This is a genomic window from Bradyrhizobium sp. BR 1432 (assembly GCF_051547705.1).
Classification (GTDB): Bacteria; Pseudomonadota; Alphaproteobacteria; order Rhizobiales; family Xanthobacteraceae; genus Bradyrhizobium; species Bradyrhizobium zhanjiangense.
Window position 1 is genome coordinate 5,100,246 of record NZ_JBPUGF010000003.1, and the last position, 57,671, is coordinate 5,157,916.

General features: G+C 64.8%; 42 protein-coding genes and 7 pseudogenes (2 of these 49 cut by a window edge). 31 read left to right on the forward strand and 18 right to left on the reverse strand.

Annotation, left to right across the window (positions count from 1 at the left end; translation table 11 throughout):
* A protein-coding gene (locus ACSKB8_RS24480) for an SDR family NAD(P)-dependent oxidoreductase (protein ID WP_438106957.1) crosses the window boundary here: on the forward strand, positions 1 to 1,483 show its 3' portion. The gene continues 428 nt to the left of window position 1, outside the view; 1,483 of the gene's 1,911 nt are visible here — the last part of the coding sequence; its start codon lies off the left edge, out of view; the stop codon is at positions 1,481 to 1,483.
* Between the two features lie 85 nt (positions 1,484 to 1,568).
* Entirely contained in the window at positions 1,569 to 2,516 is a 948-nt protein-coding gene (locus ACSKB8_RS24485; protein WP_438110662.1) for an NAD-dependent epimerase/dehydratase family protein, read from the forward strand.
* Here ACSKB8_RS24485 and ACSKB8_RS24490 read toward each other — a convergent pair.
* Both ACSKB8_RS24490 and ACSKB8_RS24495 read right to left on the reverse strand, forming a co-directional pair.
* Positions 2,504 to 3,494: pseudogene (locus ACSKB8_RS24490) on the reverse strand (MraY family glycosyltransferase). The gene ACSKB8_RS24485 and the pseudogene ACSKB8_RS24490 sit on opposite strands and share 13 nt — an antisense overlap.
* A gap of 26 nt (positions 3,495 to 3,520) precedes the next feature.
* A complete protein-coding gene (locus ACSKB8_RS24495; RefSeq protein ID WP_438106959.1) occupies positions 3,521 to 4,480 on the reverse strand; it encodes a lysylphosphatidylglycerol synthase transmembrane domain-containing protein in 960 nt (319 codons plus the stop codon).
* 235 nt (positions 4,481 to 4,715) lie between these two features.
* Between ACSKB8_RS24495 and ACSKB8_RS24500 the strand changes: the two genes are divergently transcribed.
* The 6 genes from ACSKB8_RS24500 (at position 4,716) to ACSKB8_RS24525 (ending at position 11,815) form a co-directional block, all read left to right on the forward strand.
* The gene (locus ACSKB8_RS24500; RefSeq protein WP_438106961.1) at positions 4,716 to 5,705 is read left to right on the forward strand and encodes an SDR family NAD(P)-dependent oxidoreductase; all 990 of its coding nucleotides are present in this window, start codon (positions 4,716 to 4,718) and stop codon (positions 5,703 to 5,705) included.
* Positions 5,706 to 5,712: 7 nt separating this feature from the next.
* Entirely contained in the window at positions 5,713 to 7,125 is a 1,413-nt protein-coding gene (locus tag ACSKB8_RS24505) for a mannose-1-phosphate guanylyltransferase/mannose-6-phosphate isomerase (RefSeq protein WP_438106962.1), read from the forward strand.
* A gap of 184 nt (positions 7,126 to 7,309) precedes the next feature.
* On the forward strand, positions 7,310 to 8,314 hold the full coding sequence (locus ACSKB8_RS24510) for a Gfo/Idh/MocA family protein (protein ID WP_091891974.1): 1,005 nt from the start codon (positions 7,310 to 7,312) through the stop codon (positions 8,312 to 8,314).
* A gap of 51 nt (positions 8,315 to 8,365) precedes the next feature.
* The gene (locus tag ACSKB8_RS24515; protein WP_438106965.1) at positions 8,366 to 9,517 is read left to right on the forward strand and encodes a DegT/DnrJ/EryC1/StrS family aminotransferase; all 1,152 of its coding nucleotides are present in this window, start codon (positions 8,366 to 8,368) and stop codon (positions 9,515 to 9,517) included.
* A gap of 202 nt (positions 9,518 to 9,719) precedes the next feature.
* The gene (gene murJ / locus ACSKB8_RS24520; protein WP_438106967.1) at positions 9,720 to 11,249 is read left to right on the forward strand and encodes a murein biosynthesis integral membrane protein MurJ; all 1,530 of its coding nucleotides are present in this window, start codon (positions 9,720 to 9,722) and stop codon (positions 11,247 to 11,249) included.
* Positions 11,250 to 11,299: 50 nt separating this feature from the next.
* A complete protein-coding gene (locus ACSKB8_RS24525) occupies positions 11,300 to 11,815 on the forward strand; it encodes a DoxX family protein (RefSeq protein ID WP_438106968.1) in 516 nt (171 codons plus the stop codon).
* A 217-nt stretch (positions 11,816 to 12,032) separates the two neighbouring features.
* Here ACSKB8_RS24525 and ACSKB8_RS24530 read toward each other — a convergent pair whose 3' ends face one another.
* The gene (locus ACSKB8_RS24530) at positions 12,033 to 12,182 is read right to left on the reverse strand and encodes a hypothetical protein (protein WP_438106970.1); all 150 of its coding nucleotides are present in this window, start codon (positions 12,180 to 12,182) and stop codon (positions 12,033 to 12,035) included.
* 676 nt (positions 12,183 to 12,858) lie between these two features.
* Between ACSKB8_RS24530 and ACSKB8_RS24535 the strand changes: the two genes are divergently transcribed.
* From ACSKB8_RS24535 to ACSKB8_RS24555, 5 genes are all read left to right on the forward strand, one after another.
* On the forward strand, positions 12,859 to 13,023 hold the full coding sequence (locus ACSKB8_RS24535) for a DUF1127 domain-containing protein (protein ID WP_438106972.1): 165 nt from the start codon (positions 12,859 to 12,861) through the stop codon (positions 13,021 to 13,023).
* Positions 13,024 to 13,072: 49 nt separating this feature from the next.
* The gene (locus ACSKB8_RS24540; RefSeq protein ID WP_438106974.1) at positions 13,073 to 13,597 is read left to right on the forward strand and encodes an N-acetyltransferase family protein; all 525 of its coding nucleotides are present in this window, start codon (positions 13,073 to 13,075) and stop codon (positions 13,595 to 13,597) included.
* 224 nt (positions 13,598 to 13,821) lie between these two features.
* Complete coding sequence (locus ACSKB8_RS24545; RefSeq protein WP_438106976.1) at positions 13,822 to 16,131, forward strand: xanthine dehydrogenase family protein molybdopterin-binding subunit; 2,310 nt, start codon at positions 13,822 to 13,824, stop codon at positions 16,129 to 16,131.
* Positions 16,132 to 16,222: 91 nt separating this feature from the next.
* On the forward strand, positions 16,223 to 16,672 hold the full coding sequence (locus ACSKB8_RS24550) for a cytochrome c (protein ID WP_438106978.1): 450 nt from the start codon (positions 16,223 to 16,225) through the stop codon (positions 16,670 to 16,672).
* 355 nt (positions 16,673 to 17,027) lie between these two features.
* Positions 17,028 to 18,311: a cystathionine gamma-synthase family protein gene (locus ACSKB8_RS24555; RefSeq protein ID WP_128932760.1), complete on the forward strand. Its 1,284-nt coding sequence runs from the start codon at positions 17,028 to 17,030 to the stop codon at positions 18,309 to 18,311.
* Positions 18,312 to 18,529: 218 nt separating this feature from the next.
* Here ACSKB8_RS24555 and ACSKB8_RS24560 read toward each other — a convergent pair whose 3' ends face one another.
* Positions 18,530 to 18,946: a CHRD domain-containing protein gene (locus tag ACSKB8_RS24560; protein ID WP_370989891.1), complete on the reverse strand. Its 417-nt coding sequence runs from the start codon at positions 18,944 to 18,946 to the stop codon at positions 18,530 to 18,532.
* A gap of 155 nt (positions 18,947 to 19,101) precedes the next feature.
* Here ACSKB8_RS24560 and ACSKB8_RS24565 point away from each other — a divergent pair, with 155 nt between their 5' ends.
* Positions 19,102 to 20,031 (forward strand): c-type cytochrome, encoded by a 930-nt coding sequence (locus ACSKB8_RS24565; RefSeq protein ID WP_438106980.1) that lies wholly within the window; start codon positions 19,102 to 19,104, stop codon positions 20,029 to 20,031.
* A gap of 164 nt (positions 20,032 to 20,195) precedes the next feature.
* Here the strand turns inward: ACSKB8_RS24565 and ACSKB8_RS24570 are convergent, their stop codons facing one another.
* Both ACSKB8_RS24570 and ACSKB8_RS24575 read right to left on the reverse strand, forming a co-directional pair.
* Complete coding sequence (locus tag ACSKB8_RS24570; RefSeq protein WP_091891994.1) at positions 20,196 to 20,441, reverse strand: Lrp/AsnC ligand binding domain-containing protein; 246 nt, start codon at positions 20,439 to 20,441, stop codon at positions 20,196 to 20,198.
* Positions 20,442 to 20,537: 96 nt separating this feature from the next.
* Complete coding sequence (locus ACSKB8_RS24575; RefSeq protein ID WP_438106982.1) at positions 20,538 to 22,517, reverse strand: PAS domain S-box protein; 1,980 nt, start codon at positions 22,515 to 22,517, stop codon at positions 20,538 to 20,540.
* 288 nt (positions 22,518 to 22,805) lie between these two features.
* On the opposite strand from ACSKB8_RS24575, the gene thiD reads away from it, so the two are divergent.
* From thiD to ACSKB8_RS24595, 4 genes are all read left to right on the forward strand, one after another.
* The gene (thiD, locus tag ACSKB8_RS24580) at positions 22,806 to 23,606 is read left to right on the forward strand and encodes a bifunctional hydroxymethylpyrimidine kinase/phosphomethylpyrimidine kinase (RefSeq protein ID WP_438106984.1); all 801 of its coding nucleotides are present in this window, start codon (positions 22,806 to 22,808) and stop codon (positions 23,604 to 23,606) included.
* Between the two features lie 326 nt (positions 23,607 to 23,932).
* A complete protein-coding gene (locus ACSKB8_RS24585) occupies positions 23,933 to 24,745 on the forward strand; it encodes a UDP-2,3-diacylglucosamine diphosphatase (RefSeq protein ID WP_091891998.1) in 813 nt (270 codons plus the stop codon).
* A 13-nt stretch (positions 24,746 to 24,758) separates the two neighbouring features.
* Positions 24,759 to 25,802: a glycosyltransferase family 4 protein gene (locus tag ACSKB8_RS24590; RefSeq protein ID WP_438106986.1), complete on the forward strand. Its 1,044-nt coding sequence runs from the start codon at positions 24,759 to 24,761 to the stop codon at positions 25,800 to 25,802.
* 62 nt (positions 25,803 to 25,864) lie between these two features.
* Complete coding sequence (locus tag ACSKB8_RS24595) at positions 25,865 to 26,848, forward strand: threonine/serine dehydratase (RefSeq protein ID WP_091892002.1); 984 nt, start codon at positions 25,865 to 25,867, stop codon at positions 26,846 to 26,848.
* A 414-nt stretch (positions 26,849 to 27,262) separates the two neighbouring features.
* On the opposite strand, the pseudogene ACSKB8_RS24600 reads toward ACSKB8_RS24595, so the two are convergent.
* A pseudogene (locus tag ACSKB8_RS24600) lies at positions 27,263 to 29,061 on the reverse strand (caspase family protein).
* Positions 29,062 to 29,250: 189 nt separating this feature from the next.
* On the opposite strand from ACSKB8_RS24600, the pseudogene ACSKB8_RS24605 reads away from it, so the two are divergent.
* Both ACSKB8_RS24605 and ACSKB8_RS24610 read left to right on the forward strand, forming a co-directional pair.
* A pseudogene (locus tag ACSKB8_RS24605) lies at positions 29,251 to 29,609 on the forward strand (hypothetical protein).
* A gap of 111 nt (positions 29,610 to 29,720) precedes the next feature.
* Positions 29,721 to 30,884: pseudogene (locus ACSKB8_RS24610) on the forward strand (IS3 family transposase).
* A gap of 103 nt (positions 30,885 to 30,987) precedes the next feature.
* Here ACSKB8_RS24610 and ACSKB8_RS24615 read toward each other — a convergent pair.
* Positions 30,988 to 32,373 carry a hypothetical protein gene (locus ACSKB8_RS24615; RefSeq protein ID WP_438106988.1) on the reverse strand — a complete coding sequence of 462 codons (1,386 nt, stop codon included), beginning with the start codon at positions 32,371 to 32,373 and terminating at the stop codon, positions 30,988 to 30,990.
* 75 nt (positions 32,374 to 32,448) lie between these two features.
* Here ACSKB8_RS24615 and ACSKB8_RS24620 point away from each other — a divergent pair.
* A pseudogene (locus ACSKB8_RS24620) lies at positions 32,449 to 33,646 on the forward strand (MFS transporter).
* Here ACSKB8_RS24620 and dgcA read toward each other — a convergent pair.
* Positions 33,616 to 34,611 carry an N-acetyl-D-Glu racemase DgcA gene (gene dgcA, locus ACSKB8_RS24625; protein ID WP_438106990.1) on the reverse strand — a complete coding sequence of 332 codons (996 nt, stop codon included), beginning with the start codon at positions 34,609 to 34,611 and terminating at the stop codon, positions 33,616 to 33,618. The pseudogene ACSKB8_RS24620 and the gene dgcA overlap by 31 nt on opposite strands.
* Before the next feature lie 143 nt (positions 34,612 to 34,754).
* On the opposite strand from dgcA, the gene ACSKB8_RS24630 reads away from it, so the two are divergent.
* Genes ACSKB8_RS24630 through ACSKB8_RS24640 form a run of 3 tightly spaced genes read left to right on the forward strand, consistent with a single transcriptional unit; the run spans position 34,755 to position 37,559 of the window.
* Positions 34,755 to 35,888: an MlaE family ABC transporter permease gene (locus tag ACSKB8_RS24630; RefSeq protein WP_438106992.1), complete on the forward strand. Its 1,134-nt coding sequence runs from the start codon at positions 34,755 to 34,757 to the stop codon at positions 35,886 to 35,888.
* Positions 35,889 to 35,890: 2 nt separating this feature from the next.
* Complete coding sequence (locus ACSKB8_RS24635; RefSeq protein WP_438106994.1) at positions 35,891 to 36,661, forward strand: ABC transporter ATP-binding protein; 771 nt, start codon at positions 35,891 to 35,893, stop codon at positions 36,659 to 36,661.
* A 28-nt stretch (positions 36,662 to 36,689) separates the two neighbouring features.
* Positions 36,690 to 37,559, forward strand: coding sequence for an MlaD family protein (locus ACSKB8_RS24640; RefSeq protein ID WP_438106996.1), 870 nt, complete (start codon positions 36,690 to 36,692; stop codon positions 37,557 to 37,559).
* Between the two features lie 253 nt (positions 37,560 to 37,812).
* Here the strand turns inward: ACSKB8_RS24640 and ACSKB8_RS24645 are convergent, their stop codons facing one another.
* On the reverse strand, positions 37,813 to 43,521 hold the full coding sequence (locus tag ACSKB8_RS24645) for a negative regulator of septation ring formation (protein ID WP_438106998.1): 5,709 nt from the start codon (positions 43,519 to 43,521) through the stop codon (positions 37,813 to 37,815).
* A gap of 396 nt (positions 43,522 to 43,917) precedes the next feature.
* On the opposite strand from ACSKB8_RS24645, the gene ACSKB8_RS24650 reads away from it, so the two are divergent.
* Together ACSKB8_RS24650 and ACSKB8_RS24655 are read left to right on the forward strand one after the other, a co-directional pair.
* A complete protein-coding gene (locus ACSKB8_RS24650) occupies positions 43,918 to 44,292 on the forward strand; it encodes an Hpt domain-containing protein (protein WP_438107000.1) in 375 nt (124 codons plus the stop codon).
* A gap of 168 nt (positions 44,293 to 44,460) precedes the next feature.
* A complete protein-coding gene (locus ACSKB8_RS24655) occupies positions 44,461 to 44,781 on the forward strand; it encodes a 2Fe-2S iron-sulfur cluster-binding protein (RefSeq protein ID WP_091898497.1) in 321 nt (106 codons plus the stop codon).
* A gap of 99 nt (positions 44,782 to 44,880) precedes the next feature.
* Here ACSKB8_RS24655 and ACSKB8_RS24660 read toward each other — a convergent pair whose 3' ends face one another.
* Entirely contained in the window at positions 44,881 to 45,348 is a 468-nt protein-coding gene (locus ACSKB8_RS24660) for an acyl-CoA thioesterase (protein WP_438107002.1), read from the reverse strand.
* Positions 45,349 to 45,530: 182 nt separating this feature from the next.
* On the opposite strand from ACSKB8_RS24660, the gene ACSKB8_RS24665 reads away from it, so the two are divergent.
* The 3 genes from ACSKB8_RS24665 (at position 45,531) to ACSKB8_RS24675 (ending at position 47,910) form a co-directional block, all read left to right on the forward strand.
* The gene (locus ACSKB8_RS24665) at positions 45,531 to 46,559 is read left to right on the forward strand and encodes an NAD(P)/FAD-dependent oxidoreductase (protein ID WP_438107003.1); all 1,029 of its coding nucleotides are present in this window, start codon (positions 45,531 to 45,533) and stop codon (positions 46,557 to 46,559) included.
* Positions 46,560 to 46,664: 105 nt separating this feature from the next.
* On the forward strand, positions 46,665 to 47,261 hold the full coding sequence (locus ACSKB8_RS24670; protein WP_370989905.1) for a DUF2147 domain-containing protein: 597 nt from the start codon (positions 46,665 to 46,667) through the stop codon (positions 47,259 to 47,261).
* Between the two features lie 292 nt (positions 47,262 to 47,553).
* Entirely contained in the window at positions 47,554 to 47,910 is a 357-nt protein-coding gene (locus tag ACSKB8_RS24675) for a hypothetical protein (RefSeq protein ID WP_370989906.1), read from the forward strand.
* 57 nt (positions 47,911 to 47,967) lie between these two features.
* On the opposite strand, the gene ACSKB8_RS24680 is transcribed toward ACSKB8_RS24675, so the two are convergent.
* From ACSKB8_RS24680 to ACSKB8_RS24690, 3 genes and pseudogenes are all read right to left on the reverse strand, one after another.
* Positions 47,968 to 48,237, reverse strand: a complete 270-nt coding sequence (locus ACSKB8_RS24680) for a hypothetical protein (protein ID WP_438107005.1) — start codon at positions 48,235 to 48,237, stop codon at positions 47,968 to 47,970.
* 193 nt (positions 48,238 to 48,430) lie between these two features.
* Positions 48,431 to 49,795, reverse strand: a complete 1,365-nt coding sequence (locus tag ACSKB8_RS24685) for a sensor histidine kinase (RefSeq protein ID WP_438107006.1) — start codon at positions 49,793 to 49,795, stop codon at positions 48,431 to 48,433.
* A 79-nt stretch (positions 49,796 to 49,874) separates the two neighbouring features.
* Positions 49,875 to 50,753 (reverse strand): annotated as a pseudogene (locus ACSKB8_RS24690) (response regulator transcription factor); the annotation flags it as partial.
* Between the two features lie 59 nt (positions 50,754 to 50,812).
* Here ACSKB8_RS24690 and ACSKB8_RS24695 point away from each other — a divergent pair.
* Entirely contained in the window at positions 50,813 to 51,700 is an 888-nt protein-coding gene (locus ACSKB8_RS24695) for a MipA/OmpV family protein (protein WP_438107008.1), read from the forward strand.
* A gap of 6 nt (positions 51,701 to 51,706) precedes the next feature.
* Positions 51,707 to 52,447 carry a hypothetical protein gene (locus tag ACSKB8_RS24700; RefSeq protein ID WP_438107010.1) on the forward strand — a complete coding sequence of 247 codons (741 nt, stop codon included), beginning with the start codon at positions 51,707 to 51,709 and terminating at the stop codon, positions 52,445 to 52,447.
* Between the two features lie 16 nt (positions 52,448 to 52,463).
* On the opposite strand, the gene garD is transcribed toward ACSKB8_RS24700, so the two are convergent.
* The 4 genes and pseudogenes from garD to kdgD form a co-directional block, all read right to left on the reverse strand.
* Entirely contained in the window at positions 52,464 to 54,005 is a 1,542-nt protein-coding gene (gene garD / locus ACSKB8_RS24705) for a galactarate dehydratase (protein ID WP_438107012.1), read from the reverse strand.
* 134 nt (positions 54,006 to 54,139) lie between these two features.
* Positions 54,140 to 55,587: pseudogene (locus tag ACSKB8_RS24710) on the reverse strand (aldehyde dehydrogenase family protein).
* Between the two features lie 77 nt (positions 55,588 to 55,664).
* Positions 55,665 to 57,008 (reverse strand): glucarate dehydratase, encoded by a 1,344-nt coding sequence (gene gudD, locus ACSKB8_RS24715; protein ID WP_438107014.1) that lies wholly within the window; start codon positions 57,006 to 57,008, stop codon positions 55,665 to 55,667.
* Positions 57,009 to 57,033: 25 nt separating this feature from the next.
* A protein-coding gene (gene kdgD / locus ACSKB8_RS24720) for a 5-dehydro-4-deoxyglucarate dehydratase (RefSeq protein WP_438107016.1) crosses the window boundary here: on the reverse strand, positions 57,034 to 57,671 show its 3' portion. 307 nt of this gene lie beyond the right edge of the window; only the last 638 of its 945 coding nucleotides appear in the window; its start codon lies off the right edge, out of view; the stop codon is at positions 57,034 to 57,036.

Here is a 57,671-nt window from a genome sequence, read left to right on the forward strand (position 1 = left end):
GCGGCGTCATGCGAGGACCGATGATGCCGCGCCGACGCTGCTGATCGGCCGCGCCGCGGATGCGGAGGTGCTGCTGCGTGGGATCGAGAGCGGGGCGATCAAGCGCATCTGGCCGGTTGGCGTGTTGTCGCCGTCGCTTGCGGATCGAGGCCAGTTCATCCGCAACCTGCCGGTGCTGGGCGGCATCGACGATGTCGAGGACGTCATCGCGGACTTCGCCAAGCGCAACAAACCGATCGCCCGTCTGGTGATGACACCGTCGGCGTTCGAGCCGGACGCGCATCCGGAATCGATCCTGATGCGGGCGCGCAAGTTGGGCGTGATCGTCAACCGCATGCCCTCGCTCGAGAGCGGCGACACGCCGCGGCTCACGGCTGTCGCGGTCGAAGACCTCCTGCTGCGGCCGAGCGAGAAGATCGACTATCTGCGCCTCGAAACCCTGATCAGGGGCAAGGCGGTGATCGTCACCGGCGGCGGCGGCTCGATCGGCTCCGAGATCTGCGAGCGCGTCGTTGCCTTCGGCGCCGCGCGTCTTCTGATCGTGGAAAATTCCGAGCCGGCGCTCTACGCGGTCACCGAAGCGCTCGCCGCGCATTCGGCGGCCCAGATTGAAGGGCGGATCGCCGACATTCGCGACCGCGAGCGCATCATGCGCCTGATGGCCGAGTTCAAGCCGGACATGGTTTTCCATGCCGCGGCGCTCAAGCACGTGCCGATTCTCGAGCGCGACTGGAGCGAGGGCGTCAAGACCAACATCTTCGGCTCCATGAACGTGGCCGACGCAGCGCTCGCCGCCGGCGCGGAAGCCATGGTGATGATCTCGACCGACAAGGCGATCGAGCCGGTGTCGATGCTCGGCCTGACCAAGCGCTTTGCCGAGATGTACTGCCAGGCGCTCGACCGTGATCTTGCGGCAGCGAGCGGCGGTGCCAAGCCGCCGATGCGGCTGATCTCGGTCCGGTTCGGCAATGTGCTGGCCTCGAACGGCTCGGTGGTGCCGAAATTCAAGGCCCAGATCGAGGCCGGCGGCCCCGTGACCGTGACGCATCCCGACATGGTCCGCTATTTCATGACCATCCGCGAGGCCTGCGATCTCGTCATCACGGCGGCAACGCACGCGCTCGGAGCGCAGCATTCGGACGTCTCGGTCTACGTGCTCAACATGGGCCAGCCGGTGAAGATCGTCGATCTCGCCGAGCGCATGATCCGGCTCTCCGGGCTTCAGCCGGGCTACGACATCGATATCGTGTTCACGGGCATGCGGCCGGGCGAGCGCCTGCACGAGATCCTGTTCGCCTCCGAGGAGCCGACCCGCGAGATCGGCGTCCCCGGCATCATGGCCGCGCAGCCGAACGAGCCGCCGATGCAGACGCTGCGCAAATGGATTGCGGCGCTCGAGCAGGCGATCGCGCGCGACGATCGCGCCACCATCAGGACCATCCTGAAGGATGCGGTCCCCGAATTCGGGTCGACCGCGGCCTGACCATGCAGCCTCGAGGCAAGATCGTCGTCGCCTGTACCGCTCTGGTCGACGGCTTGTTGCGCAACGCTGTTCCGGCGGGGCAATGATGAGCGAGATAAAGCCGGTCGTGCTGGTGACGGGGGCGAGCGGCTTCCTTGGCCGCCATATCGTGCCTGCGCTGACGCGGCAGGGATGGTCGGTCCGCCGCGCGGTGCGCAGCCCGGAAGGCACCGACGGCGAGGTCGTGATCAAATCGATCGGCCCGGAAACCGACTGGCAAGCCGCGCTCGAAGGCGTCGACGCCGTCGTCCATCTCGCCGCGCGCGTGCATTACAAGAACGAGGAGCACGCGGTCCAGCTCTATCGCGACGTCAATGTCGACGGCACATTGCATTTGGCGCGCTCTGCAGCGACGGCCGGCGTGCGCCAGTTCATCTTCATCAGCACCGTTCTCGTTCACGGCCGCAGCAATGACGGCCGTGCGCCGTTCAGCGAGAGCGATGTCCCGACGCCGCGCGGTCTCTACGGCACATCCAAGGCTGAGGCCGAGGCGGGCTTGAGGACGCTGGCGCGCGACAGCGACATGAAAATCTCGGTGATCAGGCCGCCTCTGATCTATGGCGCGGGCGCCAAGGGCAATTTCGCGCTGCTGACGCGCGCGGTCAGGCGGGGACTGCCGCTGCCATTTGCGGCGATCCGCAACCGCCGCAACTTTCTTTCCGTGCAGAACCTGTCGTCGTTCATCCTGCACCGGCTCGCCCATTCCGACCCGGCGAGCAATTTCGAGATCTTTCTGCTGGCCGACCGGGAGCGGGTCTCGACGCCTGAATTCATCGCGTGCCTGGCGAGAGCCTCCGGCAAGAGCGCCCGGCTGTTCGGCATACCGCCAAAGCTGCTCAGTGCGGTCCTCCGCGTGACGGGCCGTCAGGATATGCAAGACGGCCTGATCGGCTCGCTCGAGCTCGACATCTCGAAGGCGATCGCAACCGGCTGGCAGCCGCAGGTCACCCTCGAGGAGGGCTTGCGCCTGGCAGTATCGGATCAGGAGCCCTGAGGCCGGGAGAAGCGGCGCAGCACGAATGCGACCGCGATCGCGCCGGCAACAAGCGCGAACACGGTGATCGCGGGCGCGGCGGCGCGGATGGTGAGGATGGCAAGCCCGGCGAGCACGAGGTTGAGCAGGAAGACCTCGCCGATCACCTGCGGCACCGTGAAGCTGTTGTCGGTGGCGCGCTGGTAGAAATGCGTGCGGTGCGCCGACCAGAACGGCTCGCGCCGCGCGATCCGTCGAAACAGCGTGATGGTGGAATCGGCGAGATAATAGGCGGGTAACAGCAGCGCCGCGGCCGGCTGCCCGCGAAAGGCGAGCTCCAGCAGGCACCAGCCGAGCAGAAGGCCGATCGGCAGACTGCCGACATCGCCCAGGAAGACCTTTGCGACCGGACGGTTGAACGGTGCGAAGCCGAGCATGGCGCCGCACAGCGCCGTCGCGATCAGCGCGGCCGGCCACGGCAGCTCGCCGAGCCATCCCAGCAGCAGCAGCGCCGCGGTGACAGGCACCACTTCCGCTGCCGTCATCAGGTCGAGCCCGTCCATGAAGTTGACGAGGTTCACGAACCGAGACTCCTGCGAGCAGGATGAGACCGCGCTCCAGCGCAAGCGGCAGCGCCGGAACGATGCGCGCAGTCTCGGGCGCAGTGAATACCACGGCGCCGACGGCTGCCGCCTGCAGCACCAGCCGCAACAGCACCGGCAACGACACGATGTCGTCGGCGAACCCGACCAGCGCGATCAAGACCGTCGCACCAACCAGCGCCGGCGGGATCGCGACGTTCGCGACAATCGCAAAGAGCGAGGCGACGATCAGCGTCGCGGCGATCACGGCGATGCCCGCACCCTGTGGGGTCGGGATGCGATGCGAGGACCGCGCGTTCGGCCGCGCCAGCGCGTAGCGCTGGAGCAGGGGACGGCTGGTCCAGGTGATGAGCGCCGACATCAGCGCGGCGATTGCGACGGCAAGCAGCGATGGCATGGCGGCGAGGGCGTCGGTGGACGGGCTCACTCGGGCACCCCGATCGGCGCCGATCCTTGCGCGGCCTTCTCCGCGCTGAGGATCCAGACCAGGCCGCCGATCGCCCCGACGATGAAGAACACCGCGCCGAACAGCAGCGAGACGTTGACGCCCTCGTTTGCGGCGAGTCCGGCGAAGCCGAACGCGAGGCCCATCGTGGCTTCACGCACGCCCCAGCCTGCGATCGAGATCGGCATCATGGTGATCAGCATCACCGGCGGGACGAGCAGGAAGATCTGGCCGAAGCTGATCGGTGCCGCGATCGACTGCACCACGCACCAGGCGATGACGACGGCGAGCACGTGAACGAGGATCGACAGGATCGCGACGATCGGCCCGCGGCTGCGGTTGAAGATCACGCGATTGGCGACCACGGCACAGGCGTGGATGTGATGCGTGGCCCACCAGGTCTTCAGCCAGCGCCATTTCAACGCGCCGAAGACCAGAAAGCCGAGGCCGCCCGCCAGCGCCGCGAAGTCGAGGAGCAGCAGCGCCGAGCGCCCGTTCGGATCGGTGATGAGGGTGTAGCTCCAGGGCAGGCTCGCGACGATGAGGACCGCGAGCGCGATCAAGCCGATCGCGCGATCGACGAAGATCGAGTAGGTCGCCGCGCGCCAGCCGGCGCCGGCACGCGCGACCAGCCACAGCCGGACCGCATCGCCGCCGATCGCCGACGGCAGGGTCTGGTTGAAGAAGGCGCCGATCACGTTGTAGCGCATGGCCCGGCTGAGCTCGAGCGGCGCGCCGCATTCGGCGCTGATCTCGCGCCAGCGCAGCACGCCGACGAAGATTTGCAGGAACGTGACCGCGATCGCCACGCCGATCCAGAACAGGCTGGTCACCGTGAAGCGCGAGAACAGTTCGGACAGGTCCACCTTGCGCAGCGCCAGATAGAGCAGCGCCGCGGAAATCAGGATCTTGGCCGCAGAAAGCAGGATTCGGCGCATCTCGCCCGCATGGACAGGGTTTGCGAAGATTGGAGGCAACCCGACGCGAGGCGCCGAATTCGGCCGCTTTGGTATGGTTTTGGCGCCAATCTTGCAATAGCCGTATGTAGTCAGCCGTGTGTAAGCCGTGCAGTGGCGTCTTGAAGGGCCCTCATGAGGAGCGGCAGGACTATTGCGGCCTCCACGATGCGGCGGCTAAACAGGTTCTGCGGGCAAGGGATCTCTGGGGAACAGGATGACGGATCAGGCGATTTTGGTCACGGGCGCTGCCGGCTTCATCGGCTTTCACGTCGCCCGGCAGCTTCTGGCCGAAGGCCGGTCCGTCGTCGGGCTCGACAATCTCAACAGCTATTACGATCCCGCGCTGAAGCGGGCACGCCTTGCACTGCTCAAGAACGAGTCCGGCTTCTCCTTCGTCGAGGCCGATCTCGCCGACCGTGACACGATCGCGGCGCTGTTTGCGCGACATCAATTTGCCAAGGTCGTGCATCTCGCGGCCCAGGCCGGCGTGCGTTACTCGATCGAGCAGCCGTACGCCTACGCCGATTCCAATCTCCAGGGCTTTCTCAACGTGCTCGAAGGCTGCCGCAACAATCGCTGCCGCCATCTCGTCTACGCCTCGTCATCCTCCGTTTATGGCGCCAACACAAAAATGCCATTTGCCGTGCAGGATCGCACCGACCATCCCGTGAGCTTCTACGCCGCGACCAAGAAGGCGAATGAATTGATGGCGCAGTCCTACAGCCATCTCTACCGGCTGCCGGTCACAGGCTTGCGCTTCTTTACCATTTACGGCCCGTGGGGACGGCCTGATATGGCCATGTTTCTCTTTGTAGATGCCATCATGGCGGGCAGGCCGATCCGGCTCTTTAACCATGGCAGGATGCGCCGCGACTTCACCTATATTGATGACGTGACGCGTGTAGTATCCAAGCTGATCGATCTTGTGCCTGCGGACGATCCGGCTGCCGCAAATGCGCCGTCAAAGCTCTACAACGTCGGCAACCACCATCCGGAGGAACTGATCCACGTCGTCGGTCTTCTGGAGCGGGAACTGGGCCGGACGGCGATCAAAGAATTGCTGCCGATGCAGCCGGGAGATGTGCTGGAAACGTTCGCGGACGTCGAGGACCTGATGCGCGACACGGGCTTTGCGCCGTCAACGCCGATCGAGCATGGGGTCCGTAACTTTGTCACCTGGTATCGGGAATATTTCAAGGTTTGAGATGACGATGGACAAACGCATAATCCCCCTGATCATGTGCGGCGGTGCCGGCACGCGGCTGTGGCCGGCTTCGCGCGAGGTGCGACCCAAGCAGTTCCTGCCGCTGTTCGGCACCCGCTCGACCTTCCAGGACACGCTGCTGCGCGTCTCCGATCCCTCGCTGTTCGATCGGCCGATCGTCATCACCAATGCGGCTTATCGCTTCATGGTGCTGGAGCAGCTCGCCGAGATCGGGATCGAGGCCGATGTGATCCTCGAGCCGATGCGGCGCGATTCCGGACCTGCGATCGCCGCGGGCGCGGTGTTCGCGCAGAACCGCGCCAATGAAGCGATCGTGCTCGCGCTCGCTGCCGACCACGTGGTGCGGGACAATGCCGCTTTCGTCGCCGCGTGCCGCGAAGGCCTTGCGGCCGCGAATGCCGGGCGCATCGTCACCTTCGGCGTCAAGCCGGAGCGGCCGGCGACCGAATACGGCTATATCAATCCGGGCGAGGTGATCACTGGCGAGGTGCTCGCGGTCGCGCGCTTCGTCGAGAAGCCGGATGCGGTGAAGGCGTCGGACTACGTCAATTCCAGCTATCTCTGGAACAGCGGCAACTTCATGTTCCCGGCCGCCGTGCTGCTCGACGAGTATCGCAGGGTAGATGCGGCGAGCATCGAGGCTGTCACGAGCGCCGTCACCAACGCCGGCCGCGATCTCGGCTTCGTCACGCTGGAGCCTCAGGCGTTCGGCGCGGCGAAGGCGATCTCGATCGACTATGCGGTGATGGAAAAGACCTCGCGCGCCGCCGTCGTGCCGGTGTCGTGCGGCTGGTCCGACGTCGGCTCCTGGCACGCGGTGTGGGAGCTCTCGGCGAAGGACGCGCTGGGCAACGCCGCGCACGGCACCGCCGTGTTCGAAGACTCCCGCAACTGCAACGTCACCACCGATTCCGCGCTGGTCGCGCTCGAAGGCGTCGACGATCTCGTGGTGGTCGCGACTGCGGACGCGGTGCTGGTCTCGCGCCAGAAGGATGCCAACGGCTTAAAGCGCCTCGTGACCAAGCTCAAGACGGTCGCGCCCAAGGTCACCGAGGAGCATCTCAAAGTGCACCGGCCCTGGGGTAGCTATCAGTCCGTCGACAATGGCGAGCGGCACCAGGTCAAGCGCATCGTGGTGAAGCCGGGTGGGCGGCTGTCGCTCCAGAAGCATCACCATCGTGCCGAGCACTGGATCGTGGTGCGGGGCACGGCACAGGTGACTGTCAACGACACCGTGAAAGCGGTGCATGAGAACGAGTCGATCTACATTCCGATGGGCGCCGTTCACCGGATGGAGAACCCCGGTAAAATTATGCTGGAGCTGATCGAGGTCCAGACTGGAAGCTATCTCGGGGAAGACGACATCATCCGGATTGAAGACGACTATCAAAGGTCGTAACCAGCAAACTCCGAATCACGCGACCCGGGCCCGAAGAGCGGTATCTTTTCCGGCTTAAGGCCCGGGGAACGTGTAATTTTTTGAATCAAATCGTGTCCGGACCGCTAGCGCGTCATTCGCCACAAATGTGGCGCCCGTGCTAGAAGCGGCGCCGGGGATTTGGGTTGAATCGGGGTTCCATCAGATGAGTTCCAAAGGATCTGCACCGGCAAAGGCCGGCCTGCGCGTCGGTGTCATTGGCGCGGGCGTGATGGGCAGCAACCACGCGCGCGTGCTCGCGGGTCTTCCCGGCGTCAGCCTGGTCGGCATCGTCGATCCTTCGCCGACGCACCGCACCCGCACCACCGAGCTTGCGAGCTGCCAGGGTTTCGAGACGCTCGACCAGCTCTTCGCCGAGGGTGTCGATGCCGTCACCATCGCGGCGCCCACCCATCTGCATCACGAGGTCGCGCTCGCCTGCATCGCCAAGAACATCCACGTTCTGGTCGAGAAGCCGATCGCGTCCACGGTCGAAGAGGGCCGCGAGATCGTCGCCGCCGCGCGAAAGGCCGGCGTCACGCTGATGATCGGTCATGTCGAGCGCTTCAATCCGGCGGTCGCGGCCGTCAAGCAGGCGATCGCAGGCGAGGACATCCTGTCGATCGCGATCACCCGCGTCGGCCCGTTCCCGCCGCGCATGTCCAATGTCGGCGTCGTCATCGACCTCGCCGTGCACGACATCGATTTGATCCGCTGGTTCACCGAATCCGACATCGTCGAGGTGCAGCCGCAATTGTCGAGCGCCGTCGCCGAGCGCGAGGACATCGCGCTGTTGCAGTTCCGCACCGCCAACGGCGTGCTCGCCCATATCAACACCAACTGGCTGACGCCGTTCAAGGCACGCAGCGTCACGGTCGCGACGCGCGACAAATACGTGATGGGCGATCTGTTGACGCGCCAGGTCACCGAATGCTTCGGCTTCAAGCCCGATGGCAGCTATTCGATGCGGCATCTGCCGGTCGGCCATGACGAGCCGCTGCGCGCCGAGCTGATCGCGTTCTTGAAGGCAGTGGCTAACGGCGAGACGCCGGCGGTGACCGGCGACGAAGGCGTCGCCAGCCTCGAGATCGCCACGCAGTGCCTGGAGGCGCCGTCGCGGCCCGCAGCCGCGGCGCCCGCCCGCAAGGGCCCGCGCCGCGTCGCCGGCTAATCCCTTTCCATGTCGGCTTCTCAAACTTCGCGAGAGAATCAGCAAGGCGCCATGAACCAGCATCTGCGTTCCGATCCCATTCCCTTCATCGATGTCGGCGCGCAGCGCCGCCGGCTCGGCGCCTCGCTCGATGCGGCCGTGAAGCGGGTTCTCGACCATTGCCAGTTCGTCAACGGACCTGAGGTCTTCGAGCTGGAGAAGCAGCTTGCGGCCTACAGCGGTGCCAAGCACGTCATCGGCTGCGCCAGCGGCACCGACGCAATCCTGATGGTGATGATGGCGAAGAATGTCGGACCCGGCGATGCTGTGCTGTGTCCGTCCTTCACCTTCATCGCGACCGCCTCGCCAGTGGCGCGCACCGGCGCGACGCCTGTTTATGTCGATGTGGACGAGGCGACCTTCAACATGAGCCCGGAGTCGCTGAAGCGCGGCATCGCGGCCGCCCGCAAGGCCGGGCTCAAGCCGGTTGCTGTCATTCCGGTCGACCTGTTCGGCCAGCCTGCCGATCACGACACTATTGCCGAGATCGCCAGGGCCGAAGGCCTGTTCGTGCTCGACGACGCCGCGCAAGGCTTTGGCGCGAGCTACAAAGGTCGCAAGCTCGGCACGCTCGGGCACGCCACTGCGACCAGCTTCTTCCCGGCAAAACCGCTCGGCTGCTTCGGCGACGGCGGCGCGATCTTCACCGACGATGACGAGCTCGCGACCACGCTGCGCAGCATCCGCGTGCACGGGCAGGGCGTCGACAAGTACGACAACGTCCGCCTCGGCCTGACCGGCCGGCTCGACACCATGCAGGCCGCAATCCTGCTCGAGAAGCTGAAGATCTTTGACGACGAGATCGCCGCCCGCAACAAGGTCGCGGAGCGCTACGCGCGTGGCCTGTCCAACGTCGTCACCGTGCCGCGTCTGTCGCCCGGCAACACATCGGTCTGGGCGCAGTACACGATCCGCTTGCCCAAGCGTACCGACCGCGACGGCTTTGCCGCCGCGCTGAAGGCCCAGGGCGTGCCGACCGCGATCTATTACGGCAAGTCGATGCATCAGCAGACCGCCTACAAGCACTACCCGGTCGCAGACGGCGGCCTGCCGGGATGTGAAAGCCTGTCGCAGGACGTCATCAGCCTGCCGATGCACGCTTATTTGACCGAAGCCGACCAGGAGCGGGTCATCGCCGCCGTGCGCGGCGCGCTTTCAAGCTGATTGCGCGGTGCTGGCTTGAGGTTAACCTCTCCCGCTTGCGGGAGAGGTCGCGCCGAAGGCGCGGGTGAGGGCTCTCTCCTCTTGGGGAGCCTTTTTTGTGGAAGCAGCCCTCTCCCAACCCTCCCCCGCAAGCGGGGGAGGGGGCGCACCTTCGTCGCGGCGTGCACCTAGACCTAATCGCGCGATGCTCTACAAGTGACGCATGCTCGGACGCATCTTCACGGTTGGCGGATATACGCTGCTCTCGCGGGTGACGGGATTTGCCCGCGACATCATGCTCGCGGCGATTCTCGGCGCCGGCCCCGTGGCCGACGCCTTCTTCGTGGCGCTGCGGCTGCCCAATCATTTCCGCGCGATCTTCGCCGAGGGCGCCTTCAACGCGGCCTGGGTACCGGCCTATGCGCATGTCCATGGCGAGACGGGGGAGGGAGCGGCAAGCCTGTTCGCCGATCGCATCTTCACGCTGCTATTGGCCTCGCAAGTCGTGCTGCTGATCGTCGCCTGGCTGTTCATGCCGCAGGCCATGAGCATTTTGGCGCCAGGCTTTTCCGAGGACGCCGAGCAACGCAAGCTCGCGATCGAGCTCACGCGAATCACCTTTCCTTATCTGCTGCTGATCACGCTGGTGACGCTCTACGGCGGCATGCTCAACGTGATGCAGCGCTTCGCCAGCGCCGCGGCCGCGTCGATCTTCCTCAACGTCGCGATGATGATGACGCTGGCGCTCGCCGCCTGGTTTCCGACCGCGGGCCACGCCGCGGCCTGGGGCGTGCTGATTTCCGGCTTCCTGCAATATTTCCTGCTCGCCGGCGATCTGGCGCGTCATGGCGGCCTGCCGCGCTTTGCGCCCTTGAGGCTCGATGAAGACGTCCGCGGCTTCTTCAAGGCGTTAGGGCCTGCGACGCTGGGCTCGATGGGGACACAGGTCGCGCTGTTCGCCGACACCATCATTGCGACGTTCCTGCCTGCAGGCGCGCTGTCGGCGCTCTATTACGCCGATCGCCTCAACCAACTCCCGATCGGCGTGATCGGCATCGCCATCGGCACTGTGCTGTTGCCGGAAATGTCGCGGCGGATCACTGCCAACGACCACGACGGTGCGATGAAGGCGCAACGCCGTGCCTTCGATTTCACGCTGCTGTTCTCGGTGCCGTTCGTCGCGGCCTTCATCACCGTGCCCGAGGCGATCATGCGCGCGCTGTTCGCCCGCGGCGCGTTCTCGAAGGCCGATGCGGCCGCGGCAGGTGCAACGCTCGCCGCCTATGCCATCGGCCTGATCCCCTTCGTGTTGATCCGCAGCGCGGTCGCGACTTTCTATGCGCGCAAGGATACGGCAACGCCGGTCCGGGCGTCGCTGACCGGCATCGCGGTCAACGTCGCCCTGAAAGTCGCGTTAATGGGATCGCTCGCCCAGATCGGCCTCGCGCTCGCAACAGCCGTTGGTGTCTGGACCAACCTCTTGCTGGTGCTCTTCTTCGCAGTGCGGCGAGGCTTTCTCGTGCCGGACCGCGGCTGGCTGATGTCGCTCGCCAAATTCCTGCTGACCGGATTGATCCTGGCCGCCACCTTCTGGCTGATTGCGCACTTCAGCGCGGCCATTTTGGCCTCCATGCAAGCCTTTCGGGACGAAGTGACGCTGGCCCTCTTGGCCATCGGGGGCACGATCGTCTACGCGCTCGCGATCCTCATCCTGTTTGGCCGCAGCTGGCTGGTCTCGCTGGTGCGAGGCTAGGCGTTACCCCGCCGTCACCGCGTCGTGCGATGCCCCCGCCGGGGCCTTTCATGCGGTTCGCCGATCGTGATACCATCTTTGCATATTCAGGTGCCGATGAGGCAGTGACCATGACATTCCGCCCTCCCTGGCCCACATCTCAAATTGACAAGTTCGCCACCAGCAATGCCGACCTGCTGATCCTGATCGGCCGCATCCTGCTTGCATGGGTCTTCGTTGGAAGCGCGTACGGAGCGCTTACGAATTTCAGCGGCTCAGTGGGCTATTTTCGGTCGCTGAACCTTCCAGTGCCCCAGCTGTTCACGACAATAACCGTCCTGCTGGAAATACTGATTTCGGCTGGTTTGATACTCGGCATTGGTACGCGCTACTGCGCAAATTTGGTTTTGCTATTTGTAGTCGCGGCTACTGCAATCGCACATCGTTACTGGGAATATCCCGCCGGTCCGCAACAGATTGGACAGTACAACAATTTCCTGAAAAACATCTCGATCTTGGGAGGCGCTCTGTTGATCTTGGTCACCGGAGGGGGACGGTTCTCGTTCGATCGGAGGCTGGCAGGCTAGCAGCGTTGTTCGTTTCTCAGCGTCAATAGCCATAATTTTCCTGAACTGCCTGGAGGCGCGAGCATCGTCGCTCCCTCGCAGAGCTGGGAGAGTGCGGCCGCACGATGTGCGAGCTTTGGTTCGTTCGCCCTTGCATCATCAAGGCGACGCACAGCCCTGCCAGTTTGGCAGCTGCCAAGCCGCGCCTTAAGGCCACTGCCTTAAGCCCACTATTGCGTCACTTCGCCCTCAGCCTGAACGTAACCTCGAGCAGATGGCTGAGGAGTTTTGAGAGAGGCTTCAAGCGCTCGGCAGTGATTCCGAAGAAAAGCATCAGCCACGTCGCCAGTGCGGCACACCACAATAGACTTTCCAATGTTTCGGGCATGAGGACACCCCTTCAAAACAAGTACTTGAAATGCGAGCAGTCTTGCCGAACGAAACCCGCGTGGCAAGTCCTCCAATAAGTGGCAAGACGCCGAAATACTCGGAAGAGCGTTAGCTCACCATGACATTCGCTAAAGCACTGGGTGTGCGCCGGGGAAGCAAAACCAATCTGCTGCTGGTGCTCTTCTTCGCGGTGCGGCCAGGTGAATTTCCAGAGACGACTGCGCCCGCGCTCGCTTCTAGCGTGCAACAGACATCGGCACATCCCTTGATTTTACGCGATCGTTGTGGTACGAGCGTCTCATGATCAAATCCGTGCGCACCGTCAACTTCATGCACATCACCCGCTTCGGCTGGGCCGTGGGAGGAGTCGCGCGCTAGGATTTCGACGACGACATCTTTTCCACCAGGCCTCGCCGGCATCGGACGGGGCCTTTTCTTTGGCCACGCTCCCTGCCGGCCCAACAGCAGGAGCATCCGATGCCACCACAATTGACGAACATCACATCCGAGAGCGAGGCCGATACCGTGGGGCTTGGTCTTGCGGCGGCGCGCCCCGGTGCGTCCATTGCAGTGCTCGATGACGCTCTGCCGGAAAAGGGAGCGGCTGGACCGACGGCCGCATCACCTGGGCGCGTCGCGAATCTGACCAAGCGCTCCTGGCGCGCGCTTCGGGAGTGGCGCCGGCGCCGGGCTTACGGCTCACTCTGCAGGAGCTGAGCGATCGGGAGCTGCGGGATATCGGCCTGACGCGGAGCGAGATCGACTACGTCACGCCTGAACGAGCGATCGAAACCCTCAGAGACAGCGCGACGCAGCTATGGAGCCGTGGCGTGATCTAGGGATCCTCTCACGACGATTCCTATCCTACGCAAGAGAAGGACGACGACCATGACCTTACATTCGGCCATTGCTCAGGCGGAGGTGGAAATCCGTCGGTTGACTGTCGACGACCTCGAGATTTTTCGCGAGATTCGCGCCGAGGCACTCCAGAAGCACCCTCAAACGTTTGGATCGCCCGAAGAGGATGAGGGCGGCGATGCCATGCTGACCGCTTATCGTCGTTGGCTGGGCAGCATGGTTCTGGGCGCATTTGGGTGCGGGAGCTTGATCGGAATCGCTGGCTTTTATGTCTCCGCGGACAAGAGAACGCGGCATAGGGGCCACATCTATACCGTGTACGTAACGGAAAACAGTCGAGGTAGAGGTGTCGGTGATCGGCTCATCAGAGAGCTTCTGACCCATGCCGAGGCATGTGTCGAACAGGTGCATCTTGATGTGCTCACGACTGCGACTGCTGCAATCAGGACCTACAGACGTAACGGGTTCGAGGTCTACGGTACAGATCCCCGTGCCGTCCGCTTTGGCAACGCCATGTATGACAAACACCTTATGGTCAGGAGGTTCAGCCAATAGCGTCGGCCGGGGTAGCCGATCGGGAATATGGGCGGGGACTTTCTGCGTCGAGACGTCCGCGGAATTTCGAACCGTGGGACGTTCCGTCCTTTCTGCAATCCCGCCATGACGGGCTCTTCGCGCTTTGCGCGTGATGCGTCCACGAGCCTCGCTAAAGCCATTTGCCTTGCCACTTTTTCCACGGCAATATGCCGCCAAAACAACCATGAGAACGGGAAGATAAAATGGCGGCTCCCATCAAGTTCGGCGTTGGCCAAAGCGTGCTGCGCAAGGAGGATGACGCACTGATCCGCGGCAAGGGCCGCTATACCGACGATTACACGCCACAGGCCGCGCTCCGCTGCTTGATGCTGCGCTCGCCGCACGCGCATGCCAAATACACCATCGATGTGAGCCGTGCCCGCGGCTTACCCGGCGTTGCGCTGATCCTGACCGCCGATGACGTCAAGGATCTCGGCAATCTGCCGTGCCTGTTCAATCTCGAGACCGATCCCTTCACCGGCCCGCCTTACCCGATCCTCGCCAAGGACGAGGTGCGCCATGTCGGCGATGCCGTCGCCTTCGTCGTCGCCGAGACCATCGATCAGGCCCGTGACGCGATCGAGGCGATCGGCGTCAAATGGAGCCCGCTGCCGGCGGTGACCGGCGTCGTCAACGCCGTGAAGCCCGGGGCCCCGCAGGTCTGGCCGGACAAGCCCGGCAACGTGCTGTTCGACGTCTCGATCGGCGACAAGCAAGCGACGGAAGCTGCCTTTGCCAAGGCGCATGCGGTCGCCGAAATCTCCATCGTCAATCCGCGCGTGGTCGCGAGCTTCATGGAGACGCGCGCGGCGGTCTGCGAATACGACGCCAAGCGCGACCATCTGACGCTGACGGTCGGCAGCCAGGGCAGCCATCGCCTGCGCGACATCCTCTGCCAGAACGTGCTCAATATCCCGACCGACAAGATGCGGGTGATCTGCCCCGACGTCGGCGGCGGTTTCGGCACAAAACTGTTTCCCTATCGGGAATACGCCCTGATGGCGGTCGCGGCGCGACAGCTGAAGAAGGCCGTGAAATGGGCGGCCGATCGCTCCGAGCATTTCATGGGCGACGCGCAAGGCCGCGACAACGTCACCACCGCCAAGATGGCGCTGGCCGAGGACGGCAAGTTCCTCGCGATGGATTGCGACCTGATGGGCGACATGGGCGCGTATCTGTCGACCTTCGGGCCTTACATCCCGCACGGCGGCGCCGGCATGCTGCCGGGCCTCTACGACATCCAGGCCTTCCACTGCCGGGTGCGCACCATCTTCACCCACAGCGTTCCGGTCGATGCCTATCGCGGTGCGGGGCGGCCCGAGGCAGCCTACGTCATCGAACGCCTCGTCGACGCCTGCGCGCGCAAACTCGAGATGACGCCGGACGCGATCCGTCGCAAGAATTTCATCCCGCCGAAGGCGCTGCCTTACAAGACCGCGACCGGCAAGGTCTACGATTCCGGCGACTTCGCCGCGCATCTGAAGCGCGCGATGGAGATCGCGGAATGGAAGGAGTTTGGCAAGCGTGCCAAGGCGGCCAAGAAGCAGGGGCTGATCCGCGGCATCGGCCTTGCGAGCTATGTCGAGATTTGCGGCGTGATGGGTGAGGAAACGGCCAATGTCCGCCTCGATCCCAATGGCGACGTCACCGTCCTGATCGGCACGCAATCCAGCGGGCAGGGTCATCAGACGGCCTATGCGCAGATCGTCGCCGAACAGTTCGGCCTGCCGCCGGAGCGTGTGCATATCCACCAGGGCGACACCGATGAGATTGCGACGGGCCTCGGCACCGGCGGTTCGGCCTCGATTCCCACCGGCGGCGTCTGCGTGGAGCGTGCTGCGGGCGATCTCGGCAAGAAGCTGAAGGAGTTCGCAGCGCAGGCGCTGGAAGCGAGCGCGGGCGACCTCGAGATTACCGACGGCGTGATCCGGATCGCCGGCACCGACCGCTCGATCTCCTTCGCCGACCTCGCCAAACGGCCCGGCGCCGATCCGTCGAAGCTGAACGGCAGCGCCACCTTCGCCAGCGCCGACGGCACCTATCCCAACGGCACGCATCTGGCGGAGGTCGAGCTCGATCCGGCGACCGGCATCATCAAGATCGTCAACTATGTGATCGTCGACGATTTCGGCAAGACGCTCAACCCGCTGCTGCTGGCGGGGCAGGTGCATGGCGGCGCCATGCAGGGCATCGGCCAGGCCTTGATGGAGCAGGTGGTCTATGGCGCGAGCGACGGCCAGCTCATCACCGCGACCTACATGGACTACGCGCTGCCGCGCGCGGCGGACGGGCCGGCCTTCGTGTTCGAGACCAACAACGTTCCCTGCAAGACCAATCCGCTGGGCGTGAAGGGGGCGGGCGAGGCCGGCGCGATCGGCTCCTGTCCGGCCGTCGTCAACGCCATCGTCGATGCGCTCTGGCGCGAATACAAGATCGACCACATCGACATGCCGGCGACGCCCGAGCGGGTGTGGATTGCGATCAACGAGCATCACCGCCGTCACAGTCTCTAGGCCCAGAACCTCCCGCGCGGGAATAAACGCCCTGCGCGGGGTTCTATTCATGATGGCCGAATTCCCCCAACCGCCTCGGAGACACAAGCCGATGAGACGAACGATGATTGTCGCGGGTACCCTGCTGCTGGGTGTGGGCGCCGTGATGGCGCAGCAGGAGATCGCCGTTCAGCAGGACAATCTGATGCGCTCGATCGCCAAGAACCAGTATGGAATCATCCAGAAGATGACCAAGGGCGACATCCCCTACGACCAGAAAGCGGTCGATCAGGCCATCGCCAGCATGGAAGCGGATGTCGCCAAGATCGCCAAGACTTTCGAGGTCAATCCCAAGCAGGACGTGGTGAACGCGACCTACGGCGCCTCGCAAAAGGTCTGGCAGAACAAGGCCGATTTCGACTCCAAGATCCCTCCGGTGCAGAAGGTGATCGCCGACGTCAAAGGCAAGATCATCAATGTCGCGAGCCTGAAAGCGGCCTATACCGCGATCAACGATCGCTGCACTGACTGCCACGAGACGTATCGGGTGAAGTTGAAATAACAGGACCAAGTCCGTAGCCCGGATGGAGTGAAGCGAAATCCGGGAGGTCTATCCAAGAATGATAGTCCGTCCCGGATTGCGCTGCGCTCCATCCGGGCTACTGAGGACTCACGAAAGGGCGGTTGCGAAAGCAGCCGCCCTTTTTGCGCGACCATGGGCCGCGAGTCGCAGCGCAACTCGGGAGGAAATTCCCTCCGCAAGGCCTGACGGATCGCCGTGAGAGCAGTTATCTTTGCTTCAGCCGCCGCGGCATTGATGTGAGCTGTTGGATGCCGGCGCATCTCGCGCCTGACTGCCTCATGACAGCAGGAGTTCCAACGCCCGGCGAGGAACTGAATCAACAGCGAGATAGGCCATGGCAAAACCGTTCCCGTCGAAGACCCACATCGGCAACCATATGCTGCATCCGGAAACCTTGATGCTGACCTATGGCTATGACCCGCAACTGTCGGAAGGCGCCATCAAGCCGCCGGTGTTCCTGACCTCGACCTTCGTGTTCAAGACGGCCGACGACGGCCAGGATTTCTTCGACTACGTCGCCGGGCGGCGCGAGCCGCCGGAAGGGATGGGCGCGGGCCTGGTCTATTCGCGCTTCAATCATCCCAACAGCGAGATCGTTGAGGATCGGCTCTCGATCTACGAGCGCACCGAGAGCTGCGCTCTGTTCTCGTCCGGCATGGCAGCCATCGCAACCACGATCCTGGCTTTCGTTCGCCCCGGCGACGTCATTCTGCACTCCCAGCCGCTCTATGGCGGGACGGAAACCCTGCTGACGAATACGCTTGCGCGTCTGTCGATCGGCGCCGTCGGCTTCGCCGACGGCATCGACGAGGCCGCAGTCAAGCAGGCTGCGGAGGAGGCCATGGGCAAGGGCCGGGTGTCGATGATCCTGATCGAAACTCCCGCCAACCCGACCAACGGGCTGGTCGACATTGCGATGATGCGCCGTGTCGCCGAAGTGATCGGCAAGGCTCAGGGACACACACCGATCATCGCCTGCGACAATACGCTGCTCGGACCGGTGTTTCAGCGGCCGATCGAGCACGGCGCAGATATTTCTCTGTACTCGCTCACGAAATATGTCGGCGGTCATTCCGACCTGATCGCGGGCGCCGCGCTCGGCTCGAAGGCGCTCATGAAGGGTATCAAGGCGCTGCGCGGCGCCATCGGCACTCAGCTCGATCCGCATTCCTGCTGGATGATCAACCGGTCGCTCGAGACGCTGAGCCTGCGCATGGAAAAGGCCGATGTGAATGCGCGTCTCGTCGCGGATTATTTGCGCGATCACCCCAAGGTGGCGAAAGTCCACTATCTCGGTCATCACGAGGACGCATCGCCAGCCGGACGGGTGTTCGCGGAGCAATGCTCAGGCGCCGGCTCCACATTCTCGTTCGATATCGTCGGTGGCAAGGAAGCGGCCGTCAAATTCCTCAACGCGCTCCAGATCTTCAAGCTCGCCGTGAGTCTCGGCGGAACGGAATCGCTTGCCAGCCTGCCGGCGACGATGACCCATTCCGGTGTTCCCGCCGACATCCGCCGGAAAATCGGTGTCCTTGATTCCACGATCCGGCTGTCGATCGGAATCGAAAATCCGTCGGACCTGATCGCCGACCTCGCGCAGGCGCTGAACGCAGCTTGAGCGGGGACAGAGTTGTAGATCTCGTAGCCCGGATGGAGCGCAAGCGAAATCCGGGGAGACCTATCCATACGCGCAGGCTTCCCGGATTGTGCCATCGGGCGGCGCTTTGCGCCGACCCGCTGGCTCCATCCGGGCTACGAAGTTCAACTGCTGTGGAATCGAAAAGGCCGGACGCCCCTCCTGCATCCGGCCCTTCCGCGACGAAGCAGCGTTTGCGCTTACTTCGTCACCTGGCCGCGAATCTCGCCGCCCGGGTTCGCTGCCGTGTGGATGTTGATGTAGTACTTGCCGCCGAGCAGATCGGCGGCCTGCGCGTCGGTGAGCGTTGCTTCGCCCTTGACCGGGCTCGCGGCCGCATTCGGGATCGCGACCGCAACGCCGGCGTTCTTGCCCGCCTCGGCCGGGCCATGGAAATGAGCCGCGGTGGCAGGGCCAGAGAGCCCGGAATAGTTGACGGTCCAGGACAATTTCTTGCTGGCGGCATCGTAGTTCAGATCGGCCGTTCCGGTGCCGCTGGTTGTCGTTGCGGGCACCTCGGACTTGCCATCGAGCGTTGCTTTCAGCTTTTCGGCGCAGGCCGGGCCTGCAAAAGCGACGGCACCGAGCGCGCACATGGCGATGACGGTCTTGTTCATGACATTCTCCCTGCAAAACCCGTTCGGGCTGGCTAACTTTCAACAGTCGGCATTTCAGTTTATTCCCGTTTCCGGCCAGGGCGGCCTAAATTCTTTGTGGTTGGAGCCGCACGGAGATCGGTCATAGGTTCGCCGCAACGAATGAATGGATCAGCATGTTGCAACGAACAATTTTCGTGGCGCTGCTCGTCGCGATCGCCGCTACGGGCATCTATTGGTGGCTCAGCGCGCCGGTGGTGGCGGCTGCGAGCACCACGCCGCCGCCGCATGCGCCTGATCTTGCCAATGGCGAGGTGATGTTCAACGTCGGCGGCTGCGCGTCCTGCCATGCCGTTCCCAATCAGCCCGATCGTCTCAGGCTCGGTGGCGGCGTCGCGATCAAGTCGCCGTTCGGAACGTTCCACGCGCCGAATATCTCGCCCGATCCGGCCGACGGCATCGGCAAATGGACGGATGCCGATTTCGTCAATGCGGTGATGCACGGGGTCTCGCCGTCCGGCCAGCATTACTTTCCGGCGTTTCCCTACACCTCCTATCAGCACGCCAGGCGCGAGGACGTGCTCGATCTCTTTGCGTATCTGAAAACGCTGCCAGCCGTTGCAGGCAAAGTGCGCGACCACGACGTCGGCTTTCCCTTCGACATCCGGCGCAACATCGGTATCTGGAAGTTCTTATTTCTGGACGACAAGCCCTTCGTCGCCGACGCCGCGAAGTCGCCGGAATTCAATCGCGGCGCCTATCTCGTGAACAGTTTCGGCCATTGCGCCGAATGCCACAGCCCGCGCAACGCGCTTGGCGGTATCATCTCCGGCGAGCGGTTTGCCGGCGGGCCCAATCCGGAAGGCGAGGGGTGGGTCCCCAACATCACCCAGAAGCGTCTCGGTGACTGGAGCGCGAAGGATATTGCCTATTTCCTCAAGACCGGCGAATTGCCTGATGGCGACAGCGCCGGCGGCGCGATGACGCGCGTCATCAAGAACACCTCGCAATTGCCGGATGCGGATCTCGCGGCGATGGCGGACTACGTCAAATCGCTGCCGCCTGTGGACGGGCCGACGCCGCCCAAGCGCAAGCAGGGCAGCTAGTGTAGCTCGATCGGATGTCCGGGTGAGGGGCTGCGGCGTTTAGTCAGACTGTAACCCCTCTCCCGGATCGCATCTATCGATGCGATCCGACCTCTCCCTACGGGAGAGGTGACCCCTTGGCTCGCATCGATTTTACCGAACTCATCTCACATAAAGACGCAGCGCTAGCTCGTGCCGAACGCCTTGAACGTGATGATGGTGAGGGTGTCCTGGATGCCCGGCAGCACCTGCACCTTCTCGTTCACGAAGTGGCCGATGTCGGTGTCCTTGTCGACGTAGAACTTCACCAGGAGGTCGTATTGACCGGCGGTGGAGTAGATCTCGGAGGCGATCTCGGCTTCGGCGAGCGCATTGGCGACCACATAGGACTGGCCGAGCTTGCATTTGATCTGGACGAAAAAGGGAACCATCGCGGTCACTCCGAAAGCACATCTGGCCGGCTAATAGGCCAAAACCGGCCGCATTTAGCAAGCGAACTTGCCGGCCGCCAGATGGCTATCAGGCGCTCAGGAGGCGACGGCCGCCGCCGCGAACGCATCCCTGAGCCGCTGCGCGAGTTCGACCTTGCGATAGGGCTTGGTCAGCACAATCGACTGCGCATGCGCGCGGCCCTGCTCCACCAGGGTGTCCAGCGCGTAGCCCGAGGTGAACAGGACCGGCAGGCCCGGGCGAATCCGCCGTGCCTGATCGGCGAGCTCCCAGCCGCTCATGCCGCCCGGCATCACGATGTCGGTGAACAGCATGTCGATGCTGGGATCGGTGCGCAGCTGCTGCAGGGCCTCCTTGCCATTGACGGCGGCAACGACGCGATATCCGAGAGCTTCCACCCTGCGAATCGCCGAGGAGCGGACGAACGGATCGTCCTCGGCGATCAGGATGGTCTCGTATCCTCTGGGCGCCGTGTCCTCGCCGTCCGCAAGGTCGGCCTGTGTTTGCCCTGCGTCGGCGCGCGGCAGGTAGATCCGGACCGTGGTCCCAAGCCCCGCCTCGCTGTAGATCGAGACATGGCCATTGGATTGCTTGGCAAAGCCATAGACCATGCTGAGGCCGAGGCCGGAGCCCTTGCCGACCTCCTTGGTGGTGAAGAACGGCTCGAAGGCGCGCGCGGTGACATCAGGCGTCATGCCTTCGCCGTCGTCGGTGACCGAGATCAACGCGTAAGTGCCGGATGCGACTTCTGGGTGAAGGACACGATAGTCGTCGTCGATCGCAACCAGCTCGGTGCCCAGCGTCAGATGTCCTCCGGATGGCATGGCATCCTGTGCGTTGAGCGCAAGGTTCAGCACGGCGGATTCGAGCTGGGTGCGATCTGCAAAGGCCATGATCGTGCCGGGCCCGGAGCTCGTCCTGATCTCGACATTTTCGCGCAAGGTGCGCTTGAGCAGCTTGAACATGGAATCGAGCAGGCCGCGGCAATCGATCATCTGAGGCTGGAGCAATTGGCGGCGGCTGAACGCGAGCAGGCGCTGCGTCAGCTCGGCGCCCCGTTCGCCCGATTGGCAGATGTCGTCGGCAAACCGCTTGAGGTCGGGCCTCGCCTTGAGCTGCTCGCTGAGGTGCTCGGCGTTGCCGATGATCACGGTCAAGAGATTGTTGAAATCGTGCGCGATGCCGCCGGAGAGCTGGCCGACCGTCTCCATCTTCTGCGCCTGCTGGAGCTGCTGCTCGGTTAGTTGGCGCGTGGTCAGATCGTGGATGATGCCGACGAAGATCAATTCGCCGTCCTGCCGCGCCTGGCCCACCGACAGGTCCATCGGAAAGGTCGATCCATCCTTGCGCAGGCCGATGGCCTCGCCGCCGGTCGCGAAATGCCCCGTGCGGCTGTCGGACGCCGCAGCTGCCTCGGGCATCAGCATGCCGATATTCCGGCCCATCACCTCGTCGGCCCGGTAGCCGAATAAGCGCTCGCAGGCCGGATTGAACAGCAGGATGCGATCCTGCGCATCGAACAGGATGACCCCGTCGACCGCGGTCTCGACGATTGCGGTGAGGCGCGCCATGCTGTCGCGCATCGCGCGCTGGGCTTCCCCGACCTGCTGGAGCAGGAGCGTCGCGTCCCGGCTCTTGATTTCCTCCTCCTCGAGCGCGGCCTGGACCTGCCGAAGCTCGAACGGAGAGGGAATTGTCAGGATCTTCGGCAGCAGCGGCCAGAGCGCAGCGGCGGTCACCACGGACGCGACCGCTGTGGTCGCCTTGACGAGGCCCTCGATGCCATAGATCGGGACCCAAAGCGTGTAGATCGACAGCACATGGGTCAGGCCGCACGCCATGATGAAGATCGCGAACGCCCAGTAGACCCAACCGAATTTGAGGTCGCGCCGCTTGGTGACGAGGATCGCGAGCGCGAACGGGATCGAAAAATAAGCGGCGGCGATGCAGGCGTCGGAAACGACATGGAGCCAGATCAGTTCGGGTTCCCACAACAGGCAAATGCCGTGCGGCGACAGCATCGAGGAGTTGAGGAGACGTTCAAAATAGGCCCACATAATTCCACCCCGGGAAGACGTGCGAGCCGGGGGGCGGCTCGCGCGATTGGTGCGCTGGACGATTCCACCACCTAACGTCTCACTCATCGGTGTGGACGCCAAGGGCAGGTTATCAAGGCTATGGCGAGGCTCGATTTTTCAGGCCGGCACGATTGCGGGGCGATGCCGCGCCGGTTGCTGGCGCGACGGGCCGCCGCGAATCATGGCGGCGGGCCGTGGCGCTTGCTGCTGTTCCACGGTCGCGCTAGGACAGGCCATGGCGGTGTCCTCAAGCAAATGCATCCCGCGATGACGACCCCGGTCGCGCTCACCATCGCCGGCTCCGATTCGAGCGGCGGCGCCGGCATCCAGGCGGACCTGAAGACTTTTGCCGCGCTCGGCGTCTATGGCGCCTCCGCCATCACGGCGCTGACGGCGCAGAACACGCGCGGCGTCACCGGCATTCACGCGGTGCCGGCGGAGTTCGTCACCGCACAGATCGATGCGGTGTTTTCCGATCTCGATGTCGGCGCGGTGAAGATCGGCATGGTGGCCCAGGCCGCCAGCATCGAGGCGATCGCGGCCGCGCTGTCGCGCTGGGCGCCGCGCCACGTGGTGCTCGATCCCGTGATGGTGGCAACATCAGGCGACCGCCTGCTGGCCTCCGAGGCCGTCGAAGCGTTGCGCACGAGACTGATACCGCTCGCCTCGGTGATCACGCCGAACCTGCCCGAGGCGGCCGCGCTGCTCGAGGAGCCCGTGGCGGAAAGCACGGCCGAGATCGAAAGCCAGGGGCGCCGCCTGCTGGCGCTCGGCTGCCGCGCAGTCCTGGTCAAGGGCGGGCATGGCGCGGGCGCCGAGAGCATCGATTATCTGGTCGATGCCGACAACACCATCGCGCTCGCTGCGCCGCGCCTCGTCACCAAGAACACCCATGGTACCGGCTGCTCGCTGTCATCGGCGGTCGCGGCGGGGCTCGCCAGGGGCGAGGAGCTCGAGCAAGCAGTGCGCAACGCCAAATCCTGGATCAGCGCCGCGATCGCGGCCGCCGACCGCTTCAGCGTCGGGCATGGCCACGGACCGATCCATCATTTCCACAAGTTTTACTGACGCCGGCTCGCTCAACCTCTCCCGCTTGCGGGAGAGGTCGCGCCGAAAGGCGCGGGTGAGGGCTCTCTCCACTCGGGGATCATCGCTTGAGGAGGCACCCGCACCCCAACCCTCTCCCGCAAGCGGGAGAGGGAGCGCACTTGCCTCGTGGGTTCCAGCGGGAATCTGGTCTTGGGTGGGAGACCGCTGCGGCGCGATGTCGCCTGATTGTCGCATGCGACTGATATTCGCGGGGAGGGCGAGGCAAGGCGTGATTCGTATTTGAAGGTGCCTCAAAGGTTCAATCGGTCATCCCCCTGTCACGGGACATTGTTACAGGCTGGCGCATGGGAAGCTACGATGTGAGTGATGAAAGCCCGGAGCGGCGCTTTCGCACGTTGTTCATCTCCGACGTTCATCTCGGAGCCCGCGGTTCTCAAGCCGACCTTCTGCTCGACTTCCTGCGCTACCACGATGCCGACACCATCTATCTCGTCGGCGACATCGTCGACGGCTGGGCACTGAAATCGAGCTGGCACTGGCCGCAATCGCACAACGACCTGGTCCAGAAGCTGCTGCGCAAGGCGCGCAAGGGCGCCAAAATCATCTACATTCCCGGCAATCACGACGAGTTCCTGCGCAATTATTACGGCACGCATTTCGGCGGCATCGACGTGGTCGAGAACACCGTCCATACCGGCGTCGACGGCAAGCGCTATCTCGTCATCCACGGCGACATCTTCGACCTCGTGGTGCAGAACGCGCGCTGGCTCGCCCATCTCGGCGACAAGGCCTATGACTTCGCGATCCAGATGAATCGCTTGGTCAATTTCTTCCGCCGCCTGTTCGGCGTGCCCTATTGGTCGCTGTCGCAATGGGCCAAGCAGAAGGTCAAGAACGCGGTCAACTATATCGGCGCGTTCGAGCAGGCGCTCGCCGCCGAAGCGCGGCGCCATGAGGCCGACGGCGTGATCTGCGGCCACATCCATTATGCCGTGATCCGCGACGAGGCCGGCATCCGCTACATGAATTGCGGCGACTGGGTCGAGAGCTGCACGGCCCTCGTCGAGCACGACGACGGCCATTTCGAGATCATCACCTGGGCGGATCATTTGCAGAAGCCCGCACAAGTCCCGCAGGTCGCGGCAAGAGCTGCCTGATGAGAGCTGCCTGATGCGCATCCTGGTCGCGACCGACGCCTGGCACCCGCAAGTCAACGGTGTGGTTCGGACGCTGACCAAGCTCGCTGACGCCGCCGAGGGGCTCGGCATCGCGTTTACGTTCCTGACGCCGCAATCGTTCCGCACCTTTGCGATGCCGAGCTATCGCGATGTGCGCCTCGCCATGCCGCGTCCGGCGCGAATCGCAAGGCTGATCGAAGAGGCGCGCCCGGACAGCATCCACATTGCGACGGAGGGGCCGATCGGCCTGATGGTCCGCCGCTATTGCCGCCAGCGCAAGCTGCCGTTCACGACCAGCTTCCACACCCGCTTTCCCGAATATGTCCGCGCCCGCGTGCCGGTGCCGGGCTCGCTGATCTGGCGCGCGCTGCGCCGCTTCCATGCGCCCAGCCGTGCCGTGATGGCGGCAACGCCTGCGCTCGCCCGCGAGCTCGGCGAGCGCGGCTTCGACAATGTCGTGCTGTGGCCGCGCGGCGTCGACACCCATTTGTTCCACCCGCGCGCGATCGACCTCTGTCTGCCGGCGCCGGTGTTCCTGTCGGTCGGCCGGGTTGCGGTGGAGAAGAATCTCGAGGCCTTTCTCGATCTCGATCTGCCCGGTACCAAGGTGATCGTCGGTGACGGTCCGGCGCGCGCCTCGCTCGAAGCGGCCTATCCCGATGCGATCTTCCTCGGCGAGAAGCACGGCGAAGCGCTGGCGGAAATCTATGCTGCGGCCGACGTCTTCGTGTTCCCGAGCAAGACCGACACGTTCGGCCTGGTCCTGCTGGAAGCGCTCGCGAGCGGCCTGCCGGTGGCGGCCTTCCCGGTAAAGGGTCCCCGCGACGTGATCGGCAATGCGCCGGTCGGCGTTCTCGATCACGATCTGCGCAGCGCCTGTTTCGCCGCGCTCGACATCTCCCGGCAGGACTGCGTCGCGTTCGCCGCCAATTACACCTGGGAGGCTTCGGCCAGGGCTTTCGTGGCTAGCATCGAGGCGGTCGGCGCGGTACTGCCGGGCCGGAACGGGGCGGAACAGCCACGCTTCGTCGCCTGACGGGGAAAATCCTCGCGGGGAGGTGTCTTGCCCGCGGCTCGTCGGCCGCGATAAAGTCGGCCATGACCGAACAGCTCCTTCCGGTCGGCCCCGCCGACATCGACGCCGCAGCGCGCGTGATCGCGCCTTACGCCATCCGCACCCCGCTGTTGTCTTTTCCCGTGCTCAACGAGCGCGTCGGCGCAAAGGTCTTCCTGAAGCCGGAGATGCTCCAGCGCACCGGCTCCTTCAAGTTCCGCGGCGCCTTCAACAAGGTGTTCTCGATCCCGCAGGACAAGCGCGCCGGCGGCGTCGTCGCGTTCTCCTCCGGCAACCACGCCCAGGGCGTGGCGGCCGCGGCAAAAATCCTCGACATGCAGGCGACGATCGTGATGCCGGCGGATGCGCCGCTGTCCAAGCGCGAGCGCACCAAATCCTACGGCGCAGAGGTCGTGCTGTACGATCGCGACCGCGACGACCGCGAGGCGATTTCGCGCGGCATCGCCGAGAAGCGCGGTGCGACGCTGGTCAAGCCATATGACGATCCCTTCGTGATTGCGGGGCAGGGCACTGCCGGCCGCGAGATCGCGGAGGACATGGCGGGCCTCGGCCTTGCCCCCGATATCGTGGTGGCGCCGGCCTCCGGCGGCGGCCTGATTGCGGGCGTCGCCACGGCGGTGAAGGCGCGCTATCCGCTAGCCGAAATCGTGGTCGCTGAGCCCGAGGCTTTCGACGATCACGGCATTTCGCTGACCGCCGGCCATCGTGAGCCGCATCCGCCGGCGGGCCGCACCATCTGCGATGCGCTGATGGCCCTGATGCCAGGCGAGATGACCTTTGCGATCAACAGCAAGCTGCTCGCGCGCGGCGTCACGGCGTCGGACGCCGAGGTCGGCGCGGCCGTGGCGTTCGCCTATCGTGAGCTGAAGCTCGTGGTGGAGCCGGGCGGCGCCGTGGGCCTTGCCGCGCTGCTCGCGGGTCGGCTTGATGTGGCCGGCAAGAACGTCGTCATCGTGCTCTCCGGCGGCAATGTCGATGCGGACTTGTTCGCCGAGCTGGTGGCTTGAGTTTGGTTGAAATGGTGCGAGCCGCAGTCCACCTCTCCCGAAGGCATCGCATAGATAGATGCGATCCGGGTGAGGGGTTACGGTCTCAGCGAGCGTTGCGGCCCCTCACCCGGATTGCTGGCGCAATCCGACCTCTCCCCGCCGGGGAGAGGTAAGGCCGGCACCGTCCCCGTCCTCATCCAGTCATGACGAGAAGAAAGGGGCAGAGCGTTGCCGCTCTGCCCCTTCTGGGTGTTTGTCGATCTTGTGGTTCGAACTTTCCGCTTGCTCGGTGCAACCTCTCCCACTTGCGGGAGAGGTCGGCACGCAGTGCCGGGTGAGGGCTTTTTCCTTTTGGTGATTGTCCCGTTGTGGAGAGACCCTCTCCCCAACCCCCCCGCAGGCGGGGGAGGGAGCGCACCTTCCTCGTGGCGATCAGTGCATGAAGCTCCGGCGATTGTTGCCGCCGCCCGTGCTCGGCGCCTGGTTCATCGACTGCCGGAAGTTGTTGCTGCTGTTGACCATGCGGTTCGGCGTCGTGTTGAGCTGCGGACGGTTGGTCTGCGCGTTGTTCTGGACCTGCACCTTGTTCACCGGATTGTTGTTGAGCTTCACGATACCGGTGTTGCCGTTGTTGATGCGGATCGGGTGGTTCTGGGTCTGAACGGGCTTCACATCGATAGTCGAGCCACCCTTGCCGACATTCACCGGCATGCTCACGATCTTGCCCGGCTTGCCGTTGGCGTTGCCGGCGTTCGGCGTGGTGTTGGTCGCCGGCAGCGCCACGATCTTGCCGATGCCGCCGTTGTTCGTCGTGTTGGTCGGCGCGGGCAGGGTGACGATCTTGCCCGGGGTCTGCGACGGCGTGCCGTTCGGCTGGTTGTTGCCTGAGGGCAGGTTGACGATCTGGCCACCATTGCCGAGCTTGCCGATGACGTTGCCGTCGATCGGCTTCTGCACGACCGGCAGATTGCCGTTCACTTGCGCGCCGCCATTGCCCTGCTGCATCAGCGGCATGTATTTTGGCTGGCCGAGATTGCCGATCTTCAGCGTCGGGGCGATGTTCTGTGGCGCCAGGAACTTGGTCGCCTGCATCAACGGGATCTGCTTCGGCTGCGCCTGCAGCTTCAGCGCGACTTGCGCATAGGGGCTGTTGCTGTAGCTGTCATAGAAGCTCTTGTAGCCGAGCGGCGAGTTAGCGAGCACCGCCTTGTGCCAGGCCTGCGAGATCAGGAGATTGTTGAGCAGCCAGCGGATGTGGTCGCACAGCGGGTCGTGCGGGTACATCTGGATGAACTCCTGATAATATTCCGGCCGCCCCTCGGACACGACGTAGTCATAGGCCTGGCGGGTCGAGCGGCTCGGCAGGTTGGAGGCCATCTGCACCACCGGCGCTTTCACCGGCGCGCGATTGGCGGCAACGGCGGTGTCGCCGAAGAAGGTGAAGTCGCTCGTCAGCGACGAGCTCTCCCACGGAATCTGCGCGCCGCTGGTGGTCTGGTTCACCTGCAGGCGCACGCGCTTGAACAGCTGCTCGATCGGCACGTTGGGCTCGCGCGCGACGTTCAGGAACGCCTGGGTGTAGGGGCTGTGGCCGCTGGTGCCGTCGAGCGCTTCGGCGCCCGGCGCGGTCGAGTAGCCGACGATCGAGCCGTTCGGCGCATCGACGATGGCTAGACCGCGGCCGGCGTCGTTGACTTGAGGGAACGGATTGTTGCGGCAGGCATCGAGGATGACGATGCGCATGCGGCTCGGGATTGTCTCCAGCGTCGACATCACGTCGACCAGGCGCACCGAGTTGTTGACGAGCTCGGTCGGGCTCGACACCTTCGCATCGACGGGTACGAGATAATTCTCGCCGGCGAGCTGCACGCCGTGACCAGCGTAATAGACCATTGCCACCGTGTTCGGACCGCGCGAAGCGACCTTGGCGGAGAAGTCCTGCACCACGCGCAGCATGTCGTTCTGGGTGAGGTCGGTTGCGGCGACCACTTCGAAACCGGCCGAGTTCAGGAACTGCGCCATCGATTGCGCGTCATCGTCGGGGTTCGCAAGTTGCGGCGCGTTCTGGTACTTCGCATTGCCGATCACCAGCGCCACCCGCTGCTCCGGGCCTTGCAGCGCAGTGGGAGCCGGCTGGGCCGGGCGACTTGCGCGGAAACGGGCCCGCAAGCGAAGCCGAACAGGCTTCCCAGGAGGCCGGCAGTCATCAGGAAAGGCTTTAGGCGGAACATGGCGTGCTCCTTTGCCACTCATCTCAATGCGAGATTGGTTGCGAGCAAGCCTGACCGCGTTCGAGTTCGGCGTCCGTGATCCCTATCACGATGGTAAGTTGCGTGATCTGAATCACGCTTGGAACCTGCTATGGCTGGCGATCGATTGGGAGGATGGCCTCCGCGCAATCGATCGACTATTGTCGATTCATGTCGCGCATTGTGTGTCTAACTGTTGCTGTCATCCTGTCCTGCTGCCCGCCGTCGCGCCCGCCGAGCCCGTTCAGAAGCGTCCCAAGCCGGTCTGGCGCGGCTACGGCTTCCTGCCGGGCTATCGCCAGCCGCTAAGCAACAGCATTCCGCTCTACAAGCAGAAGGACGCGATGCGTCGCCTGTCGCGCGCCGACCGGCGCCACTGGTACATCGACCCGGTCCCTCAGTATTACCGTTGGGATGGCGAGTGGCACTATTTCGGCCGCCCAGGCTTCGGCGGCGGCCGCTACAATGGCGGCAGTTTCGGTCCATGCTGGACGCGGACGCCGATCGGGCCGATCTGGAATTGCGGGTGATAAGGCGGCGCGGCGCAGCTAGCCCGTCATTGCGAGCGTAGCGAAGCAATCCAGAATTGAGCCTCCCCTAAATCGGTGGACACCTATAGCTTAGGCAGTGAGAGGTGTCAGATGGCGAAACGGCAGCGACGCTCGTATTCGGACGAGTACAAGCGGCAGGCAGTTGATCTGGTTTTGTCGAGCGGCCGCTCGGCGAAGTCGGTATCGAAGGAGCTCGGGCTGGACGGCTCCGTGCTCAGCCGATGGGTGAAGGAGCGGAGCACGGTAGCAGCCGGCGGCAGCGCCGCGGCGCCCACGTCGCAAGCGGCGGTGCCGTCGGCGGACCAAGCTGACGTGATCGCACGGTTGCAGCGGGAAAACGAACAGTTGCGCATGGAGCGCGACATTTTAAAAAAGTCGATCGCGATCTTTGCTGGACCCCGGACATGAAGTTCCGCTTCATCGAAGATCGCCGCGCGGACTATCCGGTTAAGATCATGTGCCGTGTCCTCGGCGTCTCGCCTGCGGGCTACTATGCTTGGCGGTCGCGCCCGGAAAGCCCGCGGGCCGCTGCCAATCGAGAGTTGCTGGAGGACATCAAGCGGGTTCATCGCGACAGTCATGGTCGCTATGGCAGCCCGCGCATTCATGTCGAACTCAAGGCCCAGGGACACCATGCAAGCCGTGGCCGAATCGAGCGGCAGATGCGCGGCCATGGCGTTCGAGCCATCTCGGCCGGGCCGCGACGATGCCGCACCACCGATAGCGGGCAGGGCCTCCCGATCGCGCCCAACTTGCTCGGCCGGAACTTCTCGGCCGCCATGCGCAATCAGGTCTGGCTCGCCGACATCACCTATGTCCGGACCGGCCAAGGATGGTTGTACCTGGCCGCCATCATGGATCTGTACAGTCGCCGTATCGTGGGCTGGGCGATGGACGACCATCTGCGCGCCGAATTGCCGCTCGCCGCATTAAGGATGGCGATCAAGGACAGAACGCCCGGCGCCGGCCTGATCCATCACTCCGATCGCGGCATCCAATATGCTTCAACCGAGTACCGCCAAGCGCTGCAAGCCGCCGGCTTCCGGCCGCAGAGCCGACTGCTACGACAACGCCCCGATGGAAAGCTTCTTCCACACGCTCAAGTCCGAACTGATCCATCACCGTCAATATCCGACCCGCGATGAAGCTGAGCGCGACATCTTCGCCTACGTCGAGGGCTTCTACAATCAACACCGCAGACACTCGGCCATCGGCTATATCAGCCCAGTCGAGATGGAGCTAAAATCGGCTTGAATGCTGTCCACTTTTTTGGGGGAAGATCAGAATTCCACCGCGGACAGACTCTGGATTGCTTCGCTGCGCTCGCAATGACGACGTGGCGAGCGGCTGCGCGCTCTCACGAGAAGAACGCGATCTTCTCGGCCTGGGTCATGCGGCGGATCGGCGCGAGCGGGTCGTTGGCGGCGGCGCGGGGCTTTTGCAGGATGCCGCTGGCGAGGATGGTGGCGCCGAGCGAGGGCTCGGGCAAGGACGTGGATAAGGGCGAGGGCATCGGCAGCGTCGCGCTCGGTGCCGCGGCGAATGTTGCTGTGGCCGCCATGGCCGGGGCCGGCTGCTCCATCACTTCGGCAGCGGCTTCCGCAATGGCGTCGGTGAGGCGCGCGAGCGAGTCCATCGCGATCGGCGCGTCCGCGGCGGGCTCTTCCGCGACCGCTGCGACGACCGGCTCCGGTCCGATCGGCTCCGGCGGCTCCGCTGCAACGGGAGCTGCGACCTCCGCAGCCGTCGGCTCCGGAGCGACCGCTTCCATCTCCACCGGCTCGATGATCTCGTCGAACTCCGGATCGGGCGCGGCCATCTCCAGCGCGATGGCCTCGAGGATGGCTTCGTCCTCGGCTTCCGCGGCGGCATCGAGTCCGAACTCGCCGCTCATCTCCGCGAGGGCGGCGGGCTCTGCGGCCGGCTCTTCAAAAGCGACGTCTTCATCCGCCGCTTCTTCAAGTGCAGCTTCTGCTGCCTGGCTTTCGGCGACGATCTCGGGCGCGATTGCCTGCTCGGCAACGGCGGAAGTATCAGTGATGCCAGCTGCTTCGGCCTCCGGAGCTGCTGCGATGTCCTGCGACGTCTCCATAAAAGCCACGGGGGCTTCGCTCGCGATCGCGCCAGGTGCCACCTCCGCAGGCGCCACGTCTGCCGCGGATGACGGTGCCTCCTGCCTGGGAGCCGGCGCGGCCTGCGGCGTTGCGTCGCCGTCAAGCTGCTCGACCCGATCCTTCAGCAGATCGAAGGCGGCCTTGAGCTCCACGCGGGGGTCGATGGTCGAAATCTGTCCGCAGGCGGCCTCGATCGAAGCGAGCTGCGAATCGATGAGGTCGCAGATTCGCCCGTCGGCGCCGATCTCGCGCCAGCGCCAGGAGATCTCCTTGATGATGCGCACCCCGCGCGGGATCGGCGCAAGGCTCGCCTCGATCGCCGCGGGATCGAACGCCGCGATTGCGATCGTCTCGGCCTCGCGGATGGCGCGGCGGATCTCGATCAGCGCCTCGGGCAGGCGGTCCTCGACGACGGGTTGTCGCTGTGCCGCAAGGGTTTTTTCGATCTTCGCGACCGCATCGAGCACCATCCGCGTGTCGGCGTTGCGGTTGCGCTTGGCATATTCGCCGAGGAACCAGCGGCCGCGCGCGGTCTCCATGAAGGCTTCGCGGATCGCGTCGTAATCCTGCTCGTTCGGCTCGGCCGCGCGGGCAGACATGGGCGAGAGGGCGAATGCTTCGTTGGCCATGACAATCTCGTCGCGCAAATCACCGCGCGTTACTGTAACGATCACCACGATATCGACCGAATCGCAATTGGTTTGATGCAGTCCGAATCACAAATCCCCATCGCGGCAGCGAACAAGCGGCGATTCGCCGTGAGTCTTGCCCTGTTCTATTCGGCTGTGTTCGCGGTCTCGGGCACGCATCTGCCGTTCTTCCCGGTGTGGCTGAAGGCGATCGGCATCGACGCCGCCTGGATCGGGCTCATCAACGCGCTGCCGGCGATCACACGGTTCACCACGCTGCCGCAAGTGACCGCCTTTGCCGAAAAGCGCCAGGCCATTCGCACCGCCATGATGGTGTCGGTGCTGGCGACGGCGATCGGCTTTACCGCGGTCGGCTTGCAGCAGGCAGCCGCTGGCGCTGCTCCTGATCTATGCGCTGACCTGCGTGATGTGGACGCCGACGACCCCACTGACCGACGCCTATGCGCTGCGCGGTGTCGCGCGTTACGGGCTCGATTATGGGCCGTTGCGGCTGTGGGGCTCGGCGGCGTTTGCCGCCGGCTCGCTCGCCTGCGGCTATCTCGTCGACAGCATCGCGCCGCGCGACCTGATCTGGGTCATCGTCGCATGGGCCGTCGTTGCAGTTCTCGCCAGCCTATTGCTGCAGCCGCTCGACGATGTCAGGCGCAAGACCACCGAGATGCATGCCGGCAAGGCGCTGCTGCGCGATGTCAGCTTCTGGGCCATCATCGCCTCGGCCGCGCTGATCCAGGGCAGCCACGTCGCCTATTACACCTTCTCGGCCATCAACTGGCAGCTCCATGGGATCAGTGGGCTGACGATCGCGGGGCTGTGGACGCTGGGCGTGATCGCCGAGATCGTCGTGTTCGCGCTGTCGCCGCGCTTCTCGCTGCATCCGTCCACGATGATGGCGATCGGCGGGCTAAGCGCCGTGGTGCGCTGGATCGTCACCGCCAACGAGCCGCCGCTGGCGCTGCTCGCGATCGTGCAGCTCGGCCACGGTCTCAGCTTCGGCATGACCATCGTCGGCACCATGAATCTCCTGGTGCAGCGCGTGCCGCCGCATCAGATCGCGCGGGGGCAGGGCTATTACGCCGCGTGCAACGGTCTATTGGGCGCAACGACCTCGATCGCGTCAGGCGCGATCTACGCCCATATCGGCGACGGCCTGTACTACGTCATGGCGGCGATGGCCGCTGCCGGTGCGCTCGTGATCTGGTCGGCGCGGCACCGGCTCAAGCCTCATCCCCACAGCGAGGCGTCCGGCGGATAGACCAGGCTGTCGTCGTAACGCAGGGCGTGATCGCGATCGCGCGCCAGCAGCAGCGGGCCGTCGAGATCGACGAAGCGCGCCTGCGGCGTCACCAGCATCGCAGGCGCCATCGACAGCGAGGTCGCGACCATGCAGCCGATCATGATCTCGAAGCCGAGCGCCTGCGCGGCATCGGCCATGGCGAGCGCCTCGGTGAGGCCGCCGGTCTTGTCGAGCTTGATGTTCACGGCGTCGTAGCGTGCGCGCAGCGGCGCGAGCGACGAGCGGTCGTGCACGCTCTCGTCGGCGCAGACCGCGAGCGGGCGCTTGATTTGTGCCAGCGCCTCGTCCTTGCCTGATGGCAGTGGCTGCTCCACGAGGGTGACGCCGGCCTCGGCGCAGGCGGCAAGATTGTGCTCCAGATTGGCCTCGGTCCAGGCCTCGTTGGCGTCGACGATCAGCTCGGACTTGGGGGCGGCCTTGCGCACCGCCGCGATCCGCATCCCATCGCCTTCGCCGCCGAGCTTGATCTTGAGCAGCGGCCGGTGCGCGGCCTTGGCGGTCGCCGCGGCCATGGCCTCGGGCGTGCCGAGCGAGATGGTGTAGGCGGTGGTGCATTCGCGGGGCGTCGGGCGGCTCAGCAGGTTCCAGGCCCGCCGGCCTGCCGCCTTGGCCTCCAGGTCGATCAGGGCGCAATCCAGCGCGTTACGGGCCGCACCGGGCGGCATGGCGGCCTGGAGGGCCTGTCGGGTAAGCCCACCGGCCACCGCGTCCTGCATGGCCTCGATGGCCGCAAGCGTCGCCTCTGGCGTCTCGCCATAGCGGGGATAGGGCACGCACTCGCCGCGGCCGGTCAGGCCGCCCTGGCTGACCTCCGCCACGACCGTCACGGCCTCGGTCTTGGCCCCCCGGCTGATGGTAAAGCTGCCGGCGATGGGGAAGCGCTCGATTCGCGCCGCCAGGGAGGCAAATTTCATGGAAGTCATTTTGAACTCTGGCGAAATCTGAACCTGCTAGTTACCTCTAGCAACTAACAATGGGCAGTTGGGGATACCTTCTCTAGGTAAGGGCGCGTGCGCAACCATCCGATTCTATCCGTTTCCTGCGCCTCGGCACGGGAGCGGACATCTTGAGTGGCGATCCGAAGCTGGAACGGATTGCCAAGGGCAATGCGCTGGCACTCTGCGCCACCGGAACCTGGACCGCGAGCTTCGCGCCGGTCCTGGAGCGGATGGTGGCGGACGCCGAGAAGCTCGCCGGCGGCCCCCAAAGCATCTTTATCGACGTCTCCGAGGTCGCCAAGCTCGACACCTTCGGCGCCTGGCTGATCGAGCGGCTGCGCCGCAGCCTGACCCAAGGCGCAGCCGAGGCGCAGATCGCAGGGCTCTCCGCCAATTATTCCAGCCTCGTCGACGAGGTGCGGCGGGTCAGAGCGACCCCCGTGATCGACAGCAGCCCGATCACCATCACCGGCATGCTGGAGCAGATTGGCCGGACCGTGGCCGGTGTTGCCGGCACCGTGGCGGGCCTCGTCGACATGCTCGGCGCGGTGCTCGCGGCATGCTTTCGCGTCTTGATTCATCCGCGCTCGCTGCGCCTGACCTCGACCGTGCACCACATGGAGCAGGTCTGCTGGCGCGCGGTGCCGATCATCGTGCTCATCACCTTCCTGATCGGCTGCATCATCGCGCAGCAGGGTATTTTTCATTTCCGCAGGTTCGGCGCCGATATCTTCGTCGTCGACATGCTCGGCGTGCTGGTGCTGCGCGAGATCGGCGTGCTCTTGGTCGCGATCATGGTGGCGGGCCGTTCGGGCAGCGCCTACACCGCCGAGCTCGGCTCGATGAAGATGCGCGAGGAGATCGACGCGCTGCGCACCATGGGGTTCGACCCGATCGAGGTCCTGGTGCTGCCGCGCATGATGGCGCTCGTGATTGCGCTGCCGATTCTCGCTTTCCTCGGCGCGATGTCCGCGCTCTATGGCGGCGGGCTCGTCGCCTGGCTTTATGGCGGCGTCGAGCCGGAGGCCTTCCTGCTGCGGCTGCGCGACGCCATCTCGATCGATCATTTCATCGTCGGTATCGTCAAGGCGCCGGTAATGGCCGCCGTGATCGGCATCGTCGCCTGCGTCGAAGGACTCGCCGTGCAGGGCAGCGCGGAATCGCTGGGACAGCACACCACGGCGTCGGTGGTGAAGGGCATCTTCTTCGTCATCGTGATGGACGGCGTGTTCGCCATCTTCTTCGCCTCGATCGGGATGTGACGATGGCAGGCGAGATTCAAAATCCCATCATCCGCGTCCGCGACATCACCGTGCAGTTCGGCACGACGCGCGTGCTCGACGGGCTCAACCTCGACGTCAAGCGCGGCGAGATCCTCGGCTTTGTCGGCCCTTCGGGCGCCGGCAAATCGGTGCTGACGCGCACCATCATCGGCCTCGTGCCGAAGGTCGCAGGCTCCATCGAGGTGTTCGGCGTCGACCTCGATTCCTCGAGCACGTCGCAGCGGCGAAATGTGGAGCGGCGCTGGGGCGTGCTGTTTCAGCAGGGCGCGCTGTTCTCCTCGCTGACTGTGAGGCAGAACATCCAGTTTCCGATGCGCGAATATCTGCGCGTCTCGCAGCGGCTGATGGACGAGATCACCATGGCCAAGCTGACCATGGTCGGTCTCAAGCCGGAAGTTGCCGAGCGCTTCCCGTCCGAGCTCTCCGGCGGCATGATCAAGCGCGTGGCGCTCGCCCGCGCACTGTCGCTCGATCCGGATCTCGTCTTCCTGGACGAGCCGACCTCGGGTCTCGACCCGATCGGCGCCGGCGACTTCGACGAGCTGGTCCGGACGCTCCAGCGCACTTTGGGGCTGACCGTTTTCATGGTAACCCATGACCTCGACAGCCTTTACACAGCATGTGATCGCATCGCCGTTTTAGGGAACGGTAAGATCATTGCGGCAGGGTCGATCGCCGACATGCAGGCCTCGCAGCATCCCTGGCTGAGGCAGTATTTCCATGGCAAGCGCGCCCGCGCGGTCATGGGTTGAGAGCTGGGTTGAGTAGCCGGAGCACCTGATGGAAACGCGGGCGAATTACGTATTGATCGGGTCGTTCACACTGGCGGTGATCGCCGCCGCGATCGGCTTCGTGCTGTGGTTTCAGTCGCTGCACACCACCAAGCAGCGCACCCCCCTGCGCGTCGTGTTCGAGGGCCCGGCGGCGGGCCTGCGCAACGGCGGCAGCGTCAACTTCAACGGTATCCGGGTGGGTGAGGTTGTCTCGGTGAAGCTGGACAACCCGCGGCGGGTTGTCGCACTCGCCATGATCGAGAACAACGCCCCGATCCGCAAGGACACGCTGGTCGGCCTCGAATTCCAGGGCCTCACGGGGGTCGCCGCAATCTCGCTCAAGGGCGGCGACGAGGCCGCGGCCGCACCGCCGCTCGACCAGGACGGCATCCCGACGCTGACGGCGGATCCCAACAAGCTCCAGGACGTCACCGAGGCGATTCGCGGCACGCTGCAGAACATCAACAAGATCGTCGCCGACAATCAGGAATCGGTGAAGAACTCGCTGAAGAATCTGGAGACCTTCACCAACTCGCTCGCCCGCAATTCCGAGAAGATCGACGGCATGATGGCCAAGGTCGACGGCGTCATGCTCAAGGCCGATAGTCTCATGCTCGGCCTCAACGCGCTTGCCGGCGGCAAGGACGGCGGCGAGCTGTTCCAGGCGGTCAAGTCGATCCGCGAACTGGCCGAGGACTTCGACAAGCGCTCCGGCGCGCTGATGAGCGACGGCCGCCGCACTCTCGGCGACATCAGCCGCGCCGTAAACAATTTTGACCGCAACCCGACCCGCGTCCTGTTCGGCGCCAGCAACTCATCGCAAGCAGCCCCGCCGCCCGAGCCGCCGAAGCCGGCGGCGGCCGAGCGCAGGCGGTAGGAGGGCGAGCAGTCATTGCGAGCGACTTGTCCGCTGTAGCTCGAAGAGCGAAAGCGGAAGCGAAGCAATCCAGACTGTCTCCGCGGAGGCAGTCTGGATTGCTTCGTCGCAAGAGCTCCTCGCAATGACGGCGCTTGTTGGGCCGCGTAGTTCCTACCGCGCGGTAAATTGCTGGTGCAATGACAAGCCCAAACAAAAACGGAGGCCGCGAGGCCTCCGTTCTCATTCGCAATTCGCTGTTGCTATTGGCGTCTCACCCCAGCCGTCCCGCCGCGTGGGCCAGCAGCGTGTAGACCAGCCCCGTCTCCGAGATCAGGTGGCTGCGCAGCTCCTGCGGGCCGCGGCCGTCGCGGGCGACTTCGTCGAGCAGACGTTCGAACTCCGCGACATAGCGGTCGACCGTGCCCTTGAAGTTGCGGTCGGCGCGATACTTGCGGGCGACCTCGTCGAAGGCCTTCTGGCCGGCGGGCGTGTAGAGGCGCTTGGTGAAGGCCTTATTCTCGCCGCGCTGGTAGCGGTCCCACATCTCGGCGGCGAGGTTGCGGTCCATCAGCCGGCCGATGTCGAGCGACAGCGATTCCAGCGGATTGCCACCACCTTGCGGCGCCTGCGGCTGCGGGGCGGGTGCCGCACGGCCGCGGGGAGCCTCACGGCCGTTCGGAGTGGCAGGACCGGTGTCGGCGCGGTTGAGCAGGTCCGACAGCCAGCCGTCGCGGCCCTGGTCGTTGCCGGCAGGCGCGACCGGCGGCGCTTCGGTGCGGCGCGCAGCCGGCATGCCGAGGTCCGGCGGCGGCAGCGTCGAGGCGCTGCCGGTGTCGCGCATGCGGGTCTCGGTGGCGCGGCCGCCGACGGCTGCCAGCACCGCCGGCTCGTCCTGGCGCTGCACGCTGGCGCGGTTCGTCGTGGTGACGTCGAGACCGCGGCCATGCTGGGCCACGATGCGGTTGAGCTCGGCGAGGGCCTCGATCTGGTCGACGATCACCTTGCGCATCTGCGCCGTGCTCTCGGCGGCCTCCTGCGGCATCTCGAGCACGCCGCGGCGCAGCTCGTTGCGGGTGGCCTCGAGCTCGTTGTGCATCTCGAGCGCCATCTGCTTCATGCTGGAGACGAGGTTCGAGAACTTCTCGGTCGACTGCTTGAACATCACATCCGCTTCGTCCGTGGTCTGGCGGTAGATGTCATGCATGGCTTCGATGGTCTGCCGGTGCTCCTCCTCGGACGCCGCGCGCACCGCCTCGAACTGGCGGGTGATTGCGGCCGAGCCTGCGCCGGCGGTCTCTGCGACGACGCGGGCGATGTCGCGGGCACGCTCTTCGGCTGCGGCCAGCGATTCATCGAGCAGGCCGGTGAAGCGCGACAGGCGCTGGTCGAGATCGGTCGTGCGCAGGTCGATCGTGGTGACGAGCGATTCCAGCGCCTGCTTGCGCTCGGCGAGCGAGGCGGTGGTGTTCTTGTTGCTCTGCTCGACCACCTGCGCGGCCTCGACGAGTGCCTTGCCGTGCTTGTCGAACTGGGTCGACAGCTCGCCGAGATCCTGGAGCGCCTTCGTGGTCTTGCTGTTGAAGACGTTGAGCTGGTCTTCCAGGTTCTGCGTCGCAGCGCCGTTGCGCGAGGTGACGTCGTTCATCGCCGAGACGAAGTCGGCGACGCGCGTCACCAGCGCCCGCTCGAGCGAGTTGAGGTTGTCGTGCGCACCGGTCAGCACCTCCTGGAGCAGGATGTTGCCTTCGCGCAGCCGCTCGAACAGCGCCACCGTGTCGGTACGCAGGATCTTGCTGGTCTCCTGCATCTCGGTGACGGCCGCGATCGAGACCTGGCGCGACTGGTCGATCGCCGAGCGCGAGGCCTGCTCGAGGTCCTTGAGCGACTTGCCGACCGCGCCGGTGGCGATCTCGCTCGCCGTATTGATGGCGCGGGCGACTTCCGAGCCGTTGCCCATCATGGTCTGCGAGAAGGCCTGGCCGCGCGTCTCGATCGACTTCAGCGCGTTGGAGGTGACGCGGTCGATGTCGAGCGTGAGCTGGCTGGTCTTGGAGCCGATCGCGTCGACCAGAGCGCCGCGCTTGGCGTCGATCATGTTCGACAGACGGTCGGCCTGCTGCTGCACATAGGTGACGATCTCGTCGGTCTTGCCGGTCATGGCCTGGCCGAAGCTGCTGCTGGCGGCGAGCACCGAGCGCTCGACGTCGGCCGAACTCGACTTGACCCGCGAGCTCGCCTCGTTGGAGGCAGATATCAGCGCGTTCTGGGCGTTCAGCGCGCTGGTCTGGATGTCGTTGGTCGCATTCGCGGTGGCTGCGCTCAGCGTACGCTCGATCTCGGTCGAGATCGTGCGGATCTGGCTCGCGGCGTCCGCCGACGTCGAGGTCAGCGAGGTCTGCGCCTCACGCGCGCTGTTGAGGATCGTCGAGGCGGTGTCGGCGCCGACCGCGGTCAGCGTGCGCTCGATGTCAGTGGTCAGCGACTTGATCTGGCTCGCCGCGTCGGTCGAGGCGGAGATCAGCGTGCCCTGGGCCTCGCGGATACCGCCGGTGAGCGCCTCGATGGTGGCGCCGCCGGCGGTCGCCAGCGCGCGCTGCATCTCGGCCGCGAGCGAACGGACCTGGCTGGTCTGCTCGGCCGAAACCGCGAGCAGGGTGCTCTGGGCGTCGCGGGCGCTGGTGGTGATCGTCTCGGCGGTCGACACGCCGACCTGCGAGAGCGAACGATGCACTTCGGCCGCGAGCGACTTGACCTGGCTCGCCGCATCCGAAGACGCCGTGACCAATGTGCTCTGAGCCTCGCGGGCGCCGCTCATGATGGTCTCGGCGGTCGAGGTGCCCGCCATCGAGAGCGAACGCTGCACGTCGGAAGACAGCGACTTGATCTGGTTGGCAGTCTCGGTCGAGGCCGCGATTAGCGCGCCTTGCGCATCGCGGGCGCCGGCGACGATCGACTCCGCCGTGCTGGTGCCGGCGAGCGACAGCGAGCGCTGCACGTCGGCGGTGAGCGTCTTGACGTGGTTGGTCGCATCCGAAGAGGCGGTGACGAGCGTGGTCTGCACTTCGCGGGCGCCGGCCAGGATCGAGGCCGCAGTGGCCGAGCCCGCCGCGGACAGCGTGCGTTCGACGTCGGTCGCGAGCCCCTTGAGCTGGTTCGACGCCTCGCCCGATGCGGCGACCAGGGTCGACTGCGCCTCGCGGGCACTGGTCAGGATCGAATTCGCAGCACCGGTGCCGACCGCGGTCAGCGCACGCTCGACCTCGGTGGAGGTCATCTTGAGCTGGGCGTTGACGTCGGAGGAGACCGTCATCAGCGACTGCTGAGCGGTGCGCGCGCCGGTCTGGATGGTCTCGCTGGTGTTGACGACGAGGTTGGTGAGCGAGCGCTCGGCGTCTTCGACATGCGAGCGGATCGCGGTCGAGATCATCTCGGCGCGGGACATCATGTCCTCGCTGGCCTGGCGTCCGCTGCTCTCGATGCGGCCGGCGACGGCCTCGACGCGCGAGCCGAGCAGATCCTCGAACTGCGCCACGCGCACGTCGATGTCGTTGGCGACCGAGCCGACCTTGGTCTCGATGGCCTGGTGGATCTCCTGGAAGCGCGCCGTGACCGTGTCGGCCAGATGCGTGCTGCGGCCGTCCATGATCTCGGTGACGCCGGTGATGCGGCGGTCGACCGCCTCGATCGCCTGCGCGGTGCCGTCGGTGAGGGTCGAGGTCAGCAGTGTGAGGCGCGTGTCGATCGACTGCACGGCCTGCGAGGCGCCGTTCGTCACCGCCGTGGTCAGGTAGGTGAGGCGGAAGTCGATGGATTCGAGCGCCTGCGACGCGCCGCCGGTCAGCGTCGTCGTGAGATGCGTCAGCCTCGTGTCGATCGACTGGATGGTCTGGGACGCGCCGTCGGTCAGCGAGGTGGTGAGGTGGTTGAGGCGCGTATCGATCGTTTCGATGGCCTGCGATGCGCCGCTGGTCAGCGACGTCGTGAGATGGGTGAGGCGGCCATCGATCGACTGGATCGCCTGCGCGGCACCGTCGCTCAGCGCCGTCGCCAACGTATCGATGCGTCCGTCGATGGTTTCGGTCATGGACTTCGCGCGGCTGTCGAACGATTGCTCGAGCGCGGCGACGCGGCCGACGAGCTGTTCGTCGAAGGTCCTGATGTGGCCTTCGATCGTGCCGTCGAGGCTGGCGAACTTGCCGTTCAGGGAGGCGTCGAAGTTGCTGACGCGTTCGCCGATCGTGGCCTCGAATTGCAAGAGGCGCTGGTCGAGCACGGCCGTGATCGCGCCGCCATTGGACGTGAAGCGGGTGTCGAAATTGTCGACATAGGTCTTCAGCGTCTCGGCGATGTCCTCGGTGCGCTGGCCCATGCGATCGACGATCTCACCGCCGAAGGTCTTCACGGTGCGGTCGAATTCGGAGATGTGGCGCGTGATCAGCGCGCCCAGCGTGCCGGAGTCGCGGGCGAACTTCTCGACCAGCTCGGTGCCCTGGTTCTTCACGAGCTCGTCGAAGGCGCTCATCTGGAGCGACAGCGAATCGTGCGCGGTCTCGGTCTGGCTGACGACCTTGGCGACCAGGGTGTTGACGGTGGCGTCGAGCGCCTCGCTCGCCTTGTCGCCGCTCGTCATGATCTGGCCGGCGAGCCGGTTGCCGGCGTCGTCGATCTTGGCGGAGATGTCGTTGGAACGCAGCTCGAGCTCGAGCAGCAGCGAATCCGACGAATTCTTCAGGGAATCGTGCACCTGCTCGGTGCGCTCGGAGATGCCGTCGACGATCGCGGCGGAGCGCTGCTCGAACTCGCCGGTGATGCGGTCGATGCGCTCGTTCAGCATCTCGTGAACGCGGTCGGCGAGGTCGACGAACTCGTCGTGGACGTGGCCGGTCTTGAAGTTAAGGCTGGTGGTCAGCCGCTCGCTGGCGTCGAGCACGGCGCGCGTGGTCTCGTTGCTAGCCTCCTCGAGGCGGTCGAGCAGGTCGCCGCCGCGCTCGCCGAGCGCCAGGATCATGTTGTCGCCGGCACTGCTCAAGGCGCTGGTGATGTGGGCGCCGCGCTCTTCCAGCGCGCCGGTGATGGACTTGGCGACCTCGTCGACGCGCGAGGCGATCGCGTCCGAGATCAGCGCGATGTCGTGGCGCAGGTCGATCTGCACCCCGGAGATGGCGCTGCGGACCTGCTCGGCCTGGCCGACCAGATTGTCGCGCTGATGCGCGATGTCCTGGAGCAGGGCGCGGATGCGCACCTCGTTGTCGGAATAGGCGCGCTCCAGCGCCGCGACCTCATTGGCGACCAGCGTCTCGAGCTCGCCGGCGCGCGCGATGGCGCGCTCGATGCCGTCGCCCATCGCCGCGACCTCACGGCGGATGGCCTGGCCGACGGTGACCATGGAGTCGGAGGCCGAGCCTTCCGGCTCGGAGAAGCGGATGGCAACCTGCGCCATCGCCTGCGCGATCATGCGCATTTCCTGGCCGCGCCAGACGAGGCTCGCCAGAAAGTAGAACAGCATGATCGGCGCGAAGAACATCGCGATCAGGCCGGCAATGACGAGCACGCCGCCGCTCTGGCCCATGGCGGCCTGGATCGAGGGCAGGAAACCGAACGTCAGCGCGGCGCAGGCGGCGAGCCAGACCCCGGCGAAGATGGTGGCGAAGGTGTAGACGCTGCGGGCAGGGCGGCCCTTCTGAAGCGCCTGGAGCAGCTGGCCGATGGTCTCGCGGTCGTCATTGGCGGCGCGGCGCGAGGTGCGGGGCTCCTCGATCGGGTCGAACGCAGTCGCTCGTTCGTTGGCGGCGGGGCGCGGCTCGAAGCTCGGCTCGTCGAAGCTCGGCGGCGCGGGCGGCGCCACCGGAGGCGGCGTTTCGTTGCGCATCGCGGCGTTGCGGCTCGTATCCGCAGCGGTGTCACTGATGTTCAGGGCTTCCTGGATCGCAGAAAGCGCAACTTCTGTGGGGTCTTTGACCTTTTTCGGAGTGTTCGCCATGTTCAGTCCGAGCCCTCGTTACTTGTACGCGTCCCCCCGCGAGCCCTGCGCGCTACGCGAGCCCACAGACCGGATCATGCCGCTTGCGCGGATCTCCGAGCCGTCCCCACCCGGACGGCTTGTCCGCCAATTTCTGCAACATCCTATTGGCAGAGCGTCGCGAATGAAATGCCCGCGATTAAGACAATCTTAATCATCGTTAACAGGATCGGGCCGTAACGCCTTAGCAATAAATGCAATTTTCCACCGAACTTGGCCGATTGCGGCAACTTTTAGTCAACAAACCGGCGGATCTACGTCAAACAGCCCAAACATTTCGTTAACCATTTTCATGCTTGGGTAGGAGGAACCTGACCGCCGGACCGGCGGGACATCGCGAATGCCGGGGCCTGCGTCATGACGCCTGAACTGCAACGGATGGACTGGATGCCCTCGCCCCCGCTTGCACCCACCGACAGCCCGCTCGACCTCGATCACCTCTCGCGCATGACGCTCGGCGATGCACAGCTGGAACGGGAAGTGCTGGCGATGTTCGCCGAGCAGGCGGCCCGCCTGATTGCGGCGATGACGGCGCTGCCGGCCGAGGCTGGCGCACTTGCCCACAAGCTCAAGGGTTCGGCTCGCGGGATCGGCGCCTTTGCGGTGGCCGATGCCGCAGCCAGCCTGGAGACCGCGATCCGGACCGGCCATGGCCGGCCCCACGCCCTTGCTGCCTTGAAAGAGGCGGTAACCGAGGCCCGCACCGCCATCGAGGCGATGCTGAAGTCTTAAGCGCGGACTGTCAGAACCCGGTTCTACTCTTTTGTTTTGACGCGTTTTCTTGCCGCGAAGCGGGATCCACGTCGCGCGAAAACGCTATGGCGCCGGGCGGACCGACCCGTTATAGGACAGCCGGGACCCATCACCTTCATTCCAAGCACCGCGGCAGCACGAGCACACATGGCCAAGATTCACTTTGTCGACCACAAGGGCGAAACCCGCACGGTGGAAATCGAGAACGGCGCAACCGTGATGGAAGCCGCCATCCGCAACAGCATTCCCGGCATCGAGGCCGAATGCGGCGGCGCCTGTGCCTGCGCGACCTGCCATGTCTATGTCGACGAAGCCTGGCGCGAGAAGGTCGGCAGCCCGACGCCGATGGAAGAGGACATGCTCGACTTCGGCTTCGACGTGCGCCCGAACTCGCGCCTGTCCTGCCAGATCAAGGTCTCCGACGACCTCGACGGGCTCGTCGTCGGGACGCCGGAACGCCAGGCCTGATCTTCCCTTCAATAGGGCAGATCTTTAATAGGGCAGATCTTTCCGGAAAACCGCTACACGCTTTGCAGCTAGCGCGGCCCTTCGGGTCCGGATCATCGATTAGGCGCGCGGCGGCGCGACCTCGATGCCGCGCTTGTGCCAGGGTCTTAGCTTCGCGACCACTTCTGCAGTGAGCGGCGTCGGCCGCCGCGACGCTTCGTCGATCATCACGCCGACCGAATTCGCCGACGCGATGCACTTTCCTTGCGAGAATACGACCTGCTCGAAGGTCACCGAGGTTCGTCCGAGCTTCACCACGCCGAGGCCGAGCTCGATCGTGTTCGGCCAGTGCAGCTCGGCGCGGAAATGGATGTCGAGCCGCACCATGATCCAGGCAAGACCCGGCGGCGTCAGCCCATATTCCGGGAGCTTCATCAGCGTGACACGGCCGGTCTCGAAATAGGTGGCGTAGACGGCGTTGTTGACGTGCTGGTTGGGATCGAGATCGCCGAACCGAACGTTGTCGCTGAGGCGATAAGGGTAGTCTTCCAGGCGCGGCGTCCTATCGAGGCGGCTTGGTGCGTTCACCGATTGATCTCCGTCATATCCTTCCTCGTTACAACCCAGTTATTTTGACCCGGCAAGTGGGTGCGGCGGCGGGGCGCTCCCGCTTTTATACCTTCCCTGTTCCATCCCCGTTGGCTAGACAGGCGGGGTCACCTCGGCCCAAAGGGCGCCGTCCAACCGACAACGACCGATAAAGAGACGACATGAGCGACGTGATCAAAACCGATGTGCTGATTATTGGCGCCGGCCCCTGCGGTCTGTTCGCCGCCTTCGAGCTTGGCCTTCTCGACATGAAGGCGCATTTCGTCGACATCCTCGACAAGGTCGGCGGCCAGTGCGCCGAGCTCTATCCGGAAAAGCCGATTTACGACATTCCCGGCATTCCGCAGGTCTCGGGCCAGGGGCTGACCAACGCGCTGATGGAGCAGATCAAGCCGTTTCATCCGACCTTCCATCTCGGCGAGATGATCGAGACCGTGGAGAAGATCGGCGATCCCGCCTTTCGCTGCACCACCGACGCCGGCAAGGTGTTCGAATGCAAGGTGGTGGTGATCGCGGCCGGCGGCGGCTCGTTCCAGCCCAAGCGTCCTCCGGTGCCGGGCATCGAGGCCTACGAAGGCACTTCTGTGCACTACGCCGTGCGCAAGATGGAGACGTTCCGCGACAAGAACGTGCTGATCGTCGGCGGCGGCGATTCCGCGCTGGACTGGACGCTCAATCTGCATCCGATTGCCAAGCGCATCACGCTGCTGCATCGGCGCGACGAGTTTCGCGCCGCGCCCCACAGCGTCGAGCAGATGCGCGCGCTGGTCGCAGGCGGCAAGATGGATCTGAGGCTCGGGCAGGTCACGGCGCTCTCGGGCGCTGATGGCAAGCTCTCCGGCGCCACCATCAAGGGCAACGACAACGCCATGACCGAAATTGCCTGCGACACCATGCTGCCGTTCTTCGGACTGACCATGAAGCTCGGCCCGGTGGCGAACTGGGGCATTGCGCTGGAGAACAATCTGGTGCCGGTCGAGACGTCGGCATTCGAGACCAACGTATCAGGCATCTTCGCCATCGGCGACATCAACACCTATCCCGGCAAGATCAAGCTGATCCTGTGCGGCTTCCACGAGGGCGCGCTGATGTCGCAAAAAGCCCATCGCTACGTCTATCCGGAGAAGCGGCTGGTGTTCCAGTACACGACCTCATCCTCCAGCCTGCAAAAGAAGCTCGGTGTCAACTGACGGCGCTGAGCAGGGAGGCGATGCCCCATGTTTCTGGTGCTGGAACCGTTCGCGAAATCGCCGTAGTCTGCGGCCATTCCAGTCGTGGAATAGCAAGGTGATCTAATGCGGAATTTCCTGTCCAGCTCTCGGCTGCTTCCCTTCCTCGCGCTCGCGTTGTCGCTCCTTGCGGTGACACCGTCTGCGGCACAGACGGCCGAGCCTACGGCGGCGGGCCTCTGGCAGAAGGTCGAAGACGGCAAGACAGTCGGATGGTTTCTTTTCGTCGACCACAACGGCGTCTTCGAAGGCGTGATCGCTAAGACCTTTCCGCGGCCAACCGACGATCCGAACGAGGTTTGCTCCAAGTGCACCGACGATCGCAAGAACGCGCCGGTGCTCGGCATCTCCTTCGTCCGCAACATGAAGCGCGAAGGCTTGAAGTACGAAGGCGGCAACGTGCTCAATCCGCGCGACGGCCAGATCTGGAAGGCCAACATGAAGGTCAGTCCTGATGGCCAGACCCTGACGCTGCGCGGCTATCTCGGCATCGCGCTGCTCGGCAAGGACGAGACCTGGACGCGCCTGCCGGATGCCTACATGGCCCAGGTCGATCCTGCCATCGTGGCAAAATATCTCCCTGCGCAGGCCGCCGCCACGAAGCCGGCGGCACCCGCGACGAAAAAGGGCGGCGCGATGATGGCGCCGGCGCCCAAGCAGTAAGGGCGTCCCTCGCGCACTGTGCCCCTGGTCGGCAGTAGCTCCACACATCATCATCATTCCTCGTCCTGGCGGGGAAGACGGAAAGTCGGCGCCGGCCATATCCGCCGAAAGACGAACGCGCCGCGGGCCCGCTCCAGTAGTTGCCCGGAATGCATGCTGGCGCCGGATTTGCATAGCTATCCGCAAAGCTGCTGGGGGAATGAGTCGCTGCCTTCACGCCTTTCGCCGAGCCGCGGAAGGCGGGCGGCGCGCGTTGTCCCCCGCGGCGATCATGTTGACCCGCGGAGACGATATGCGACTTGCAAGATTGTGTGCGGCGCCATTGCTGGCCCTGACAGCGCTCTTGGCGACATCGGCGCTGGCGCGCGACGACGGGCGTTACGCCAACTCGCCGCTAAAACCCTGGTTCGAAAGCCTGCACAGCGAATTCGGACAGTGCTGCTCCGACGCCGACGGCTACGTCATTGCCGACGTCGACTGGGAATCCGATCGCGGCCGTTACCGCGTCCGCATCGACGACGAATGGGTCGTGGTGCCCGACGGTGCGGTGATCACTGTGCCGAACAAGATCGGCCGCACCATGGTGTGGAAGCACTATATCGACGGCCATCCGCGCGTGCGCTGCTTCATGCCGGGCAGCATGACGTAGACCCGCGTGTCATTCCGGTCGGCGCGGAGCGCCGAACCCGGAATGACAAAGCGAAGCTTAGTGCGCCTGGTTTTCCGAACCCGCGCTCGCGAGCCGCTTGACGCGCGGGGTCAGCACCGAAACCTGCGCGGGCGAGGCGGGCATGCCGGCGACGATCATCGCAGGGCTTGCCGACTGCTCCTCGACGCCGGCGCCGCCGAGCACCTGCACTTGCGTCGCCGAGATCGGAAACGAGGTTACTTCGTAAGAGGGAAGCTCGCTGGCAAAGGCACCGGCCGAGCTTGCAATCATGGCGCCGGCAACGGCAATCATCGAGAGAACACGCATTGGAAAAATCTCCGTGGAAGATGTCAATCGGAGGTTTGGTCGCGTCGATGCCGGGCCAGGTTCGCTCGTCTGCGAACATTCCCATTGCTCCCGGCGAATATATTGGTTGCGTGATGCGAAAGGACGAAACGCGGAAGAAGTTTTTCGCGCCAATGTTTCCAGACGGTTTCGCGGAAGAGCCGACGCGCCTCGCTTAGTGCTCTTGCAGATCAACCTGCGGAGCTTTTGCCGGCGCGCTAGCCGCGGAAAAGCGCAAGCTCATCGTCGTGCCGCGGCCGGGGACTGAGGAGATGACCAGCTCGCCGCCGTGGGCGGCCATGATCTCGCGGACGATCGACAGGCCGAGGCCCGCGCCATTACCCGTGGTGTTGCCGGTTTGAAACGGCTCGATCAGCTTGTGTTCGGCGCCACCGGGCAGGCCCGCGCCGTCATCGTGAATTGAGATGCCATCGCGGCTGAGCGTGGCGATGATGCGTCGCGCGCCATGGGCATGGATGAGCGAATTGCCGACGAGATTGGCAAGCGCGCTGCGAACCGCAGCGTCCACACCTTGCACCAGGAACGGACCTTCGCGGTCCTGCTCCAGCGCAAGCTCGATACCGGCGTCCAGCGCCGAGGGGCTGAAATCGGCCAGCACCTCCAGCGTGATTTGGGCAAGATCGATCGGCCGCTTCTCGATCGCATGATTTTGCAGCCGCGCCAGGTCGAGCATGGCGGAGACAAGCGACGTCAGGCGGCGGACGTCGCGCACCAATTCGGTCCTGAGGGCCGGCTCGGGCACGTCCTCGATCTTCGCACGCAGCAGCGTCAGTGGCGTGCGTAGCTGGTGCGCGGCATTGCCGAGGAAGCGGCGCTGCATCCTGATATAGGCGTCGATCTCGCCGAAGGCGCGGTTCAGCGCCTCGACGAGCGGCTTCAGCTCGCGAGGGACCTCGCTCAGGGAGATCAGACCTTGCGGTGCTGCAGGGTCGATCGCGAGCGCGCGAAGCGCCACCCGTTCGATACCGCGTGAGACGAAACGCGCGGCCAGCGCCGCGCCGACGGCAACGGTCGCGGCAAAGGCCAGCGCTAGCAGCATGATCGAAAAGACACTGCGGATGAGAAAGTTTCTTGCCATCCGGCCGAAACGGACTTGAGGCTCGCCGACCATCATCGCGAGCTGCAACGAACCCCTTTGCACGACGGCGAGGCAGAAGGTGCTCTTCTGGTCGAGCGTGTTGAAGACCGATGAGCCGACTGGCCCGTGATAGGGAAATGCGAAGGGGAGGGCCGGCCGGCGTTCGCTGCCGTACTCGCTAACCATGTCGCCTGCGGACACGACGTACCAGAGGTTCGGGCTGTCCGCCTTCAGCTCTTCGAGGGCGCGGGTCGGGCGCACCGTGAGTTTCTGCCCTTCGATATCGGTGGCGCGATCGAGAACGGCGACCACGACCCGGCAAGCCCTGAACTCGCGTTCCTCCATCGGATAGCGCCAGATGAAGAGGCCGAGCATGATCAGGAAGATCGTCGTCGCGGCGATGCCGAGCGACAGCGCAAAGGTTCTGGCGATCGACCTCATCGCGGTGTTGCCAGCCGCAGGAGTAGCCGATGCCCCGCATGCTGCGGATCTCGACGTCGCCGCCGAGCTCAGCCAGTTTCTTCCTCAGGCGGGAAACCTGCGCTTCGAGCGTGTTGGATTCGATCTCGTCGTCGAAGCCGTAGATCTCCTCGATCAAGGCGGCGCGGGTGATGACGCGGTCGCGGCGCATCAGCAGTGCCCCCAGGATCAGCGCCTCGCGCCGCCGCAGCAGGATCTTGGTGTCGGCGACCACCGCCTCGTTGCTGCCGAGATGCAGCTCGACATTGCCGAGCGACAGCACCGAGGGGGCGAGCAGCCGGGGCCGCCGCAGCACCGCGCGCACCCGCGCAAGCAGCTCCTGCGGCTCGAATGGTTTGCCGAGATAGTCGTCAGCGCCTCCGTTGAGCCCTTCGACGACATCCTCCTTGGCGTCCTTGGACGTCAGCATAATGATCGCAGGGCGCTCCGGCGACTGGCTCAGCGCGGTGACCACGTCGAGCGCGTCGCCGTCGGGCAGCATCCGGTCGACGATGGCGAGATCATATTTGAAATTGTCCAGCGCCTGGCGGGCATCGGCAATCGAGCCAACGAGGTCGACGATGCCGTGCAATTGTCCGAGCAGGCGGCTGACATAAGCGCCGATCTGCGGTTCGTCTTCGATCACGAGGGAGCGCACGCGGGTCGTCCTTGACTCTGCTGGGCAACAAACCCCGAGCGTGACGCTCCCTGGCCGAAGTCTGGCGTTTCGGCTCGTGCGCAGAGTTCCCATTAATGCAGCGAGCTTGGCGAATAAAAGGCAGAAGCGAGCGGGGTTGACCGGCGCTGGCCGTCGAAGTTTTGGAGCTCGAGCGCGGCCCTGCAATGTTGGGGCAATGTTCGTCCTGCGGCGCATCTGGTGCGCCGAATGTCGCGGGCGCGGTCGACCGTTGCAATCTTGGGCGATTTTGCCGGACCACATGCTGTGGCGTCTAACCACATCAGTCGACCAGGCCAGGAAGGCCGGTCCGGGGCCCCGAAATGAAGCATTTTGACGAAGCCGCTCTCCGCCTCACGGTGAATGCGCGGCTGACGACCGCCTTCCTTGCCATACTCGGCGCGATCGTGACGATTCCTCCGTCCGCATCGGCGCAGACCGCGTTCACCCTCCCGGCGTCGCCGTTCGAGTTGCCGTTGCTGCCATCGCCGTCAGGAAACTGGACCGTCATGGTCGGCATCGGCGGCGAATACACCCCTGATTTCGTCGGATCGAAGAACGGCAAGTTTCTCCCCATTCCGATCTTCACCATCCGCCGCGCCGGATCGATCGACCAGTTTCGCGGGCCGCGCGACAGCGCCAGCATCGCGCTGCTCGACGTCGGCAATTTTCGCGCCGGGCCGGCTTTCAAGTACGTCTCTTCGCGCAAGAGCGACAAATATGCCGAGCTGACTGGCCTCGGCGACGTCAAGGCCGCATACGAGCTTGGCGGTTTCGTCGAGTATTATCCGGTCGACTGGCTGCGCCTGCGCAGCGAATTGCGCCAGGGCATGGGTGGCCATACCGGCACGGTCGCCGATGTCTCCGCTGACGTCATCGTGCCGCTGATTCAAAGGCTCACCATCTCGGCCGGCCCGCGCTTCACCTGGAAAAGCACCAAGGCGACCGCGCCGTATTTCGGCGTCGACGCCGCGCAGGCGCTGGCGTCGGGATTACCGATATACGATGCCAAAGGCGGCGCGCACTCGATCGGCTTCGGCAGCCAGATCTCCTACCGCATCAATCCGCAGTGGGAGGTCCATGCCTATGTCGAGTACGAGAAGCTGCTCGGCGACGCCGCGGACAGTCCGCTGGTGAAGCTGCGGGGATCGTCGAACCAGACCACTGTTGGGGTCGGTGCGTCCTATTCTTTCGATTTCAGGATTCGATAGCTCGCCATGCGCCGCATTGCTTTTCTATGGATTGGCCTCGCGGCCGCTTGCGTCGCTCTCGGCGCCGCCGCGGCGTTCGAGACGCGCGCCAGCCGCCTCCAGGCGATCAAGACCGTCGGTATCGTCTCGGCGATCGGCGAGGAGATGAGCCTGACGCAAGCCGGCCTGACGGGCCTTGGCAACACCGGGCAGAACGTCCCGATCAGCGCATGGGGGCTGGATGAGCTGATCGTGCAGCAGGCGACGAGGCTGCTGAGCGGACGTTTGCGCGTGCAGCCGGTGAACTACAGGCGCGCAGCCTTCGCCGCGATCCGGGATTCGGCGGTTGCACCCGTCAATCTCCTGCGCAGTGATCCGTTCAAGGAGCTGGTTCGCAGCGATGTTAACCCGCAGGGGCTGGATGCCTACATCGTCATTACACGAGCAAAATCGAAGCTTGGAAACGGCCGAGCCGTCGAGGGCGTAGGATTCGCGGAATACCGGACGCTGCTTGCAAACTACGGGCTGATCCACGCGCTGTATGAGGTCCGCGTGATCGAGGGCAAGTCGTTCGACGTGATCGAGAAGAGGGCGGCCGCGCCGCTCGACAACACCGGGACCATGAGGATCGCCGGTCCGAGCGGCGCAATCGACGATACGTTCGACGGTCCGGCGTCGAGCGAACGGTTGCGCGCGGCGATTGCCGATCTCATCACGCGCAGCCTGCCCGTCACGCTGGGCGACATGCACCTGATCGACAGTCAGTGAGGCCGGCTCGCCAGCCTCAGGTCACCGGCGCCGGATTGAACAGCGTGAGGTCGTTGTGGATGCCCCAGCGGTCCGACCACGGTTTTGTGCGGCCGCTGGCGACGTCGAGGATCAGGCGGAACAGGTCCCATCCGGTTTCCTCGATGGTCTTCTCGCCGGTGGCGATGCGGCCGGCATCGAAGTCGATCAGGTCCTTCCAGCGGCGGGCAAGCTCGCTGCGGGTGGCGACCTTGATCACAGGCGCGGCCGCAAGGCCGTAGGGCGTGCCGCGGCCGGTGGTGAACACTTGCAGCGTCATGCCGGAGGCGAGCTGGAGCGTGCCGCAGATGAAGTCGGAAGCGGGCGTTGCCGCGAACAGCATGCCCTTCTGTGTCGCCTTCTCGCCCGGCGAGAGTACGCCGGTGATGGCAGACGATCCGGACTTGACGATCGAGCCCAGCGACTTCTCGACGATGTTGGCGAGGCCGCCCTTCTTGTTGCCGGGCGTGGTGTTGGCGCTGCGATCGGCGCCGCCGCGGGCGAGATAGGAATCGTACCAGGCCATCTCGCGCACCAGCGCGCGGCCGACGTCCTCGTTGATCGCGCGCCGCGTCAGGAGCTGGATGGCGTCGCGCACCTCGGTGACTTCCGAGAACATCACGGTGGCACCGGCGCGGACCAGGAGGTCCGCGGCAAAACCGACGGCGGGGTTCGCGGTGACGCCGGAGAAGGCGTCGCTGCCGCCGCATTGCAGGCCGATGACGAGATCGGAGGCCGGGCAGGTCTCGCGCTTGCGGGTGTTGAGCACCTTCAGCCGTGCCTCGGCTTGAGTCATGATGGCATCGACGATGGCGCCAAAGCCGTCGAAGGCTTCGTCCTGCATGCGCACGATGGCATCGCTGACGCCTTCCGGCACCAGCCGCTCGGGCACGAGCTTCTCGCAGCCGAGGCCGACGACCAGAATCTCGCCGCCGAAATTCGGGTTGAGCGCGATGTTCTGCAGCGTGCGGATCGGCACGACAGCGTCGGGCGCGGTGATGGCGACGCCGCAGCCATAGGCGTGCGTCAGCGGCACGACGTCGTCGACGTTCGGGTACTTCGGCAAGAGCTCGGCGCGGATGCGTTTGACCGCATACTCCATCGTGCCCTTGACGCATTGCACGGAGGAGGAGATGCCGAGGATGTTCTTGGTGCCGACCGAGCCGTCGGGATTGCGATAGCCCTCGAAGGTAAAACCTTCGAGCGGCGGCAGCGGCGCGGGGACGGCGGTCGAGATTTCGAGCTTGTCGAGGGCAGGGGCCTCCGGCATGCGAATGCGGGCTTCGTCCACCCATTCGCCGGCCAGAATCGGCGACAGCGCGTAGCCGATCACCTCGCCATAGCGGACGATCGGCGCGTCTTGTGCGATGTCGACCAGCGCTGTCTTGTGCCCCTGCGGCACGAAGGCGCGCAGCGTCAGCCCGCAGGCAAAGCGGGAGCCGGCGGGAAGCCCGAAATCATTGACCACGATCGCGACGTTGTCGCGCTCGTTGAGCTTGATGTAGCGGGGCTGCTCTTTCGCTGCAACTGACTGGTCCATCTGCTCTTGCCTCAGAGACTGAATCGTAGGGTGGGCAAAGGCGCAACGCGCCGTGCCCACCATGCTTCACACCGAAGATAAGCGGTGGGCACGCTTCGCTTTGCCCACCCTACGATATCTACGATATCGGCCCATCAACCCGGATTGGTATAGGCCGTCTTCACCGCAGTGTAGAACTCGCGGGCATAGGAGCCCTGCTCGCGGGCGCCGTAGCTCGAGCCCTTCCGGCCGCCGAACGGCACGTGATAGTCGACGCCGGCGGTCGGCAGATTGACCATCACCATGCCCGACTCGCTGTTGCGCTTGTAGTGCGAGGCGTATTTCAGGCTGGTGGTGCAGATGCCGGAGGCGAGGCCGAACTCGGTGTCGTTGGAGATCGCCAGCGCCTCTTCGTAGTTCTTGGCGCGGATCACGGCAGCGACGGGGCCGAAGATTTCCTCACGCGCGATGCGCATGTTGTTGTTGGCTTCGGTGAACAGCGCCGGCTGGAGGTAATGGCCGGGCGTTTCGCGCTTGAGCAACTCGCCGCCCCACGCAAGCTTGGCGCCCTCGTCCTGGCCGATCTTGATGTAGCGCAGGTCCTGGTCGAGCTGGCTCTGGTCGACCACCGGGCCGATATGCACGCCGGCCTTGAGTGCGTCGTCGACCGACAGGCCCTTCAGGCGTTCGGCCATCGCCGCGACGAAGCGGTCATGGATGCCTTCGGTAACGATCAGGCGCGACGAGGCGGTGCAGCGCTGGCCGGTGGAGAAATAGGCGCCATTGACGGCGACCTCGACGGCGGTCTTGAGGTCGGCGTCGTCGAGCACGACCAGCGGATTCTTGCCGCCCATCTCGAGCTGGAACTTCTTCATCGGGTTCGACAGCACGCAGGCCTGCGCGATCTTGCGGCCGGTCTGCACCGAACCGGTGAAGGAGATCGCCGCCACATCCGGGTGGTCGAGCAGGGTCTGGCCGACCACGGAGCCGGAGCCGACCACGAGGTTGAACACGCCGGCGGGGATGCCCGAGCGGGTGATGATCTCGGCGAGCGCATGGCCAGAGCCGGGCACCAGCTCAGCCGGCTTGAACACCACGGTGTTGCCGTAGCAAAGCGCGGGCGCGATCTTCCAAGCGGGGATTGCGATCGGGAAATTCCAGGGCGTGATCATGCCGACAACGCCCACCGGCTCACGGGTGAGCTCGACGTCGAGGCCGGGACGCACCGAGCGCCTTTCTCGCCGATCAGGCGCAGCGCTTCACCGGCGAAGAACGCGAAGATCTGGCCGGCGCGGGCGACCTCGCCGATGCCTTCCGGCAGCGTCTTGCCTTCCTCGCGGGCGAGCAAGCGGCCGAGCTCTTCCTTGCGGGCGAGGATTTCGAGAGAAACCTTGTTCAGCGCGTCATAGCGCTCCTGCGGCGTCGAGCGCGCCCAGGCGGGGAAGGCGGCCTTGGCGGCAGCGATCGCCTTCTCGGTCTGCGCCTTGTCGGCCTTGGCATATTCGCCGACGAGGTCGTTGGTGTTGGAGGGGTTGATGTTCCTGGTGACGCCGGAGCCGTCGACCCATTCGCCGCCGATGAAGTTCTTCAGGATTGCCGTCATGTATTCCTCCTTGTTCAAGGGGCATGATCCTATCGGAAAACCGGTGTCCACTTTTCCGGGATCATGCCTGAAGTTTCTTAGCGCACGAGGCAGGGACGCTTGTCGTCGAAGGTCCAGCCGGGGATCAGATCCTGCATGGCAATAGCGTCATCACGGGCGCCAAGTCCATGCTGCTTGTAGAGGTCATGCGCGGCGTCGATGGCCGCCCTGTCGATTTCGATACCCAGACCCGGCCTGTCGGGAACGGCAATCTTGCCGCCCTTGATCTGAAGCGGCTCCTTGGTGAGCGCCTGGCCGTCCTGCCAGATCCAGTGGGTGTCGATCGCGGTGACCTTGCCGGGGGCGGCGGCGCCGACATGGGTGAACATGGCGAGCGAGATGTCGAAATGGTTGTTGGAGTGCGAGCCCCAGGTCAGGCCGTTGTCGCGGCAGGTCTGGGCGACGCGGACCGAGCCTTGCATCGTCCAGAAATGGGGATCGGCGAGCGGAATGTCCACCGCACCGAGACGTAGCGCATGGGAAAGCTGCCGCCAGTCGGTGGCAATCATGTTGGTCGCGGTCGGCAAGCCCGTGGCGCGGCGGAACTCGGCCATGATCTCACGGCCGGAGAAGCCGGCCTCAGCGCCGCAGGGGTCCTCGGCGTAAGCGAGGATGCCATGCATGTCCTTGCAAAGCCTGACAGCCTCATCGAGCGACCAGGCGCCGTTGGGATCGAGTGTCACGCGCGCGTTCGGGAAGCGCTTGGCAATCGCCGTGACGGCCTCGATCTCCTGCTCGCCGCGGAGCACGCCGCCCTTGAGCTTGAAATCGGCGAAGCCGTAATGGTCGTGGGTGGCTTCCGCGAGCCGCACCACGGTCTCGGGCGTCATCGCCTCCTGATGGCGGAGATTGAACCATTCCGCCTTGCCGGTCTCGCCTTGGACGTAGTTCAGCTTGCTCTTGCGGCGGTCTCCAACGAAGAAGAGATAGCCGAGCGTCTCGACGCTCTTGCGCTGCTGGCCTTCGCCGAGCAGCGCCGCGACGGGAAGATTAAGATGCTGGCCGAGCAAATCGAGCAGAGCGGATTCAATCGCCGTGACCGCATGGATCATGACGCGCAGGTCAAACGTCTGCTTGCCGCGTCCGCCGGCATCGCGGTCGGCGAAGGCGGTGCGGATATCGGCGAGGATGTTGTTCATCGCGCCGACGGTCTTGCCGATCACGAGATCGCGGGCGTCCTGCAGCGTCTGCCAGATCTTTTGTCCGCCCGGCACCTCACCGACGCCGGTGTGACCGGAATTGTCGGTGAGGATGACGATGTTGCGGGTGAAGAACGGCGCATGCGCGCCGCTCAAATTGAGGAGCATGCTGTCGCGGCCGGCGACCGGGATCACCTGCATCGCCGTGACGACCGGTGCGCCAGAGATCTGCATCTGGGCCATCGCACGCTCCTCCTGTTGTCGTCCGTTATTCTGCCGCCTGTTGTGTCGAACGGATGGCGGGCAGATTCTTCACCAGCGCGGTCAGTTCCGCAATCTCCTGATCGGTGAGATCGGTGAGCGGCGGACGGACCGGGCCGGAATCGCGGCCAATCACCTTCATGCCGGCCTTGATGATCGAAACCGCATAGCCCTTCTTGCGGTTGCGGATCGCGATCAGCGGCAGGATGAAGTTCTTCAGGCCGGCGTGGATCGTCTCATGGTCGCGCTTGCGCACGGCGGCGTAGAAGTTGGTGGCGAATTCCGGCACGAAGTTGAACACGGCCGAGGAATAGGTCGTCACGCCCATGTCGAGATAGGGCAGCGCGAAGGTCTCCGCGGTCGGCAGGCCGCCGATATAGGTTAGGCGATCGCCGAGCTTGGTGTAGACGCGGGTCATCAGCTCGATGTCGCCGATGCCGTCCTTGTAGCCGACGAGGTTCGGGCAGCGCTCGGCGAGACGCGCGAGCGTGTCGGGCTGGAGGATGGCGTTGTCGCGGTTGTAGACGATGACGCCGATCTTCACGGCGGCGCAAACCGCTTCGACATGCGCAGCGAGGCCCTCCTGCTCGGAGTGGGTGAGATAGGGCGGCAGCAGCAACAGGCCGTCGGCGCCGGCCTTCTCGG

Coding starts and splice junctions, on each gene's coding strand:
- ACSKB8_RS24615 (WP_438106988.1), bottom strand. CDS start 32,373: ATGGCCAACGAAGCATTCGCCCTCTCGCCCATGTCTGCCCGCGCGGCC.
- ACSKB8_RS24550 (WP_438106978.1), top strand. CDS start 16,223: ATGAGACGAACGATGATTGTCGCGGGTACCCTGCTGCTGGGTGTGGGC.
- garD (WP_438107012.1), bottom strand. CDS start 54,005: ATGGACCAGTCAGTTGCAGCGAAAGAGCAGCCCCGCTACATCAAGCTC.
- ACSKB8_RS24530 (WP_438106970.1), bottom strand. CDS start 12,182: ATGCCCGAAACATTGGAAAGTCTATTGTGGTGTGCCGCACTGGCGACG.
- ACSKB8_RS24485 (WP_438110662.1), top strand. CDS start 1,569: ATGAGCGAGATAAAGCCGGTCGTGCTGGTGACGGGGGCGAGCGGCTTC.
- ACSKB8_RS24675 (WP_370989906.1), top strand. CDS start 47,554: ATGCGACTTGCAAGATTGTGTGCGGCGCCATTGCTGGCCCTGACAGCG.
- ACSKB8_RS24685 (WP_438107006.1), bottom strand. CDS start 49,795: ATGAGGTCGATCGCCAGAACCTTTGCGCTGTCGCTCGGCATCGCCGCG.
- ACSKB8_RS24640 (WP_438106996.1), top strand. CDS start 36,690: ATGGAAACGCGGGCGAATTACGTATTGATCGGGTCGTTCACACTGGCG.
- ACSKB8_RS24700 (WP_438107010.1), top strand. CDS start 51,707: ATGCGCCGCATTGCTTTTCTATGGATTGGCCTCGCGGCCGCTTGCGTC.
- dgcA (WP_438106990.1), bottom strand. CDS start 34,611: ATGACTTCCATGAAATTTGCCTCCCTGGCGGCGCGAATCGAGCGCTTC.
- ACSKB8_RS24595 (WP_091892002.1), top strand. CDS start 25,865: ATGACCGAACAGCTCCTTCCGGTCGGCCCCGCCGACATCGACGCCGCA.
- ACSKB8_RS24570 (WP_091891994.1), bottom strand. CDS start 20,441: ATGGTTCCCTTTTTCGTCCAGATCAAATGCAAGCTCGGCCAGTCCTAT.
- murJ (WP_438106967.1), top strand. CDS start 9,720: ATGCTCGGACGCATCTTCACGGTTGGCGGATATACGCTGCTCTCGCGG.
- ACSKB8_RS24510 (WP_091891974.1), top strand. CDS start 7,310: ATGAGTTCCAAAGGATCTGCACCGGCAAAGGCCGGCCTGCGCGTCGGT.
- ACSKB8_RS24565 (WP_438106980.1), top strand. CDS start 19,102: ATGTTGCAACGAACAATTTTCGTGGCGCTGCTCGTCGCGATCGCCGCT.
- ACSKB8_RS24665 (WP_438107003.1), top strand. CDS start 45,531: ATGAGCGACGTGATCAAAACCGATGTGCTGATTATTGGCGCCGGCCCC.
- ACSKB8_RS24655 (WP_091898497.1), top strand. CDS start 44,461: ATGGCCAAGATTCACTTTGTCGACCACAAGGGCGAAACCCGCACGGTG.
- ACSKB8_RS24495 (WP_438106959.1), bottom strand. CDS start 4,480: ATGCGCCGAATCCTGCTTTCTGCGGCCAAGATCCTGATTTCCGCGGCG.
- ACSKB8_RS24650 (WP_438107000.1), top strand. CDS start 43,918: ATGACGCCTGAACTGCAACGGATGGACTGGATGCCCTCGCCCCCGCTT.
- gudD (WP_438107014.1), bottom strand. CDS start 57,008: ATGGCCCAGATGCAGATCTCTGGCGCACCGGTCGTCACGGCGATGCAG.
- ACSKB8_RS24635 (WP_438106994.1), top strand. CDS start 35,891: ATGGCAGGCGAGATTCAAAATCCCATCATCCGCGTCCGCGACATCACC.
- ACSKB8_RS24590 (WP_438106986.1), top strand. CDS start 24,759: ATGCGCATCCTGGTCGCGACCGACGCCTGGCACCCGCAAGTCAACGGT.
- ACSKB8_RS24555 (WP_128932760.1), top strand. CDS start 17,028: ATGGCAAAACCGTTCCCGTCGAAGACCCACATCGGCAACCATATGCTG.
- ACSKB8_RS24695 (WP_438107008.1), top strand. CDS start 50,813: ATGAAGCATTTTGACGAAGCCGCTCTCCGCCTCACGGTGAATGCGCGG.
- ACSKB8_RS24500 (WP_438106961.1), top strand. CDS start 4,716: ATGACGGATCAGGCGATTTTGGTCACGGGCGCTGCCGGCTTCATCGGC.
- ACSKB8_RS24515 (WP_438106965.1), top strand. CDS start 8,366: ATGAACCAGCATCTGCGTTCCGATCCCATTCCCTTCATCGATGTCGGC.
- ACSKB8_RS24670 (WP_370989905.1), top strand. CDS start 46,665: ATGCGGAATTTCCTGTCCAGCTCTCGGCTGCTTCCCTTCCTCGCGCTC.
- ACSKB8_RS24540 (WP_438106974.1), top strand. CDS start 13,073: ATGACCTTACATTCGGCCATTGCTCAGGCGGAGGTGGAAATCCGTCGG.
- ACSKB8_RS24575 (WP_438106982.1), bottom strand. CDS start 22,517: ATGTGGGCCTATTTTGAACGTCTCCTCAACTCCTCGATGCTGTCGCCG.
- ACSKB8_RS24545 (WP_438106976.1), top strand. CDS start 13,822: ATGGCGGCTCCCATCAAGTTCGGCGTTGGCCAAAGCGTGCTGCGCAAG.
- ACSKB8_RS24680 (WP_438107005.1), bottom strand. CDS start 48,237: ATGCGTGTTCTCTCGATGATTGCCGTTGCCGGCGCCATGATTGCAAGC.
- thiD (WP_438106984.1), top strand. CDS start 22,806: ATGACGACCCCGGTCGCGCTCACCATCGCCGGCTCCGATTCGAGCGGC.
- ACSKB8_RS24645 (WP_438106998.1), bottom strand. CDS start 43,521: ATGGCGAACACTCCGAAAAAGGTCAAAGACCCCACAGAAGTTGCGCTT.
- ACSKB8_RS24525 (WP_438106968.1), top strand. CDS start 11,300: ATGCGGTTCGCCGATCGTGATACCATCTTTGCATATTCAGGTGCCGAT.
- ACSKB8_RS24505 (WP_438106962.1), top strand. CDS start 5,713: ATGGACAAACGCATAATCCCCCTGATCATGTGCGGCGGTGCCGGCACG.
- ACSKB8_RS24560 (WP_370989891.1), bottom strand. CDS start 18,946: ATGAACAAGACCGTCATCGCCATGTGCGCGCTCGGTGCCGTCGCTTTT.
- ACSKB8_RS24585 (WP_091891998.1), top strand. CDS start 23,933: ATGGGAAGCTACGATGTGAGTGATGAAAGCCCGGAGCGGCGCTTTCGC.